Origin of the sequence: Chimaeribacter arupi, assembly GCF_002858805.1 — a bacterium.
Classification (GTDB): Bacteria; Pseudomonadota; Gammaproteobacteria; order Enterobacterales; family Enterobacteriaceae; genus Chimaeribacter; species Chimaeribacter arupi.
The window spans coordinates 1-57671 of the sequence record NZ_PJZI01000028.1; the positions used below are offsets into that span (position 1 = coordinate 1).

Here is a 57671-nt window from a genome sequence, read left to right on the forward strand (position 1 = left end):
CAGAAGTGAAACGCCGTAGCGCCGATGGTAGTGTGGGGTCTCCCCATGCGAGAGTAGGGAACTGCCAGGCATCAAATTAAAGCCCTGCTGAAAGGCAGGCAAGTGACACCGGTTAACAGAATGACCTCTCTGTTAACGTAAAAGAATCGGTGGTGCGGTAGTTCAGTCGGTTAGAATACCGGCCTGTCACGCCGGGGGTCGCGGGTTCGAGTCCCGTCCGCACCGCCACCCTATTTAGGGGCGTAGTTCAATTGGTAGAGCACCGGTCTCCAAAACCGGGTGTTGGGAGTTCGAGTCTCTCCGCCCCTGCCAGATAAAAACCCTTCGTGTATACGAAGGGTTTTTTTTCGCCTGTCGATCGGCAACCGCATATTTTCTCCTTCTCCTTCTCCTTCCTTTTCTCTCTCCTTTTGTCTTAGTCTCCTTTTCTTCTCGTTTTCCCTTTTTACTCCGTCTACCAGCTCAAGCCTTCATTATTTCCTGAGCGGAATCGTTCCCTTTTTAGCCTGTTTTCGCTGAAAACATGTACGAATTGATTGTTCTATAGGGATGTGATCAGGCTCATTATTCATTTTTTCCTATGTACTACAACTAAGCATCATCCTGAGTCAGTGTGCCAGTTGAAACGGGCAGGGCTAAGCCCACTCATATTGCCTGAAGCCAGAATGTCAGGCCCTCACTGAGCGATGAAAGTCTGCTGTACCCCCCACACATCACAATAACAGCGTAGCCAAAGACTACCCGCGAGGAGAAGAATTATGTACAGGCGATTACTGATAGCAGCTGCTGTTGCATCCACGCTCTGTGGCGCAGCGCAGGCTGCCCCATTGGTTGTAGGTTTTTCCCAGATAGGATCAGAATCAGGATGGCGCTCCGCTGAGACAAAAGTCTCGAAGCTGGAGGCAGAGAAGCGTGGCATTACCCTGAAAATTGCCGATGCGCAGCAGAAACAAGAGAACCAAATCAAAGCCATTCGTTCATTCATTGCACAGGGTGTTGATGCCATTTTCATTGCCCCTGTGGTCGCCACCGGCTGGGCGCCGGTATTAACTGAAGCCAAAGAAGCCAATATTCCGGTCTTCCTGCTCGACCGTACCATTGAGGTGAGTGACCCTTCGCTTTATACCGCGGCTATCGCCTCAGACAGCGTGCACGAAGGTGAAGTAGCGGGTCAGTGGTTGGTTAAGGAAGCCGCCGGTAAGCCGTGTAATGTTGTGGAATTACAGGGAACCGTGGGGGCCAGTGTCGCCATTAACCGTAAGAAAGGGTTTGCTGAAGGCATTGCCTCTGCGCCAGGGATCAAAATTATCCGCTCTCAGTCCGGCGACTTTACCCGCAGTAAGGGCAAAGAAGTCATGGAAAGCTTTATCAAGGCCGAGCAAAACGGCAAAAACATCTGTGCGGTCTACGCGCATAACGATGACATGGCCATTGGCGCAATACAGGCCATTAAAGAAGCCGGCCTGAAGCCGGGTTCACAAATCAAAATTGTCTCTATTGATGGCGTGCCTGACATCTACAAAGCCATGCTGAATGGCGAGGCCAATGCCTCGGTAGAGCTGACGCCAAATATGGCCGGCCCGGCATTTGATGCGCTGCTGGCAATGAAGAAAAACGGCACCCAACCGCCAAAATTTATCCAGACGGCGTCAACGCTGATGCTGCCGGATACGGCGCAAGAAGAGTATGACCAAAAGAAAAATATGGGTTACTGAGTGCTGAGCCGGTACCGCCTGCGGTACCGGCTTTTTTCACCATAGGTTGCACTGACACCAGGGCGCACAGAGGTAAGCGATGGAAAATCCGCACACTGAACCTTTGCTTGAGATTCGCGGCTTATCCGTTGAATTCCCAGGCGTGAAAGCATTGCAGCAGGTTGATTTTACGTTAGACCGCGGCGAGATTGTGGCGCTGCTGGGCGAAAACGGCGCCGGTAAATCGACGCTCATCAAAGCGTTAACCGGCGTTTATCGCCGCGCAGAAGGAACCATCCGGCTCGAGGGCCAATTCATTGATCCTGTCAGTACTGCTCAGGCGCAAGCGCTCGGTATTGGCACGGTTTATCAGGAAGTCAATTTACTGCCGAATATCTCCGTGGCAGCCAATTTGTTTATCGGCCGGGAGCCTACCCGCTTTGGCATGGTCAATCAGGCACGTATGGAACGCCAGGCAGAGACATTGTTGGAAAGCTATGGGCTGCATCTGGACGTCAGCCAGCCGTTGTCTGTCTATTCGATTGCAATACAACAGATTGTGGCCATTGCCCGCGCGGTTGATCTGTCGGCGAAAGTGCTGATTCTGGATGAGCCGACCGCCAGCCTGGATGCCAAAGAGGTCAGCATGTTACTGGAGATCCTGGCGCAACTGCGGGATCGCGGTGTCGCGATGATCTTCGTTACCCATTTCCTCGATCAGGTATACCGCATCAGCGATCGCATCACGGTATTGCGTAATGGCGCGCTGGTCGGCACCCGTGCCACGGCGGCGTTGCCCCGGCTGGAACTGGTGCAGATGATGCTGGGCCATAGCTTTGATGAGGCGTTACTGAAAAGGGCTGACCATGCGCCGGCACAGGGGGCACCGTGGGTAGAGTTTACCGGCTACGGCCGCCGGGGCGTGGTAGAGAATTTTGATCTTACGGTGCGGCCTGGCGAGATTGTCGGGCTGGCAGGGTTACTGGGTTCCGGCCGCACGGAAACGGCACAACTGATTTTTGGCATCCGGAAATATGACTCCGGCCGGGCGAAAGTGCAGGGGCGGGCGGTGAAGGTGAATACCCCACGTAAAGCGGCCAGGCTCGGCTTTGGTTATTGCCCGGAAGATCGTAAAACAGACGGCATCGTAGGGGCGGCGACGGTGCGTGAAAATATCATTCTGGCTCTACAGGCACAGCGGGGCTGGCTACGTCCGATCCCGTTTAAAGAACAACAGCAGATTGCGGCCGACTTCATCAAACTGCTCGGCATCCGCACCCCCGGGCCGGAACAGGAGATCCAATACCTTTCCGGCGGCAACCAGCAAAAAGTCCTGCTTTCCCGTTGGCTGGCGACCCGGCCCAAATTCCTGATTCTGGATGAACCCACCCGCGGGATTGACGTCGGTGCTCATGCGGAGATTATCCGGCTGATTGAAAAGCTGTGTGCTGATGGGCTGGCGCTGCTGGTGATTTCATCTGAACTTGAGGAGCTGGCTGGGTATGCGGATCGGGTGGTGGTGCTGCGCGATCGGCGACATATCACCACCATTGAGCATGATGAGATCAGTGTTCCGGCCATTATGAAAGCCATTGCCGTGCAATAGGAGCCCGCCATGAACCACAGGAGCGTACCAATGACAGGCACTCCCCGCAAAATTCGCTGGGTTATCCCTAAAGGCGCTACGCAGTTTGGCGCGCTGGCGATTATTTTGCTGATAGACAGCCTGGTCGCCCCGCATTTTTTCTCTGTTCACATTCAGGATGGCCGCCTGTTCGGCAGCCTGGTCGACATTTTTAACCGTGGTGCGCCGGTGGCCTTGCTGGCGTTGGGAATGACTCTGGTGATTGCCACCGGCGGCATCGATCTTTCAGTCGGTGCCGTGATGGCGATAGCCGGGGCCACCGCCGCAACCCTGACCAGTGCCGGGCAGCCGCTGGCTGTGGTGCTGCCGGCCGCGTTGGCGGTGGGGGCGCTGTGTGGGTTATGGAATGGTTTTCTGGTGGCGGTTTTACAGATTCAGCCCATCGTCGCCACCCTGATGCTGATGGTCGCCGGGCGCGGCATTGCCCAGCTGATCACACAAGGGCAGATCGTCACCTTTGATGGCGGCACCTTCTCCCATCTGGGCAGCGGTGCGCTTTTCTACCTGCCGATGCCGATTATCATCGCCGCCGTCATGTTATTGGCCGTATGGCTGTTGACCCGCAAAACGGCACTCGGGCTGTTTATTGAATCCGTGGGGATTAACCTGCGTTCTGCATACAACGCGGGGGTCAATACCCGGCTGGTGTTGGTTGCGGTGTATGTGATTTGTGGGATCTGTGCCGCAGTGGCGGGGGTTATCGTCACGGCGGATATCCGCGGGGCGGACGCCAATAATGCCGGGTTATGGCTGGAGCTGGATGCGATTCTGGCCGTGGTCATTGGCGGCGGCTCGCTGCTTGGCGGGCGCTTTAACCTGCTGCTCTCCGTGATTGGCGCCCTGATCATTCAGGGTATGAACACCGGCATTCTGCTTTCCGGTTTTAAACCGGAGTTTAACCTGGTGCTGAAAGCGGTAGTGGTGCTGGCCGTTCTGGTGGTGCAGTCGCCGCGCGTCTCCCTGCGTGGCCTGTTACGGAGAAAACCCTGATGCTGAAACGTAATCTTCCGCTATTAATCACCATCGTGGTGTTTATCCTGGGGTATGCCTACTGCCTGACCCAGTTCCCTGGTTTTGCCTCAACCCGCGTCATGGGGGATCTGCTGACCGACAACGCATTTCTGGGCATCGTCGCGGTCGGCATGACGTTTGTTATCCTGTCCGGCGGTATTGATCTGTCGGTCGGCTCAGTGATTGCCTTTACCGGTGTGCTGTTGGCTAAACTGATTGGCGATATGGGGATTAACCCCTTTGCCGCGTTTGGCATCGTGCTGGTGATGGGCGCGCTGTTTGGCGGGGTGATGGGATGGATTATCGACACGCTGAAACTGCCGGCCTTTATCATTACGCTGGCCGGGATGTTCTTTATCCGCGGCATGAGTTTCATCGTCTCTGAGGAATCCATTCCCATTGATCACCCGGTCTATACCACGCTTGCCAGCTATGCCTGGAAAATGCCGGGCGGCGGCCGTTTTACGTTACTGGCGCTGGTGATGTTAATCGTCGTGGGGATCGGTATCGTGCTGGCGCACCGCACCCGTTTCGGCAATAACGTGTACGCCATCGGCGGCAATGCGCATTCTGCGGGCCTGATGGGCGTGCCGGTACGCAAAACCACCATCTATATCTACATGCTCTCCAGCACACTGGCGGTATTGTCCGGCATTGTGTTTTCGCTCTATACGTCGGCAGGCTACGCGCTGGCGGCCAGCGGTGTAGAGCTGGATGCGATAGCCGCGGTAGTGATTGGCGGTACGTTACTGAGCGGGGGCGTGGGCACCGTGCTGGGCAGCCTGTTCGGCGTGATGATTCAGGGCCTGATTCAGACGTACATCACCTTTGACGGCACCCTCAGTTCCTGGTGGACCAAAATCGTGATCGGGATTCTGCTGTTTGTCTTTATCGGCATGCAAAAAGGCATGAACGTCTTCTGGATTGCCCGGCGGGCCAGGCTGCGTCATCCCCGTCCTGACGCGGCAGCGTCTTAGACTTCGGTCTGTACCGGCGTTTTCAGCAACAGCCGGATCAGCGCCTGCTGATCGCTGTTTTGCAGCCACACCGCATACAGGGGGCGGACGAGGGTAGGGATATCGTCGTTCACCTCCAGTTTCGGGTAGAGGCGTGCCCAGTGGCTGGGCAGGAAAGCACATCCCCCCGTGGTTTCAACCAGTTGGCGGGTCAGATGGGCAGAGGTGGTGGTTAACATCGGTTCCTGATCGTTTGAAATGATCCGGCTCTCATGCTGGGTAAAATCTGCGCCCCATTCCAGCCGGATGTAATTTCTGCGGGAGGGCGGGCCGTTCTGCAAGCCGGTAAAAAGACGTAACGAAAAATTACCCATCAGCTGGCTCGCCAGCTCATCCATTTTCGGCTGTTCTGTGGTGATCAGCAGATCCAATTCCCGTTCATGCAGCTGTTTAACCAGAGAATGGCGTAACGCCACCCTGGCCTCCAGCTGTAGCGCGCTGTGCGTCTGATAGAGGGTTTGCAGCCAGGGCGTGAGAAACGCTTCCCATAGTGAGGCCGTCGCACCAATGGACAGCTCCGCATGTTGCAGGGAGCGCACCACCTCTTTCTTGGCCTGCTGCCAGGTACTCATCAGGCTTTCCGCATAGGGAAGCAGCCGCTCACCGGCCGGCGTCAAACGGATGTTATTACGATGACGGGTGAACAGATTGGCACCCAGCTGGTTTTCAAGCTGACGGATACGAAAACTTACCGCAGATTGTGTCAAATACAGTGATTCCGCCGCGCGACCAAAATGGCGAGTTCTACTGACCTCCAGAAAGGTTTTCAGTAATTCCGTGTCCACACCCATCTCCAAAATTTTTTGTCGTATAGATTTAAATGTTTTGTTTTACACAATGTCAAGCCTAACTAATACTCCGCGCCATAAACAGCACGGCCATGAATGAATTAGGAGCGTGTCAGATGGCGGAAAGCTTCACCACGACAAATCGTTTTTTTGATAACAAACACTATCCGCGCGGGTTCTCCCGCCACGGCGATTTCACCATTAAAGAGGCGCAATTGCTAGAGCGCCACGGCTTCGCGTTCAACGAGCTGGATTTGGGAAAACGCGACCCGGTGACTGATGAAGAAGTGCAGTTTCTGGCGGTCTGTCGCGGCGAGCGCGAGCCGGCGACGGAGGCTGAGAAGGTCTGGACTAAATACGTAACCCGTATCCGCCGCCCGAAACGCTTCCATACTCTGTCGGGCGGCAAGCCGCAAATGGATACCGTCGAAGACTACACCGAAAGCGACGATTAATACTCAACGGGGCCTGCGCCCCGTTTTTATTTGCCCGCTATTCACTCTGCTGATGCAGTGTTAAGAGTAGTCGATCCATACAGCGATAGCTGAGCGCTTCCGCGAGATGTGAACGCTGAAGGGCAGGTGCACCTGCCAGATCGGCAATGGTTCTTGCCACTTTCAAAATACGGTGCCAGGCGCGCACTGATAACCCCAGTTTGGTTAACACGTTTTCCAGAAATTGTGCGTCCTCTGATGACAGCGCGCAAAAGCGATCAATTTCATGGCTGTTGAGCTGTGCATTGATTTTGCCCGCCCGCGTCAGTTGCACTTCGCGCGCAGCCATCACCCGCAGGCGGACGTCCCGGCTCGTCTCCCCCGGCGGACGCGTGCGGCTCAGGGTGCCCGGCGGCAGCAACGGCACTTCAATCGACAAGTCAAACCGGTCGAGAAAGGGGCCGGAAAGGCGGCCGAGGTAACGCAGCACCTGCTGGGAAGACGTGCGGTGGTGCAGGCCCTGATAGTTGCCGGTCGGGCTGGGGTTCATGGCGGCAATCAGTTGTACGCGGGCCGGGAAGCAGACCTTCGCCCGTGTCCGTGAAACGGCAATCTCGCCGGATTCCAGCGGCTCACGCAGGGCATCCAGCACCCGGCGTTCAAATTCCGGCAACTCATCCAGAAACAGCACGCCGTTATGGGCCAGCGAAATTTCGCCCGGCCGCGGCAGGGAACCACCGCCCACCAGTGCCGCCATTGACGAACTATGGTGAGGGGCGCGAAAAGGGCGCGTGCGCCACGCCCGCGCATTGCCGCCCACTTCCACCAGGCTGGCGACCGCACTGCTCTCCAGCGCCTCCTGATCGGTCAGCGGCGGCAACAGCCCATTCAGGCGACAGGCCAGCATACTTTTCCCGGTGCCGGGCGGCCCCAGCAACAGCAGGTTATGGCCACCGGCGGCGGCGATCTCCAGCGCCCGTTTCGCCTGCTCCTGACCAATAATGTCATTCAGGTCGGGGGTATCGCTCTCTGCCTCCTGGGGCGGCAACGGTGCCACAGCCGGTAACGTGGTGTCACCCGCCAGAAAGTGGCACACCTGTAACAGATCCCTGGCGATCAGCGCCTGCCCCGGTGCGATCAGTGTCATTTCAGCGGCGTTATCTGCAGGCAGAATTAATTGCCGCCCGGCTTTCACCGCTTCCAGCGCCGCCGGAATGGCCCCATTCACACCACGCAAATCCCCTGAGAGCGCCAGTTCACCCAGAAACTCATAGCGGGACAGCGTATCTGCCGCTAACTGCCCTGAAGCGACCAGAATGGCCAGCGCAATCGGCAGATCGTAACGGCCGCCCTCTTTGGGCAGATCAGCCGGGGCCAGATTCACCGTGATGCGCTTCGCCGGAAAAGCAAAACCGCTGTTGATCAGGGCACTGCGCACCCGATCACGCGCTTCTTTTACTGTGGTTTCCGGCAGGCCGACCAACGTCAGGGCAGGCAACCCGTTGCTGATATGTACTTCAACGGTGACGTCAGGTGCCTGTACGCCCAGGGTCGCGCGGGTCGCGACAACGGCCAGAGCCATAATGCCTCCTTGCAAAAAGCGCATCATCGCGCCGCCTTCGTGTCATGGATAGCAGCAACCTCGTATCCTGGAACCCGTCTGCCGGAAAAAACTCGTACATCAGCCGGTTACCCGGTTTTCCTGAGAGCCGCATTCCAATGGGCAATACTCGCTAACAGATCCTCGCGCGCTGAAACAAATTAGCCTCCTAATTATCTTGGCAGCCGGACGCCGGGCGTGTATTTAACAATTAGAAAACATATGGCGGTAAAAAATAACATCTCAGGCGCGCCCTGATCCGGGGCAGCGCTCCTCACGCGGTACGCTATAAAAGGGATATCTCATGTTTGGATGGTCACCCCAGCAACGTAATGTTGCTATCGCCAGCTTCCTGAGCTGGACGCTGGATGCGTTTGATTTTTTTGTGCTGGTGTTTCTGCTCAGCGATATCGCGCAGGCGTTCCAGGTTGATATTAAACAGGTAACGTTGGCGATCCTGCTGACACTGGCAGTCCGGCCGATAGGCGCGCTGTTGTTTGGACGGGCAGCGGAGCGTTTTGGCCGTAAGCCGGTGCTGATGGTCAATATCCTGTTCTTTTCTGCGTTTGAACTCTGCTCCGCGGCGTCCCCCTCTCTGGCCTTTTTTCTGGTACTGCGGGTACTGTATGGCGTTGCGATGGGCGGTATCTGGGGTGTGGCCTCGTCACTGGCGATGGAAACCATCCCTGATCGCTCACGCGGGCTGATGTCCGGTATTTTTCAGGCCGGTTACCCGTTCGGTTACCTGCTGGCGGCAGTGATTTACGGCCTCTGTTTTGAGGCCGTCGGCTGGCGAGGTATGTTCATTATCGGTGCCGTTCCCCTGCTTTTGCTGCCTTTTATCTACTTTTGCGTGCAGGAGTCGCCGGTCTGGCTTGCCGCCAGGGCGCGTCATGAGAGCACGGCGCTGCTGCCGGTGCTCAAAACGCACTGGCGTTTGTGCGCTTATCTGGTGCTGCTGATGGCCGCCTTCAATTTCTTCAGCCACGGCACGCAGGATCTCTACCCGGCTTTCCTGAAAGTTCAGCACGGTTTCACCCCGCAATTGGTCAGTATCATCGCCGTTGCCTACAACATCGCGTCCATTATGGGCGGGGTATTTTTTGGCGTGTTATCAGAAAAAATCGGCCGTAAAAAAGCCATTATCATCGCCGCGTTGCTGGCTTTGCCGGTCATTCCCTTGTGGGCCTTTTCCGGCGGCAGCTGGATGCTGGGGATGGGCGCGTTCCTGATGCAATTCATGGTGCAGGGCGCGTGGGGTGTGGTGCCGAGTTACCTGACGGAGCTGGTGCCGCCGAATACCAGAGCGGTGCTGCCGGGCTTCGTTTATCAGCTGGGTAACCTGATCGCCTCGGTCAATGCCACCTTGCAGGCGTACATCGCTGAAAGCCACGGCGGCAATTATGGGCTGGCGATGGCTATCGTCGCCGGGACGGTCGCCATCGTGATTGCGGTGCTGGTCGCATTGGGGCGTGATACCCGTGGGCAGGCCCTGAACCGTGATGTTGCAAAAAATTCATCTGGAAAAAGTGTGGCTACCCATTCAGGGATGAGCCATTGATTTTCAAACTAATTATTTAGACGCTTCCGGCGGGCTGGTGAATAGTCACGCAAAAAAAGTATTGTCATCGTTTAAGCGCCTGTGATAACTCTGTAGACATTAATTCGACAGATGAAGAGTGTCAGACCCGTATATGAAAGCCCTGTTCCAGGTAGTTAGCCTAGTCGTGATTAGCGTGGTGGTGATTATTATCCCACCGTGCGGGGCTGCACTTGGACGAAGAAAGGCTTAGAAAACAAGTCTGAAACTGAAGAGAACCCCCGCACCGTCAGGTCCGGGGGTTTTTTTATGGCCGGTGAAAAGTGAAGCGAGGACAGAAGATGAACAACAGCATAAAATTCTGCGCTTCCCGCAGTAAGGCGGGGGAATAACTATGAATGGTGCACAGTGGGTTGTACAAGCGTTGCGCGCACAGGAAGTGGACACGGTATTCGGCTACCCCGGCGGAGCCATCATGCCGGTGTACGATGCATTGTATGACGGCGGTGTAGAACACCTGCTGTGTCGCCATGAGCAAGGCGCTGCGATGGCAGCAATCGGCTATGCCCGCGCCACCGGCAAAGTCGGGGTGTGCATTGCCACTTCCGGCCCCGGCGCAACTAACCTGATCACCGGCCTGGCCGATGCGCTGCTCGACTCCATCCCGGTGGTCGCCATCACCGGCCAGGTTGGGTCCGCGCTGATCGGCACCGATGCCTTCCAGGAAATCGACGTGCTGGGCCTGTCGCTGGCCTGCACCAAACACAGTTTCCTGGTGGAATCACTGGACGCGCTGCCGGGCATCATCGCTGAAGCCTTCGCTATCGCCGCGGGCGGCCGCCCCGGCCCGGTACTGATTGATATCCCTAAAGATATCCAGCTGGCCGTCGGTGATCTGACGCCGCACCTGATGCCGGTCGAAGAGCAGCAGGTTCACCCGGCAGCCGAACTGGCGCAGGCACGTGAGATGCTGGCGCAGGCGCGCCAGCCGATGCTGTACGTCGGCGGCGGTGTCGGTATGGCGCAGGCGGTACCGGCCTTACGCGCCTTTATCGCGGAAACCGGCATCCCGGCGGTCGTGACCCTGAAAGGGCTGGGCGCGCCGGATGCGGACCACCCGTGCTATCTCGGGATGCTCGGGATGCACGGCACCAAAGCCGCCAACCTGGCAGTACAGGCGTGTGACCTGCTGATCGCCGTCGGCGCGCGCTTTGATGACCGCGTCACCGGCAAACTGAACTCGTTCGCCCCGCACGCCAAGGTCATCCACATGGACATCGACCCGGCGGAAATGAACAAACTGCGCCAGGCGCATGTGGCATTACAAGGCGACCTGAATACCTTGCTGCCTGCCCTGCAACAGCCGCTGGAGATTGACGGCTGGCGTCAGGAGGTCATGGCGCTGAAAGCGGCCAATGGCTGGCGTTACGATCACCCCGGCGACGCCATTTACGCGCCGCTGTTCCTGAAACAGCTTTCTGACCGCAAACCCGCAGACACCGTCGTCACCACGGACGTCGGCCAGCACCAGATGTGGGCCGCCCAGCACATGACGTTCCGGCGCCCGGAGAATTTCATCACCTCCAGCGGGCTGGGCACCATGGGCTTTGGCGTCCCGGCCGCCGTCGGCGCGCAGGTCGCCCGCCCGGACGCCACGGTCATCTGCGTGTCTGGTGACGGCTCGTTCATGATGAACGTACAGGAGCTGGGCACCATCAAGCGCAAGCAACTGCCGCTGAAAATTGTGCTGATCGACAACCAGCGGTTGGGCATGGTGCGGCAGTGGCAGGAGCTGTTCTTTGAGAGCCGCTTCAGTGAAACCAACCTGTCCGATAACCCCGACTTCCTGATGCTGGCCGCCGCCTTCGGCATCCCCGGCCAGCGTATCAGCCGTAAAGAAGAAGTGGATGCCGCCCTGGACGCCCTGTACCGCAGCGAAGGGCCGTATCTGCTCCAGGTTTCCATCGACGAAAACGAGAACGTCTGGCCGCTGGTGCCGCCGGGCGCCGGTAACGAATCTATGTTGGAGAAAATGTCATGATGCAACATCAGGTATCCATTCAGGCCCGCTTCCGCCCCGAGATGTTAGAACGTGTCCTGCGCGTGGTGCGCCACCGTGGTTTTCAGGTCTGCGCGATGAACATGGGCCAGACCGGCAACAGCGACAACATTAATATCGAATTGACCGTTGCCAGCCAGCGGCCGGTGGATCTACTGTCTAGTCAGTTACGCAAACTAATGGACGTCGCCTGCGTCGAAATCCAACAACACACATCACAACAAATACGCGCCTGAAGCGTCAGAGGGAAAAGAAGCATGACTAAGAAAGCGGATTATATTTGGTTCAATGGCGAGATGGTTCCGTGGGCAGAGGCCAAAGTACACGTGATGTCCCATGCCCTGCATTACGGTACGTCTGTCTTTGAAGGCGTGCGTTGCTACCAGACCCATAACGGCCCGGCGATTTTCCGCCACCGCGAACATATGCAGCGCCTGCGTGACTCCGCCAAAATTTACCGCCTGCCGGTTTCCCAGAGCGTGGATGAGCTGATGGAAGCCTGCCGCGCGACCCTGCGTAAAAACAACCTGACCAGCGCCTACATCCGCCCGCTGGTGTTTGTGGGCGATGTCGGCATGGGGGTTAACCCGCCGGATAATTACCAGACCGATGTGATCATCGCGGCCTTCCCGTGGGGCGCGTATCTGGGTGAAGAGGCGCTGGACCAGGGCATCGATGCCATGGTTTCTTCCTGGAACCGCGTAGCCGCCAACACCATCCCGACCGGCGCGAAAGCGGGCGGTAACTACCTCTCCTCCCTGCTGGTGGGCAGCGAAGCGCGCCGCCACGGTTACCAGGAAGGGATCGCGCTGGACGTGCACGGCTATGTTTCTGAAGGCGCAGGCGAAAACCTGTTTGAAGTCAAAGACGGCATCCTGTTCACCCCGCCGTTCACCTCGTCCGCCCTGCCGGGCATCACCCGTGACGCCATCATCAAGCTGGCGAAAGATCTGGGCATCGAAGTGCGCGAACAGGTGCTGTCGCGTGAATCCCTGTATCTGGCAGACGAAGTGTTTATGTCCGGTACCGCAGCGGAAATCACCCCGGTGCGCAGCGTGGACGGCATTCAGGTTGGCATCGGCAAATGCGGCCCGGTCACCAAGCGCATCCAGCAAGCCTTCTTTGGCCTGTTCACCGGTGAAACCGAAGATAAATATGGCTGGCTCGATCCGGTCAACCCGCAGTAACGCCGACTAAAAAAAACAGCAGGCGGCCGTTCCCCGCCTGCGTATCAGAATAACTGGAGTAATGAGCATGCCTAAGTACCGTTCCGCTACCACCACCCACGGCCGTAACATGGCCGGTGCCCGCGCGCTGTGGCGCGCAACCGGGATGACCGACGACGATTTCGGTAAGCCGATTATCGCGGTGGTCAACTCTTTCACGCAGTTTGTGCCGGGCCACGTCCACCTGCGCGATCTGGGTAAGCTGGTGGCAGAACAGATCGAAGCCTCCGGCGGTGTGGCCAAAGAGTTCAACACCATTGCCGTGGATGACGGCATCGCCATGGGCCACGGCGGTATGCTCTACTCACTGCCTTCGCGTGAACTGATCGCGGACTCCGTGGAGTACATGGTCAACGCACACTGTGCGGACGCGATGGTCTGTATCTCCAACTGCGACAAAATTACCCCAGGGATGCTGATGGCCGCCCTGCGGCTGAATATTCCGGTGATCTTTGTTTCCGGCGGCCCGATGGAAGCCGGGAAAACCAAGCTCTCCGACAAAATCATCAAGCTGGATTTGATCGACGCGATGATTCAGGGCGCCAACCCGAAAGTCTCCGACGAAGAGAGCGCGCAGATCGAGCGCTCAGCCTGCCCGACCTGCGGCTCCTGTTCCGGCATGTTCACCGCCAACTCCATGAACTGCCTGACCGAAGCGCTGGGTCTGTCACAGCCGGGCAACGGTTCGCTGCTGGCCACCCACGCTGACCGCAAAGAACTGTTTCTGAAAGCCGGTGAGCGCATCGTCGGCCTGGCGAAACGGTATTACGAGCACGATGATGAGAGCGTGTTGCCGCGCAGCATCGCCAACAAAGCCGCGTTTGAAAACGCCATGACGCTGGACATCGCGATGGGCGGCTCCACCAACACCGTGCTGCACCTGCTGGCCGCCGCGCAGGAAGGCGAAGTCGATTTCACCATGACCGACATCGATCGCCTGTCGCGCAAAGTGCCGCACCTCTGCAAAGTCGCGCCGAGTACGCCGAAATACCATATGGAAGATGTGCACCGCGCCGGCGGCGTGATCGGCATCCTCGGCGAGCTGGACCGTGCCGGGCTGCTGAACCGCGAAGTGAATAACGTCCTGATGCAGACCCTGCCGCAGACGCTGGCCGAGTATGACGTGATGGTGACCGACAACGCCGAGGTGAAAAAGATGTTCGCCGCCGGCCCGGCCGGCATCCGCACCACCCAGGCATTCTCGCAGGATTGCCGCTGGCCGACGCTGGACACCGACCGTAAAGAGGGCTGCATCCGCACCCGCGAGCACGCGTTCAGCCAGGATGGCGGGCTGGCGGTGCTGTACGGCAACATCGCGGAAGATGGCTGCATCGTGAAAACCGCCGGGGTAGAGAAAGAGAGCCTGACCTTCCGCGGCCCGGCCAAAGTCTACGAAAGCCAGGATGATGCAGTAGAAGCGATCCTCGGCGGCAAAGTGGTGGCCGGTGACGTGGTGGTGATCCGTTACGAAGGGCCGAAAGGCGGGCCGGGGATGCAGGAGATGCTCTACCCGACCACGTACCTGAAATCGATGGGCCTGGGCAAAAGCTGTGCGCTGATCACCGATGGCCGCTTCTCCGGCGGCACCTCCGGCCTCTCTATCGGCCACGTGTCGCCGGAAGCGGCGAGCGGCGGCCTGATCGCCCTGGTGCAGGACGGCGACATCATCGACATCGACATCCCTGGCCGCAGCATCGCCCTGGATGTGGCAGACAGCGAACTGGCGGCGCGGCGTGAGTCGGAAACGGCCCGCGGTGACGCCGCCTGGACGCCGAAAGCGCGTGTACGCCAGGTCTCTTATGCCTTGCGGGCCTATGCGACGCTCGCCACCAGCGCCGACAAAGGCGCAGTCCGTGATAAGAGCAAGCTGGGAGGCTGATTCATGGCGGTATCACAACCTTTGCCCGATGCCCCGTGCGGCGCGGAATACCTGAGGGCGGTGCTGCGCGCACCGGTCTATGAAGTGGCGCAGGTCACCCCTTTGCAGGTGATGGACAAAATTTCCGCCCGGCTGGGCAATACCGTGCTGGTGAAACGTGAGGATCGCCAGCCGGTACACAGCTTCAAGTTACGCGGCGCGTATTCGATGATCGCCGGGTTGACGCAGGAACAGAAAGCGCGCGGCGTGGTAACGGCCTCGGCCGGTAACCATGCGCAGGGCGTGGCACTCTCCGCCACACGTGGCGGGATTAAGTCATTGATTGTGATGCCGGTAGCGACCGCCGACATTAAAGTGGACGCGGTGCGCAGCTTCGGCGGCGAGGTACTGCTGCACGGCGCTAATTTCGACGAGGCCAAAGCGCGGGCGATTGAGCTGTCGCAACAGCAGGGCATGACCTTTGTGCCGCCGTTTGACCACCCGGCGGTGATTGCCGGGCAGGGCACGCTGGCGATGGAATTGCTGCAACAGGACGCACACCTCGACCGGGTGTTCGTGCCGGTGGGCGGCGGCGGGCTGGCGGCCGGTGTCGCGGTACTGATCAAACAACTGATGCCGCAGATCAAAGTGATTGGCGTGGAAGCGGCGGACTCCGCCTGTTTACGCGCCGCGCTGGATGCCGGGGAACCGGTGGATTTGCCGCGCGTCGGGCTGTTTGCCGAAGGGGTGGCAGTGAAGCGCATCGGCAATGAGACGTTCCGGCTCTGCCGGGAGTATCTCGACGATGTGATCACCGTTGACAGTGACGCCATCTGCGCCGCAGTCAAAGATCTGTTCGAGGATGTGCGGGCGATTGCCGAGCCGTCCGGCGCGCTGGCGCTGGCCGGGATGAAGAAATATGTGCAGCAGCACAATATTCAGGGCGAGCGGCTGGCGCATGTGCTGTCGGGGGCCAACCTCAATTTCCACGGCCTGCGTTATGTCTCTGAGCGTTGTGAACTGGGCGAGCAGCGTGAAGCGCTGCTGGCGGTGACCATCCCGGAGCAGAAGGGCAGCTTCCTGAAATTCTGCCAGTTGCTCGGCGGCCGTTCCGTCACGGAGTTCAACTACCGCTATGCCGATGCCGATAATGCCTGCATTTTTGTGGGGGTGCGGCTGACGCGCGGCTCTCTGGAGCGGCAGGAGATCCTCGACGATCTCAGCGCCGGTGGCTACAAGGTGGTGGATCTTTCAGATGATGAAATGGCCAAGCTGCATGTGCGCTACATGGTCGGCGGCCGCCCAAGCAAACCGCTGCGCGAGCGCCTTTACAGCTTTGAATTCCCGGAATCACCGGGCGCACTGCTGAAATTCCTGCATACCCTCGGCACCCACTGGAACATCTCACTGTTCCACTACCGCAGCCACGGCACAGATTACGGCCGGGTACTGGCGGCGTTTGAGCTGGGTGAGCAGGAGCCGGAATTTGACCGCCACCTGACGGCGCTCGGCTACGACTGCCACGACGAAACCAACAACCCGTCGTTCCGCTTTTTCCTGGCGGGCTAGCATGGCTTAACCGCATAAACGGGTCGCTCAGGCGGCCCGTTTTTTTTGGCTTACAGCAGCCCCCAGAACGCCTCAATCAGCGTTTCGCTCAGCCGTTTTTTCTGCACGCAAACCCCCAGTTCAAACGGTGCGACCAGCGAAATATGGTCCAGCACCGAGATGCGGCTGCGCACCGGCTCCGGGCTGTTATCCAGCACCACGTCCGGGATCAGCGCAATGCCGCACCCCAGCGCCACCATCGACACAATCGCCTCATGCCCTGACACTGTGGCGTAAATCTGTGGGTTGGTGATGTGGTGGCGGCGGAACCATAAATCGATGCGGCGGCGTGCCGGGCCATGTTCCGGCAGGATAAACGGAATCTGTGACCAGTCAGGTTGCGGCTCTGAGGCCTGGCTGCGCACTGCGCCCGGCAGCGCCGGGGCGATCAGCACCAGCGGGATCTCGCCGATTTTGGTAAAGCCGATGCTGGTGGGCAGTGCTTCCGGCCGCCCGGCAATGCCGAGGTCGGCCTCGTTGGATTGCACCTTCTGTACCGCGTCGGCGGCGTCGCCGGTGGTCAGCTTGATTTCTACCAACGGGTATTTGGCACGGAAGCGATCAAGGATCGGCGGCAGGTGGCTGTAGGCCGCCGTCACTGAGCAGAACAGCCGCAGCTCGCCGGTCAGCGTCGGCCCTTTCTGCCCCAGCGCGTGGCGCAACTGCTGGTATTGCAGCAACGTTTGCTGGGCGAACCCGCGCACCTGTTCACCGGCATCGGTAAGTTGCACGGTGCGGTTGTCGCGCAGGAACAGCGGCTGGCCGATGCTCTCCTCCAGACGTTGGATCTGGCGTGACAGCGTGGACGGGCTGACATGCATCGCTTTGGCGGTGCGGCCGAAATGGCGGCTTTCAGTCAGGTGCAGGAACAGTTTCAGGTCACGGATATCCATAGGGCAGTTGTCAGGCTCCTGGCAGGGGTGTGAAGGCGGTCACATGTTGCAGTTTATGCAATGACAGATTCGTAATATATCAATTTAAGCAATGCGCGGCATAGCCTATAGTGGATTTCAACGAATTCCCCCCCACAGAGAGGGGGAAGTGAAAAAAACAGCGAACACAACATCAAACGGAGTCTGACCATGGCTAATTACTTCAACACCCTGAACCTGCGCCAGCAGCTGGCCCAATTGGGTAAATGTCGCTTTATGTCCCGCGACGAATTTGCCGACGAAGCCGGCTACCTGAAAGGGAAAAAAGTGGTGATTGTGGGCTGTGGTGCACAGGGCCTTAACCAGGGCCTGAACATGCGCGACTCCGGCCTGGACATCGCCTATGCCCTGCGTCAGGAAGCGATTAACGAAAAACGCGCCTCCTGGCGTAAAGCGACAGAAAACGGCTTCAAGGTCGGCACCTATGAAGAGCTGATCCCACAGGCTGATCTGGTGGTTAACCTGACCCCGGACAAACAGCACAGCGCGGTCGTCAAAGCCGTACAGCCGCTGATGAAAGAGGGTGCGGCACTGGGCTACTCCCACGGCTTCAACATCGTGGAAGTGGGTGAGCAGATCCGTAAAGACATCACCGTTGTGATGGTGGCGCCGAAGTGCCCCGGTACCGAAGTGCGTGAAGAGTACAAACGCGGCTTTGGCGTACCGACGCTTATCGCCGTTCACCCGGAAAATGACCCGAAAGGTGAAGGCATGGCGATCGCCAAGGCGTGGGCTGCCGCGACCGGCGGCCACCGCGCCGGCGTGCTGGAATCCTCTTTTGTGGCCGAAGTGAAATCTGACCTGATGGGTGAGCAGACCATCCTGTGCGGCATGTTGCAGGCCGGTTCGCTGCTCTGCTTTGACAAACTGGTGGCAGACGGCACTGACCCGGCCTACGCAGAAAAACTGATTCAGTTCGGCTGGGAAACCATCACCGAAGCGCTGAAGCAGGGCGGCATCACCCTGATGATGGACCGCCTCTCCAACCCGGCGAAACTGCGTGCCAATGCGCTGTCTGAACAGCTGAAAGGCATCATGGCACCGCTGTTCCAGAAACATATGGATGACATCATCTCCGGCGAATTCTCCAGCGGCATGATGGCGGACTGGGCGGCAGACGATGTGAAACTGCTGACCTGGCGTGAAGAGACCGGCGCGACCGCGTTTGAGAATGCGCCGCAGCAAGAGGGCAAAATTGATGAGCAGGAGTACTTCGACCACGGCGTGCTGATGATCGCGATGGTGAAAGCCGGGGTTGAGCTGGCGTTTGAAACCATGGTCGATGCCGGGATCATTGAAGAATCCGCTTACTACGAATCGCTGCACGAGCTGCCGCTGATCGCCAATACCGTGGCCCGCAAGCGCCTGTATGAGATGAACGTGGTGATCTCCGACACCGCCGAGTACGGCAACTACCTGTTCGCCAACGCAGCCGTACCGCTGCTGAAAGAGAAATTCATGGCCTCGCTGCAAACCGGCGATCTGGGCACCTCGGTGGCCGGCACCGCGGTAGACAACGCGCAACTGCGTGACGTCAACGAAGCGATCCGCAACCACCCGATCGAATCGGTGGGCCGCAAACTGCGTGGTTACATGACGGACATGAAACGCATCGCCGTCGCCGGCTAACCACGGCGCAAACAGAAAAGGGCGACATCATGTCGCCCTTTTTTATGCCTGCCGCCGCCGGTCAGTTGCGGTACAGCACCTTAATGATGTGGTAACCAAACTGGGTTTTGACCGGCCCGTAAGGTTTCAGCAATTCGCAGCTGAACACCGCTTTGTCAAACGCCGGCACCATGTCGCCTTTGCGGAATTCACCCAGCGAGCCGCCGGCGCGCTTGGACGGGCAGGTAGAATGCTTGCGGGCCAGCTCCTGGAAGTCGGCACCTTGCGCCAGTTTATCCAGAATGTCGTAGGCCTGTTGTTCGGTATCGACCAGGATATGCAGTGCAGACGCAGTATTCGCCATAATAAAGCCTTTTTTACGAAATGAATGTCAGGGCCTACTTTACCACCCGCCGCGCCGGATGTGGACAACCTGCCGGTTTACTGCACGAGAATCCGAAAGTAAAGGCGGTCAATCTCCGCCCGCCTTTCTGATACAATCGCCGCCCGTCCATCTCTTGAGCAAAATAGCGCCATGCGATTAAACCCCAGCCAACAACACGCCGTCGAATTTGTCACAGGACCCTGTCTGGTTCTGGCCGGGGCCGGCTCCGGTAAAACCCGGGTGATCACCAACAAAATCGCCCACCTGATCCGTGAGTGTGGTTATCAGGCACGCCAGATTGCTGCCGTGACCTTTACCAACAAGGCCGCGCGCGAGATGAAAGAGCGTGTCGCCCAGACCATGGGCCGCAAGGAGGCGCGCGGGCTGATGATCTCTACTTTCCATACACTGGGGCTGGAGATTATTAAACGTGAATATGCCGCACTCGGCATGAAATCCAATTTCTCGCTGTTTGACGATCAGGATCAGCTGGCGCTGCTGAAAGAACTGACCGAAAAATGGCTGGAAAACGACAAGACCCTGCTCCAGCAATTGATCTCCACGATCTCAAACTGGAAAAACGATCTGGTCGATCCACAAGGCGCAGCAGGCCTGGCGCGATCCGAGCGCGAAAAGCTGTTCGCCCACTGTTACGGCCTGTACCACGATCACCTCCGGGCCTGCAACGTGCTGGACTTTGACGACCTGATCCTGCTGCCGACGCTGCTGCTGCAACGCAATGAAGAGGTGCGCGAACGCTGGCAGCACCGCATCCGCTACCTGCTGGTGGATGAATACCAGGATACCAACACCAGCCAGTATGAACTGGTGAAGCTGCTGGTGGGCAACCGCGCGCGCTTTACCGTGGTGGGCGATGACGACCAGTCGATTTACTCCTGGCGCGGCGCGCGGCCGCAGAACCTGGTGCTGCTGAAAGAGGATTTCCCGGCGTTGCAGGTGATCAAGCTGGAGCAGAATTACCGCTCCACCGGGCGCATCCTGAAAGCGGCCAATATCCTGATCGCCAACAACCCGCACGTGTTTGAGAAGCGCCTGTTCTCAGAACTGGGTTACGGCGAGGCGCTGAAAGTGGTGACCGCCAATAATGAAGATCACGAGGCGGAAAGGGTGGTCGGGGAACTGATCGCCCACCGCTTCGTGCGGAAAACCCAGTACAGCGACTATGCGATTCTCTACCGCGGTAACCACCAGTCGCGGCTGTTTGAAAAGATGCTGATGCAAAACCGCATCCCGTACCGCATTTCCGGCGGCACCTCATTCTTCTCCCGGCCGGAGATTAAAGATTTGCTCGCCTATCTGCGCATCCTGACCAATGAAGGGGATGACAGCGCCTTCCTGCGCATCGTCAATACGCCGAAACGGGAAATCGGCCCGGCGACGCTGCAAAAACTGGGCGAATGGGCCAACCAGCGCAATAAAAGCCTGTTTGCCGCCAGTTTCGATTTGGGGCTGGGCCAGTACCTGACCGGGCGCGGGCTGGAATCGTTGCAGCGCTTTACCCACTGGCTGAAAGGGATTGCCGATCTGGCCGAACGCACCCCGGTGGCCGCGGTGCGTGACCTGATCCACGGCATCGACTACGAAAGCTGGCTTTATGAGACGTCGCCCAGCGCGAAAGCTGCCGAAATGCGCATGAAGAACGTGAACCAGCTGTTCAGCTGGATGACTGAAATGCTCGAAGGCACCGACCTCGACGAGCCGATGACGCTGGCGCAGGTGGTGACGCGCTTTACCCTGCGCGACATGATGGAGCGCGGCGAAAGCGATGAGGAGACGGATCAGGTTCAGCTGATGACGCTGCACGCCTCCAAAGGGCTGGAGTTCCCTTACGTCTTTCTGGTCGGCATGGAAGAGGGCCTGCTGCCGCACCAGAGCAGTATTGATGAAGAGAATGTGGACGAAGAGCGCCGCCTGGCGTACGTCGGCATTACCCGCGCACAAAAAGAGCTGGTGTTTACCCTGTGCCGCGAACGCCGTCAGTATGGCGAGCTGGTGCGCCCGGAGCCGAGCCGTTTTCTGCTGGAGTTGCCGCAGGACGATCTGGCGTGGGAAACCGAGCGAAAAGTGGTGAGCGCGCAGGAGCGGATGCAAAAAGGGCAGTCCAGCCTGGCCAATATCCGTGAAATGCTGGCAAAAGCGCGCGGCGGCTGACGCGGCCACGCCTCACCCCCGGCGCGATCGCCCATGACAGACAGCAAAAAGCCCGGCTTGCCGGGCTTTTTGCTGAGCAGGCGTTACGCCACCTCTTCTACCGTTAACGGCCAATGGACATAACTCTGCCAGTGGCTTTCATGCTCCAGCTCCTCGGCCCGCAGCGGGTGCTGCTCCAGCCAGCCTTGCGGCACCTGTACCAACAGCGCGTCCCCGTCAGCCTGCAGGCGCACCGCCGGCAGGGTGTCATCGCGGCGGCGGCTGGCAAAGATAATCGCCAGCCGTAACAGCCGGCAGAGGCGCTGAGCCTGACGCGGCGGCAACGCGTTTTGCTGGTCAAGCAGCGTGAGGTCGAGGGTGCTGTTCTGGTTTTGCAGCAGCGTCGCCAACAACTTTTTCTGCGCCGGGGTAAAGCCGGGCAGATCAAGGTGACGGATCAGGTAAGCGGCATGCTGCGGGGCCTGGCGGAAATCCACACTGAGGCCGATTTCATGGATCAGGCAGGCGCTGTTGAGCAGTTCGCGCGCGCGCGCATCCAGTTGCCAGTCCTGTTCCAGTTGCAGGGCAAAACTTTCTGCCAGCTGGGCCACGCGTGAAGCCTGGTCGCTGTCCAGCAGGTAGCGGCGCTGCACATTGCGCAGCGTGCGGTGGCGGATGTCCTGCTCCACCGGCAGGTGCAACATGCCGTACACCAGCCCTTCACGCAGCGCGCCGCCGGCCAGCGTCATGGTATCGATGTTCAGCGCTTTAAAGATGGCGATCAGAATCGACAGGCCGCTGGGGAACACCAGCGCACGCTCAAGCGTCAGCCCCTCAATTTCCAGCTCCTCCAGCTTGCCGCACTGGATGGCGCGGTGCTTCAGCTGTTGCAGCTTGGGCAGGGTGATGTGTTCATCCATGCCCTGCGCCACCATGATCTCCTGCAACGCCTGCACCGTGCCGGACGCCCCGACGCAAATCTGCCAGCCTTTCGCCATCAGCGCCCCGGCCACCGGCGCAATCATTGCCAGCGCGGCCTCTTCAGCCCGGTCAAAATTCGCTTTGCCCAGAGTGCGGTCGCCGAAATAGCGCTCCAGCCAGGTAACGCAACCCATCGACAGGCTGAACAGGGCGGTGGCTTGCGCGCCCGTGCCGGTCACCAGCTCGGTGCTGCCGCCGCCGATGTCGACCACCAGGCGCTGATCCGGGCCGCCGGTGGTGTGTGCCACGCCGTGATAGATAAGGCGCGCCTCTTCTTCCCCCGTGATGACCTGAATCGGGCAGCCCAGGATCGCCTGCGCTTTCTCCAGGAACTCATCCGCGTTGGTCGCCAGCCGCAGCGTGGCAGTCGCCACTACCCGCACCTGATCGCGCGGGATGTCCTGCAAGCGTTCAGAGAAGAGTTTCAGGCACTGCCAGCCGCGCTGCATCGCCTCGGGTGACAGCCGGTTATCATGGCCCAGCCCGGCGGCCAGCCGGACTTTGCGTTTGATCCGTGCCAGCGTCTGGATGCTGCCCGCCACCTCCCGCACCACCAACATATGGAAACTGTTGGAGCCCAGATCGATGGCGGCATAGAGGGAGGAGCTGAGCATCGTGATTAGCCCGGACGTTTACGGTTGGTACGGGGCGCCCCGTTGTTACGGCGCGGTGCGGAACCGTTGCGGCGCGGGCCGTTGCCGGTACGGGCACGGGCCAGGCGTTTCGGTGCCGGCAGGCCGGTCAGCAGCGCATCGCTGTTGTATTTGCTCACCGGGATGCTGTGGCCGGTATAGGCCTCAATCGCCGGCAGGTTCAGCGCATACTCTTCACAGGCGAGGCTGATGGAGTGGCCGCTGGCCCCGGCGCGGCCGGTCCGGCCGATGCGGTGCACATAGTCTTCGCAGTCGTCAGGCAGGTCATAGTTAAAGACGTGCGTCACCGCCGGGATGTGCAGGCCGCGCGCCGCGACGTCTGTCGCCACCAGGATGTCGATGTTGCCTTTGGTGAAATCATCCAGAATACGCAGGCGTTTTTTCTGGGCAACGTCGCCGGTCAGCAGGCCGACGCGGTGACCGTCCGCAGCCAGGTGGCCCCAGATGTCCTCACAACGGTGTTTGGTGTTGGCGAAAATAATGCAGCGATCCGGCCACTCTTCTTCCAGCAGCGTTTGCAGCAGGCGCATCTTTTCTTCGTTCGACGGATAGAACAGCTCTTCCTGAATGCGGTGGCCGGTTTTCTGTTCCGGTTCCACTTCAATGGATTCCGCATTGTTCATATGCTCGAACGCCAGCTCTTTCACCCGGTAGGAGAGGGTGGCGGAGAACAGCATGTTCAGGCGCTGGTCAGCCGGCGGCATCCGGCGGAACAGCCAGCGGATGTCTTTAATAAAGCCGAGGTCGAACATGCGGTCAGCTTCATCCAGCACCACAACCTGAATAGCGCCCAGGTTAATGTAGTTCTGCTTGGCGTAGTCGATCAGGCGGCCGGTCGTACCGATCAGGATGTCAACGCCGCTCTCCAGCACTTTGAGCTGTTTGTCGTAGCCATCACCGCCGTAGGCCAGGCCGAGTTTCAGGCCGGTCACCTGGGCCAGCGCTTCCGCATCCGCATGGATCTGGACGGCCAGCTCACGGGTCGGTGCCATGATCAGGGCGCGCGGCTGGTTGGTCTGACGGTTGGCGTCAGCCGGGTGCGACAATAAATAGTGGAAAGTAGACGCCAGAAACGCCAGCGTCTTGCCGGTACCGGTTTGCGCCTGACCCGCGACGTCCCGTCCGGAGACGGTAATCGGCAGTGCTAACGCCTGAATAGGCGTGCAGTTGTGAAAGCCTTTCTTTTCAAGGGCTTCTACGACGAGCGGATGCAGGGCGAAGTCGGAAAACTTCTGTTCGGTTAAGTGTGTTTTGCTCATAGTGTGGTAGAATATCAGCTAACTATTGCTTTACGAAAGCGTATCCGGTGAAATAAAGTCAACCTAATGTTGGTTAATGCTACATCAACTAGGTAGACATAATCCTTTGGAGTAAAACATGAGCGATAAAATTATTCACCTGACTGACGACAGTTTCGACACCGATGTGCTGAAAGCCGAGGGGCTGGTTCTGGTCGATTTCTGGGCAGAGTGGTGTGGTCCTTGTAAGATGATTGCTCCGATTCTGGATGAAATTGCGCAAGAGTTTGACGGCAAGCTGACCATCGCCAAGCTGAACATCGATGACAACCCAGGAACCGCGCCGAAATACGGCATCCGCGGTATCCCGACCCTGCTGTTGTTCCGGAACGGTGAAGTCGCTGCCACCAAGGTGGGCGCGCTGTCTAAAGGTCAGCTGAAAGAGTTCCTGACCGCCAATATGTAATCGGCACGGACGTCCGATAAGCCAGGTGTTTAGCGGGGAATGTGAAATTCACGTTGGCCGCTAGACGCCTGCAAAGAAGCGTGTTAAGTTTACTTCTACTGCATATAGAACTTACCTGTAGTTTGAATCCTAAAGTAGTTTGAATCCTAAAACAGTGTAGATCCTGAACCTTCCGGGTTTGCTCTGTGTTGAACGCATCGCTTTCTGCGCGGCAATAACATCACGTTATTCTTCACCAGCACGAAACTTACGATGCATTTAACAGTCACACGGTTTTGCTAAAATCATTTAGGCATTTTCGTTCTCAGTCTGCCACATTTTCATGAATACCGTAATTTTGCTCACGGTCTCTCTTCAGATAAAACGCACTGAGATTGAATGCCAGTAAACAGGCACGGAATTCGCTGCCATACCATTCACGACAAAGTTCGAGACATACCCCGAGTTTAAGAACCCACCATTATGAATCTTACCGAATTAAAGAACACGCCGGTTTCTGAGCTGATTACTCTCGGCGAAAATATGGGGCTGGAAAACCTGGCCCGTATGCGCAAACAAGACATTATCTTCTCCATTCTTAAGCAACATGCGAAGAGTGGTGAGGATATCTTCGGCGACGGCGTACTGGAGATATTGCAGGATGGCTTCGGCTTCCTCCGTTCTGCAGACAGCTCCTACCTCGCCGGTCCTGATGACATCTACGTTTCTCCCAGCCAAATCCGCCGCTTTAACCTTCGTACCGGTGACACCATTTCCGGTAAGATTCGTCCCCCGAAAGAGGGTGAGCGTTATTTCGCGCTGCTGAAAGTTAACGAAGTCAACTACGACAAACCAGAAAACGCCCGCAACAAAATCCTGTTCGAAAACCTTACCCCGCTGCATGCCAATTCCCGTCTGCGTATGGAACGCGGCAACGGTTCCACCGAAGACATCACCGCACGCGTGCTGGACCTGGCCTCCCCGATTGGCCGCGGCCAGCGTGGCCTGATCGTGGCACCGCCGAAAGCCGGTAAGACCATGCTGCTGCAGAACATTGCGCAGAGCATCGCCTATAACCACCCGGACTGCGTGCTGATGGTGCTGCTGATTGACGAGCGCCCGGAAGAAGTGACCGAGATGCAGCGTCTGGTGAAAGGTGAAGTGGTTGCGTCGACCTTCGACGAACCGGCTTCCCGTCACGTACAGGTTGCGGAAATGGTGATCGAGAAGGCCAAGCGCCTGGTTGAGCACAAAAAAGACGTGATCATCCTGCTCGACTCCATCACCCGTCTGGCGCGTGCCTACAACACCGTGGTGCCGGCCTCCGGCAAGGTGCTGACCGGTGGTGTGGACGCCAACGCCCTGCACCGTCCGAAACGCTTCTTCGGTGCGGCACGTAACATGGAAGAGGGCGGCAGCCTGACCATCATCGCCACCGCGCTGGTCGATACCGGTTCGAAGATGGACGAAGTGATTTACGAAGAATTTAAAGGTACAGGTAACATGGAACTGCACCTGGCGCGTAAAATTGCTGAAAAACGTGTCTTCCCGGCGATTGATTACAACCGCTCCGGTACGCGTAAAGAAGAGTTACTGGCCACGCAGGAAGAACTGCAAAAAATGTGGATCCTCCGTAAGATTATTCACCCGATGGGTGAAATCGACGCGATGGAATTCCTCATTAATAAACTCGCGATGACCAAAACGAATGATGAATTCTTCGACATGATGAAGCGCTCATAATTCTGTAAAACTCGGGGAACGCCACGCTAAGTCGTGGCGTTTTTTGCTTTTGATAGTTACGATAAGCCATTAAAAGTTTCATGAATGTCATATTCAGATAATGACGGATGGCGTTTTAGTGACTGTTTTTCTAAGTTAATGGATTTTCCGGGTGAGCACGCAGCGCAATCCGTAAGGTTTTTGACACGCCACAACCATAACTGTCACCATAGGATAGGACTGTAAGGCCGCGAGGGTTTATGACATTGCCAGGTTGCAAACCAAAGTGCCTTATCATTTTGCAGAGAGCTGTTAACTGTGAATCTACTCACTATGAGTACTGATCTTCTCTTTATCTTCCTGTTTTCCTTCTGTTTTTTATTTGCTGCCCGTAAAGTCGCGAAGAAAATTGGTCTCGTTGATAAACCTAACTACCGTAAACGTCATCAGGGGTTGATCCCGCTGGTCGGCGGCATTTCGGTTTTCGCCGGTATCTGTTTTACCTTCCTGATTTCCGATTTCCATATCCCCCATTCCCTGCTGTACCTGAGTTGCGCCGGTGTGCTGGTTCTGGTCGGTGCGCTGGATGACCGCTATGACATCAGCGTGAAAATCCGTGCGCTGGTGCAGGCGCTGGTCGGTATCGCCATGATGGTGTTCGCCGGGCTGACGCTGAAAAGCCTGGGGCATATCCTGGGGCCGTGGGAGATGGTGCTGGGGCCGTTTGGTTATCTGGTCACGCTGTTTGCCGTGTGGGCGGCGATCAACGCCTTCAACATGGTGGACGGCATTGACGGCCTGCTGGGCGGGCTTTCCTGCGTCTCCTTCGGGGCGATGGGCATCCTGGTCTATCAGGCCGGGCATGTCGATCTGGCGCTCTGGTGCTTCGCGATGATTGCCGCCATCATCCCCTATATCCTGCTTAACCTCGGCGCATTGGGCCGTCGTTATAAGGTGTTTATGGGGGATGCCGGCAGCACGCTGATTGGCTTTACCGCTATCTGGATCCTGATGCAGAGCACCCAGGGGCCAACCCCGCCGATGAACCCGGTCACGGCGCTGTGGCTGATTGCCATCCCGCTGATGGACATGATCGCCATCATGTACCGCCGCCTGCGCAAGGGCATGAGCCCCTTCTCGCCGGACCGCCAGCACATCCACCACCTGATTATGCGCGCCGGGTTCTCTTCCCGGCAGGCGTTCGTGCTGATTACGCTGGCCGCGGCCATTCTGGCGGCGATCGGGGTGATTGGTGAACGGCTGGTGTTTGTGCCGGAATGGATGATGCTGTTGCTGTTCCTGCTGGCGTTTCTGCTGTATGGCTACTGCATCAAACGCGCCTGGCGCGTTGCCCGGTTTATCAAACGTATCAAGCGCCGTATGCGCCGCTCCACGATCAATAAGCACGTATCTTAACCCGAGGTGTTCCGGCAGTGATGAAATCTGAGACGTTAGCGACTTCCAAGACACACCCTGTAGAAAATGAACTGGATATCCGCGGGCTGTGCTGTGCGCTGTGGCGCGGCAAACGCTGGATTATCGGGCTGGCTTTGCTGTTTGCCGCGCTGGCGCTGGGCGTCTCTTATCTGATGGTACAAAAGTGGAGCACCACGGCCATCACTGACCGGCCGACGGTCAATAACCTGGGCGGTTACTATTCGCAGCAGCAGTTCCTGCGTAACCTCGATATGCGGGCCGCCGTTGCGCCGTTGGGTGAGCAGCCTTCGATCTCAGATGAAGCCTATAATGAATTCATTATGCAACTGGCGGCGTATGACACGCGCCGCGATTTCTGGTTGCAAACGGATTATTACAAACAACGTCAGGAAAATGATGTCAAAGCGGATGCGGCGTTACTGGACAGGCTGATTAGCACCATCCAGTTCACCCCGCGTGATGATAAAAAATTCCTGAATGACAATGTGAAACTCACGGCAGAAACCGCCGTGGATGCCAATACGCTGTTGCGTCAGTATGTGGCTTTTGCCAGCCAGCGGGCAGTGCAACACCTGAACGATGAATTGCAGGGGGCGTGGGCAGCGCGCACCGTCTCGATGCTGGCGCAGGTCAAACGCCAGGAAGCCGTGGCCGCGGCCGTGTATAAGCGTGCATTGAACAGCGTGGAGCAGGCGCTGAAAATTGCCCGCCAGCAAAACATCAGCCGCAGCCAGACGGATACCCCGGCTGAGCAGTTGCCGGATTCCGACATGTTTTTATTGGGCACGCCCATGTTGCAGGCCCGCCTGGAGTCTTTACAGGCGTCCGGCCCGAGTTATGACATCAGTTACGATCAGAACCGGGCCATGTTATCGACCCTCAACGTAGGGCCGACGTTAGATGCAAAATTCCAGACCTATCGCTATCTGCGTACACCGGAGGAGCCGGTGACGCGTGATAGCCCGCGCCGCGCATTCCTGATGGTAATGTGGGGCGTTGTGGGAGCGTTGATCGGCGCGGGAATTGCTCTGGTGCGCCGACGGGCTTAACTGAACGATAAACGGACGCGCCAGGCACCCGCGGGCCGCGTCCCCACGACTTAAAAGAGATTCGCTGTGAAAGTGTTGACTGTTTTCGGCACCCGCCCGGAAGCCATTAAAATGGCCCCGCTGGTACACGCTCTGGCCCAGGATGAGGCCTTTGAAGCAAAAGTATGCGTAACGGCTCAACATCGTGAGATGTTGGATCAGGTTCTGCGTCTGTTCGATATTGAACCCGATTTTGATCTCAACATTATGCGTCCCGGCCAGGGGCTGACCGAAATCACCTGCCGCATCCTTGAGGGGCTGAAGCCGGTGCTGGAGGCGTTCCGGCCGGACGTGGTGCTGGTGCACGGCGATACCACCACCACCATGGCCACCAGCCTGGCGGCGTTTTACCAGCGCATCCCGGTCGGCCATGTGGAGGCCGGGTTACGCACCGGCGATCTCTTTTCCCCCTGGCCGGAAGAGGCCAACCGCAAGCTTACCGGCACCCTCGCCACCTGGCACTTTGCGCCGACGGAGAATTCGCGCCGCAACCTGCTGAGCGAGTCCACACCGGAAGACCGCATCGTGGTCACCGGCAATACGGTGATTGACGCGCTGCTGTGGGTGCGTGACCGCATCCTCGGTAACGCGGCGCTGGTCGGGGAGCTGGCCCAGCGCTACGCCTTTTTAGACAATAACAAGAAACTGATACTGGTAACCGGCCACCGGCGCGAAAGCTTCGGCGGCGGGTTTGAGCGTATCTGTACCGCCCTGGCCGAGATTGCCCGCCAGCACCCGGATGTGCAGGTGGTCTACCCGGTGCACCTCAACCCGAATGTCAGCGAGCCGGTTAACCGCATCCTCAGCGGCATCGGCAACGTTTTCCTGATTGAACCGCAGGACTACCTGCCGTTTGTCTATCTGATGGATCGCGCCTACCTGATCCTCACCGACTCCGGCGGCATTCAGGAAGAAGCCCCGTCGCTCGGCAAACCGGTACTGGTGATGCGCGATACCACAGAGCGCCCGGAAGCCGTGGACGCCGGCACCGTGCGGCTGGTCGGCACTGACATGGCAAAAATCGTGCAGGAGGTGACCCGCCTGCTGAACGATGAAAACGAATATCACGCCATGAGCCGGGCGCATAACCCTTACGGCGACGGACACGCCTGCCAGCGTATTCTTCACGCATTAAAGACCCATCAGGTGAAGCCATGAGTTTTGAAACTATCTCTGTGATCGGCCTGGGCTACATCGGCCTGCCGACGGCGGCGGCCTTTGCCTCCCGCCAGAAAAACGTGATCGGTGTGGACATCAACCCACACGCGGTGGAAACCATCAACCGCGGCGCGATTCACATCGTCGAGCCGGATCTGGATGTGGTGGTCAAACGCGCCGTGGAGGAGAAGTACCTCCGCGCGGTGATTGCCCCGCAGCCCGCCGATGCGTTCCTGATCGCGGTGCCGACCCCGTTTAAAGGCGACCATCAGCCCGACATGGTGTATGTCGAGGCCGCGGCCCGCGCCATCGCCACCGTGCTGAAAAAGGGCGATCTGGTGATCCTCGAGTCCACCTCGCCGGTGGGTGCCACTGAGCAGATGGCCGGTTGGCTGGCGGACTCACGCCCGGATTTGACCTTCCCGCAGCAGGCAGGTGACCAGGCGGACGTCAACATCGCCTATTGCCCGGAGCGCGTGCTGCCGGGGCAGGTGATGGTGGAGCTTATCAAGAATGACCGGGTGATCGGCGGCATGACGCCCGCCTGTTCCGCCCGCGCCAGCGCGCTGTACAACATCTTCCTGGAAGGGGAGTGCGTGGAAACCAACGCGCGCACCGCAGAGATGTGCAAACTCACCGAAAACAGCTTCCGCGATGTGAACATCGCCTTCGCTAATGAGCTGTCACTGATCTGCGCTGCACAGGGCATCAACGTCTGGGAGCTGATCCGGCTGGCGAACCGCCACCCGCGCGTCAACATCCTGCAACCCGGCCCCGGTGTCGGCGGCCACTGTATCGCGGTTGACCCGTGGTTTATCGTGGCACAGAACCCGGATCTGGCGCGGCTTATCCGCACTGCGCGTGAAGTGAATGACAGCAAACCGCATTGGGTGGTGGAGCAGGTCAAAGCTGCCGTGGCGGATTGCCTGGCCGCCAATGACCAGCGCGCCTCAGAGGTGACCATCGCCTGCTTTGGCCTGGCGTTCAAACCCAACATTGATGACCTGCGCGAAAGCCCGGCGGTGGAAGTCGCGAAGATGATCGCTGAATGGCACCGCGGCGACACGCTGGTCGTCGAGCCGCATGTTGACCACCTGCCGCCCGCGTTGACCGGCCACACCACGCTGGTGGGCCTCGATGAGGCGTTGCAGCGTGCGGACGTGGTGGTGATGCTGGTAGACCATCAGGTATTTAACGCCATTCCGGCGGCGGACATCCGCCAGCCGTGGATTGTGGATACCAAAGGGGTGTGGCGCTGAGCCGCACCTCCCCGGAGCGTTTAGGGCTGAACGATTCCCCGCCGAGGCGGGACTGGAGAGCATATGAAAGGCATTATTCTGGCGGGCGGCTCCGGCACCCGGCTTCACCCCATCACCCGCGGCGTATCCAAACAGCTGCTGCCGATTTACGACAAGCCGATGATTTACTATCCGCTGTCGGTGCTGATGCTGGCGGGTATCCGCGACATCCTGATTATCTCCACGCCGGAGGATATGGCCTCTTACCAGCGTTTGCTGGGCAGCGGCGAAGAGTTCGGCATCCGCCTGCAGTATGAGGTGCAGGCCAGCCCGGACGGGCTGGCGCAGGCGTTCCTGATTGGTGAAGAATTCATCAACGGCGAGCCTACCTGCCTGGTGCTGGGCGACAACATCTATTTCGGCCAGGCGTTCAGCCCGAAACTGAAAAATGTGGCGGCGCGTGAGCGCGGTGCCACGGTGTTCGGCTATCAGGTGATGGACCCGGAGCGCTTCGGTGTGGTGGAATTTGACGAGAACTTCCGCGCCCTGTCGCTGGAGGAGAAGCCGGTCAAACCGCGTTCCAACTGGGCGGTGACCGGCCTCTATTTCTATGATGCGCAGGTGGTCGAGTTCGCCAAACAGGTAAAACCGTCGGTGCGCGGCGAACTGGAGATCACCTCGATTAACCAGATGTACCTGGACCGCGGTGAACTGACGGTGGAATTGCTGGGGCGCGGCTTCGCCTGGCTCGATACCGGCACCCATGACAGCCTGATCGAGGCGAGCAGCTTCGTGCAGACGGTGGAAAAACGCCAGGGCTTCAAAATTGCCTGTCTGGAAGAGATTGGCTGGCGCAACGGCTGGCTGGATGACGAGGCGATCCGCCGCGCTGCCCAGTCGCTGGCGAAAACCGGCTACGGCAAATACCTGCTGGATCTGTTACATGCGCGTCCACGCCAATATTGAGCCGCTGGCCTGGGAGAGTGATTTCTTCCAGCGCACCAGCGCAAAGCTTCATTTCACGGCACAAGCCGCGCCGCTGACCGGCGAGCGGCTGGATGCTTACCAGATTGTGCAGGCCAAAATTGCGGCCGCCGATCTGCCGCTGGCCGATGGGCTGGCCGGGCTGGGGTTCCGCCTGGCGGAAGGGGAAGTCGATTTTACCCTGGCCGTCGCGCCGGATGATGCCGCGCCCTCCCATTCACTGACCCTCCGGCCTGCCAATGAGGCGGATATTCCCGCCCTGCAACAGGCCGCGGCCACCGCTTTTGCCCTCAGCCGGTTCCGTGCGCCCTGGTACCTGCCGCAGGACAGCGGCCGCTTCTATGCCCAGTGGGTCACCAACGCGGTGCGCGGCAGCTTTGACCACCTTTGCCTGCTGGCGGAGGATGAGCAGCAACGGCCACAGGGGTTTGTCACCCTGCGGCGGACGGGCGAACATGACGCGCGCATCGGTTTGCTGGCCGCCTGGCCGGGTGCCGCCGGGCGCGGCGTGGGCAAGTGCCTGATGCAGGCAGCAAAACAGTGGTGCCGGGCAGAACAGCGTTCACACCTGCACGTGGCGACCCAGAGCGGAAACGTCGCGGCAATGCGTCTCTATATTGGCAGTGGTGCGTCAGTGGCGGCCACTTCATTTTGGTTGTACAGGTGATCCTATGATTCCATTTAATGCGCCACCGGTAGTGGGCACTGAAATTGATTACATGCAGTCTGCCATGAGCAGCGGCAAACTGTGCGGCGACGGCGGCTACACCCGCCGCTGCCAGCAGTGGATTGAACAGAATTTTGGCTGCCCGAAAGTGTTGCTCACCCCGTCCTGCACCGCGTCGCTGGAGATGGCCGCGCTGCTGCTCGACATCAAAGCGGGTGATGAAGTGATCATGCCGAGCTACACCTTTGTCTCGACTGCCAACGCCTTTGTGCTGCGCGGCGCGAAAATCGTGTTTGTGGATATCCGCCCGGATACCATGAACATTGATGAAACCAAAATCGAGGCGGCAATCACTGAGAACACCCGCGCCATCGTGCCGGTGCACTACGCGGGCGTGGCCTGTGAAATGGACACCATCATGGCGCTGGCAGAAAAGTACCACCTGTACGTGGTGGAAGATGCCGCCCAGGGCGTGATGTCGAAATACAAAGGCAAAGCGCTCGGCACCATCGGCCACATCGGCTGCTTCAGCTTCCATGAAACCAAAAACTACACCGCAGGCGGTGAGGGCGGCGCGACGCTTATCAATGATCGCGCGCTGATTGAGCGGGCCGAGATCATCCGTGAAAAAGGCACCAACCGCAGCCAGTTCTTCCGCGGCCAGGTCGACAAATACACCTGGCGGGACATCGGCTCCAGTTACCTGATGTCTGACCTGCAGGCCGGGTATCTCTGGGCGCAACTGGAAGCGGCTGACCGCATCAACCAGCGCCGCCTGCTGCTCTGGACGAACTATTACGAGGCGCTGTCACGGCTGGCAAAACAGGGCCGCATTTCGCTGCCTGCCATTCCGGCCAGTTGCGTGCACAACGCCCACATGTTCTACATCAAGCTGCGGGACATCGCGGAGCGTGACGCCTTGATCGCCTACATGAAAGAGGCGGAGATCATGACGGTGTTCCACTATATCCCGCTGCACAGCAGCCCGGCCGGGCAACAGTTTGGCCGTTTCGCCGGGGAAGACCGCTTCACCACCGCAGAAAGCGAGCGGCTGGTGCGCTTGCCGCTGTTCTACAACCTGCCTGATGTTAACCAACGCACGGTCATTAATACGCTTCTGAGCTTCTTTGCCTGATATGTCACTGGCCAAAGCATCTGTCTGGACCGCAGGCTCGACGTTAGTCAAAATTGGCGTCGGGCTGATTGTGGTCAAACTTCTTGCCGTCAGCTTCGGCCCCAGCGGGGTCGGGCAGGCGGGTAACTTTCGTCAACTGATCACCGTGCTGGGCGTGCTCTCCGGCGCGGGTATTTTCAACGGCGTCACCAAATATGTGGCGGAGCACCAGCAGGACGAAGCACGGCTGCGGGCGGTGCTCGGCACCGCGTCAACGCTGATCCTCGGCTTCTCCACGCTGCTGGCGCTGGTGTTCCTGCTGGCGGCGGCCCCGGTCAGCGTCGGGCTGTTCGGCCACGACCGCTACCAGAATGTGGTGCGCAGTGTGGCGCTGGTGCAGATGGGGATCGCCTACGCCAACTTTTTCCTGGCGATCCTGAAAGGTTACCGCGACGCGCTGGGCAACGCGCTGGCGATTGTCGGCGGCAGCCTGATCGGGCTGGTGGCGTATATCCTCTGTGTCCGGCTGGGGGGGTATGAGGGCGCGCTGGCCGGGCTGGCGCTGGTGCCGGCGCTGGCGGTGATCCCGGCCGGGCTGTTGCTGGCAAAACGCCGCCGCTTCCCGTTGCGTGACCTGAAGCCAGGCTGGGACCGGCTGCTGGCCGGGCAGTACGCCAAGTTCACGCTGATGGCGCTGATGACCGCCGTGACCCTGCCGGTCGCCTATATCATGATGCGTAACCTGCTGGCCGCGCACGACGGCTGGGACGCCGTCGGCATCTGGCAGGGCGTGAGCAGCATTTCTGATGCCTACCTGCAATTTATCACCGCGTCGTTCAGCGTTTACCTGCTGCCGACGCTGTCACGCCTGACGGAGAAAACCGCCGTCACCCGTGAGATCGGCCGCTCGCTGGCGTTCGTGTTGCCGGCAGTGGCGGTGGTGAGCTTCGGCGTCTGGCTGCTGCGTGATGTGGCGATCTGGCTGCTGTTCTCTGAAAAATTTACCGCAATGCGTGACTTGTTCGCCTGGCAACTGGTGGGTGACGTGTTCAAGGTCGGCGCTTATGTCTATGGCTACCTGGTGATTGCCCGTGCCTCGCTGCGTTTTTACCTGCTCACCGAGCTGAGCCAGTTCCTGCTGCTCACCGGTTTTGCCCACTGGCTGATTCCGGCACACGGCGCGCTGGGGGCGGCACAGGCGTATATGGCCACCTATTGCCTCTATTTCTTGCTCTGTAGCACTGTTTTCCTGATTTATCGTAGGCGGGCATGACAACACTTATTCACGTTCTGGGATCTGACATCCCACACCATAACCTCACGGTGCTGCGCTTCTTTAACGATGTGCTGTCGAAGCGCGTCCCGGCCGGGCAGGCGCAGGCCTTTATGGTCGCCGCCGCTGACGCCGCCGCGTTCGCCGATTTCCGTCACCTTGAGATTGAGGTTTTCCCGGATAAACCGGCGCTGGCGCAGGCCGTGGTTCGCCGCGCGCAGCAGGATCGGCAGACACGCTTTTTCCTGCACGGGCAATTTAACCCGGCGCTGTGGCTGGCGCTGTTGCAGCGCAAGATCCGGCCGCAACAGGTTTACTGGCATGTCTGGGGGGCGGATCTGTATGAAGAGGCGAAAGGCTGGAAATTCCGCGCCTTCTACCTGCTGCGCCGTTTGGCGCAAGGGCGGGTTGGGCATGTGTTCGCCACGCGCGGAGACATCCAGTATTACCGGCAGCGCCACCCGCGCGTGCCGGCCTCGTTGCTCTATTTCCCGACGCGCATGGACCCGGCGCTGACCGCGCCCGTGCGTACCCAGGTGGAAGGCCAACCGCTGACGATTCTGGTCGGGAACTCCGGCGACCCAACCAACCGCCACATTGAGGCGTTGCAGGCGATCCACCGTGAGTTCGGCAGCCAGGTCAACGTGGTGGTGCCGCTGGGCTACCCGGCCAATAACGAGGCGTATATTGCGCAGATCCGGCAGGCGGGCGCGGCACTGTTCCCGGCGGAAAACCTGCAACTGCTGACGGAGCAGATGGCGTTTCCGGACTACCTGACGCTGCTGCAACGCTGCGACCTCGGCTACTTTATCTTTAACCGCCAGCAGGGCATCGGTACGCTCTGTTTGCTGATTCAGTTCGGCATTCCGTTTGTGCTGAGCCGCAAAAACCCGTTCTGGCAGGATCTGGCGGAGCAGCACCTGCCGGTGCTGTTTTATGGCGATGCGCTGGATGAGGCCACGGTGCGCGAAGCGCAACGGCAGATGGCGCTGGTGGATAAGCAGGCGATCGCCTTCTTCAACCCAAACTATATTGAGGGCTGGGTAAGCGCCCTGGCGCAGGCAGCGGGGGAGATACAATGACGCTGGGCGAATTTGGCGGGCTGAGTGTGGTTTATCTCGCATCGCTGCTGTTTATCCTGACGCTGAGCTACCGGGAATTTCGCCGGGTGCGGTTTAACTTCAACGTCTTTTTCTCGCTGCTCTATCTGCTGACCTTCTATTTCGGCTTCCCGCTCACCTGCGTGCTGGTGTTTGAATTTGATGTCGCGGTGGTACCGCCGGAATTCCTGTTGCAGGCGCTGCTGGCGGCCACCTGTTTCTACGCCATTTACTACGTGGCCTATAAAACGCGGATACGCACCACCACGGCGGCGGTGCGGCCACCGGTGTTCACCCTGAACCGGATAGAGGCGCACCTCACCTGGGGGCTGCTGGCGCTGATTGCGATAGGCACCGTCACCGTGTTCTTTATGCACAACGGCTTCCTGCTGTTTAAGCTCAACGCCTACAGCGAGATCTTCTCCAGTGAGGTGTCCGGTGTGGCGCTGAAGCGCTTCTTCTACTTCTTCATCCCGGCGATGCTGGTGGTCTACTTCCTGCGGCAGGACCTGCGCAGCTGGCTGTTCTTCCTGGTCAGCACCGTGGCCTTCGGCATCCTGACCTATATGATCGTCGGCGGCACGCGCGCCAACATCATCATCGCGTTTGCGCTGTTTTTGTTCATCGGCATTGTGCGCGGCTGGATTACCTTGTGGATGCTGGCGGCCGCCGGGGTGTTCGGCATCGTCGGCATGTTCTGGCTGGCGCTGAAGCGCTATAGCCTGGACGTGAGCGGTGCGGAGGCGTTCTACACCTTCCTGTACCTGACGCGCGACACCTTCTCGCCGTGGGAAAACCTGGCGCTGCTGCTGCAAAACTATGACAAGATCGACTTCCAGGGGCTGGCGCCGATGGCGCGCGACTTCTATGTGTTCATTCCCAGCTGGCTCTGGCCGGGGCGGCCGTCGGAAGTGCTCAACAGCGCCAACTACTTTACCTGGGAAGTGCTGGACAACCACTCCGGCCTCGCCATCTCGCCCACGCTTATCGGGTCGCTGGTGGTGATGGGCGGCGTCTGGTTTATCCCGCTTGGTGCCGTGGCGGTCGGTTGGGTGATCAAATGGTTTGACTGGCTGTATGAGCAGGGCAAAGCGGAGAACAACCGCTATAAATCGGCGGTGTTGCAGGCGTTCTGTTTTGGGGCAGTGTTTAATATGATCGTGCTGGCACGCGAGGGCGTTGACGCCTTTGGCTCCCGCGTGGTCTTCTTCTGCCTGATTTTTGGTGCCTGTCTGGTAGCGGCGAAACTGTTGTACTGGATGCTTGATGCAGGCGGCCTGGTAAGGCCGCGCGGCGGTCGCGGGGAAAGGGTTTCCCAGGCGTCGCCCCCGGCGGACGGCATCCTGTAAGGAAATTCATGGACTCATTACGTTCTGTCCCCAAATACACCATCCGTGGCCTGGAGATTTGGGGTTTTAAAAATATGGCGCAGTTTCTCGACCACCTGTTTGCCGGCCGCCAGGTGCGCACCGGCACACTGGTGGCGATTAACGCTGAAAAGGTGCTGGCGACAGAACGCGACGCTGCCCTGCACGCGCTGATCAACGGTGTGGAGTATAAGTACGCCGACGGCATCAGCATTGTGCGCTCTATCCGGCGCAAATACCCTGGGGCGGAGGTGTCGCGCATCGCCGGGGCGGATCTCTGGGAAGCCTTGATGGCGCGCGCCGGGCAGGAGGGCACGCCGGTGTTCCTGATTGGCGGCAAACCGGAGATTCTGGCCCAGACGGAAGAAAAGCTGCGCGCGCAGTGGAACGTCAACATTGTCGGCAGCCAGAACGGCTACTTCACGCCGGAGCAGCGCCAGCCACTGTTCGAGCGGGTAAAAGCCAGCGGCGCGGCCATTGTCACCGTGGCGATGGGCTCACCGCGGCAGGAAGTGCTGATGCGCGACTGCCGGGCGCTCTACCCGCACGCGCTCTATATGGGCGTTGGCGGTACCTACGATGTGTTTACCGGCCATGTAAAGCGTGCGCCGAAATTCTGGCAGAACACCGGGCTGGAGTGGCTCTACCGGCTTCTCCTGCAACCAAGCCGCCTCGGCCGCCAGTTAAAACTGCTGAAATACCTGCGTTACCACTTCACCAACCAACTCTGATTCTGCGTACGCCCTGCACAACAGGGCGTAATTTGCACACTTTTTGCAAAAAAAGCGGTGAGCTTGCTTCAAGGCTTGCACATTCTGGTTTGCTTCTGTTGAGAAAATACGGAACCATAGCGCCCGGTAAAACCCGGCAGGCACCTGCCGGACGGCGGTTGGGCCATTTCTTCCCTATCCTCTTTCTATAGGGAATCCCCGGCACAGTCCGCTTGCCCAGGCAGCGTTCCGCTGCTTTTTTCGGTCTACCACCAAAAAAATAACATTCCGGCCTGTCCGGAAGGCATACACAACACGCGAAAACAGAGGATCTATGGCGAGTCACGAAGAGAAAAAAGGGTTGCACCGGGGGTTGGAGGCGCGGCATATCGAGCTGATTGCCCTCGGCGGCACCATTGGTGTCGGGCTGTTTATGGGGGCGGGCAGTACGCTGAAATGGGCGGGGCCGTCGGTTCTGCTGGCGTACATCGTCGCCGGGCTGTTTGTGTTCTTCATCATGCGCGCGATGGGCGAGATGCTGCACCTGGAGCCGGTCGCCGGTTCGTTTGCCGTCTACGCCCATAAATACCTCAGCCCTTACTTCGGTTACCTGACCGCCTGGAGCTACTGGTTTATGTGGATAGCGGTGGGGATCTCAGAGATAACGGCCGTAGGCGTCTACGTGCAGTACTGGTTCCCTGATTTGCCGCAATGGATACCGGCCCTGGCGGCAATTGCGCTGGTGGCGCTCGCTAACCTGGCTGCGGTGAAGCTCTATGGCGAATTTGAGTTCTGGTTTGCACTGATTAAAGTCACCACCATCATTGTGATGATCGTGGTGGGGCTGGGCGTGATCTTCTTCGGCTTCGGCAACCACGGCCAGGCGCTGGGCTTTGAGAACCTCACCACCCACGGCGGTTTCTTTGCCGGCGGCTGGAAAGGCTTCCTGTTTGCGCTCTGTATTGTTGTGGCGTCCTATCAGGGCGTGGAGCTGGTCGGCATCACTGCCGGCGAAGCCAAAAACCCGCAGGTGACGTTGAAGCGCGCCATTAACAACATCCTGTGGCGCATCCTGATTTTCTACGTCGGCGCGATCTTCGTCATTATCACCATTTTCCCGTGGAATGAGATCGGCACCCACGGCAGCCCGTTTGTACTGACCTTCTCGAAGATTGGGATCACCGCTGCGGCCGGCATCATTAACTTTGTGGTGCTGACGGCGGCGCTCTCCGGCTGCAACAGCGGCATGTACAGCTGTGGGCGTATGCTCTATGCGCTGTCGAAAAACCGCCAGTTGCCGGCGTTCCTGGGCCGCGTCTCGAAAGGCGGCGTGCCGGTGTATGGCATTGCCATCACCATTCTTTGCCTGCTGATTGGCTCCTGCCTGAACTACCTCATCCCGAACCCGGAGAAGGTGTTTGTGTACGTCTACAGCGCCAGTGTGCTGCCGGGCATGGTGCCGTGGTTCGTGGTGCTGATAAGCCAGTTGAAATTCCGTGCGGTGCACCAGCAGGCGCTGAAAACCCATCCGTTTAAGTCGCTGCTGTTCCCTTACGCCAACTACCTGACCATCGCCTTCCTGCTTTGTGTGCTGGTCGGGATGGGAATTAACCCGGATACGCGAATTTCTCTGCTGGTAGGGGGAATTTTTATTGCGGGCGTCTCATTAATTTACTTCAGCACAGGCATGCATAAACGTCAGGATGTGTTGAAAAACAGCGCAGAATAGCAGGGCAGGGGCGGGATTAAAGGCTTTAGCGCTCACTTTTAGGACGAAACGCACAAACTCTAAGCAGACGCGATATTTCTTCTAAAAAAGCACTAGACAGCCCAGCACTAAAGCCGTAATATCCCGCCCCGCAACGGCGCTAAGCGCCCGTAGCTCAGCTGGATAGAGCGCTGCCCTCCGGAGGCAGAGGTCTCAGGTTCGAATCCTGTCGGGCGCACCATTAAGTTTGTGTGCAAGAGCTGCGGTGGACACTTTCTTCGGAAAGAACGTACCGCGTGAAGTGGCAGTAAAGCAGTAAGTGATGGTGGCTATAGCTCAGTTGGTAGAGCCCTGGATTGTGATTCCAGTTGTCGTGGGTTCGAGTCCCATTAGCCACCCCAGATTTGTGGCGATGCGAAGGTGGCGGAATTGGTAGACGCGCTAGCTTCAGGTGTTAGTGTCCTTACGGACGTGAGGGTTCAAGTCCCTCTCTTCGCACCACACAAACAACATCTCAGGATGTTGTTGCAATAAAGAAGACAGTAGAAGTAAAAATCGGCGAGTAGCGCAGCTTGGTAGCGCAACTGGTTTGGGACCAGTGGGTCGGAGGTTCGAATCCTCTCTCGCCGACCACATTCTTATTCGGTTAGTACCTGTTACTAGCGGAATGCATACAGAAACCCGCATGCTCTCTGAGTTTGCGGGTTTTTTGTTGCCCGGTATTTACCGGTTAGCCTGATGGTTTGGGACTACATTTGGGACTATGCGCGCGTAGTCCCATTGTGGCGTAGTCCCATCCTGCGACAACAGGCGGATGATACGGCGACCAAAGCAAAACCCTTCTCTTACATTTACCTAATCTGATAATTAATATGTGCAGTCATGGTCTGATCGGCGTTCTGATAATAAACCTTGCGGCTTAGCGAGAAAACCTCGCCACTGTAGGTGACCTCAACCCGATTTTCATTATCCGCATGTATAGCCGAAATGGTGCCGGTTCCCGACAGAAAAAGCATATCCGCATTGAGATGTTTTACTATCTCGCGCTCGCTGCCTTTAATTTCTTTTCCCAGATAATAGCGGTAGATAATGGGAACCGTTGCCCCGCCATGACGGTTTTCAGTCATATAAAGCCACAATTGATTATTCAGCTTGTAAGTATGCTGTAATTCCTCTTCCGCATCAGAAGCATTGTCTGAATGCATAAACCAACACCCCACGACCAGAATCAACAGCGCCAGAGTGATAAAACCATGTACCCATCTAATAGCCGTGTTGAATGGCATAGGCTATTCCTTCCCGGATGTTTCGCTGATCGGTAGGATCGTCACCGTATGGGGGCTTCCGATACCATTTCCCCCATTCTGGTTTTGATGTTCCCGCACGTATTTGTGCATAACCTGCGCCCATAAGTAACGTTTCTGCGGGTATGCCTGCTGCCGTCCCTGCAGCTCCAAAATTGAAATTTCCAAAAGCCGCCCAGTAAGGGTTGAACTGTTTATAGTCCCAAGGCCCTTTGTTCCTGACTTTTTGATAAAACCAATAATAGGTGCCGGCGGTGGCCATGTTGCGGGACATTCCATGCTGACGAGCTTCCCGCATATTATTATGAATAATTTTTGAGCCCGAAACTGGACCAGATAAGGGGATAGATGCCATAGGCGATAACCTTTTTCTTGGTATGGGTAAAAGCCAACGGTATCAATAACGCCCTGACGGAGGTAGTGTGAATTTAAAGAAATTTGATTTAAATCAATTGGTTATTCTTTATTTCAGATAACCCGATGTTGTTGGAATGTGCAAGTATCCTGCTCTTTTTATCTTTTCCCTGTCATCGCTAGCCATAGAGCAGATAAGCGCTGTCGTTAATCAGTGACATACAGGCCATTGAGTTTAAAGGTAAAATAGAGAAGCCTTTATGAGTGTCGTTACCAGACGACATAACCGGCTGAAAAGAAAAAGCGCCATAATGAATTGTGCCATTCCCTCTTTCCGTTTCATTTTTTAATTTTATTTATAATCAATAGGTTAATATTTTAATTTTGATGAAGATGAAAATTGGCACGCCTTGTGCAATACTCTATACGTAGATGCTCATTCACCCTGTTATGACTGCTTCGGCTTCATAAAACCTGGAATGATGCAGAGCCAATTTCGGTACCTAGTGTCCACCTTATCGATAACGCCTGTTATCACAAAGCGGACATAACGTTGAGTGAGGTACCACCCCCGGTTGTCCTAGACCTGAATTTGCTTGTTTCAACACTTGTCCCGGCGGGCAAGTGTTTTTTTTTGCCTGTACGCCGGCGACAGACGTAAAAAAGGCTCCCGTGGGAGCCTTTTGGTTAATATACAGGGCGATTACTCTTCCGGGCGTTGCAGCGTCAGGTGCAGGCCCTCACGGCGCAGCTGGGCGGCCTCTTCAGGCTTATGCAGCTTGTCCAGCGTGTCTGCCAGCCAGGCATAATCATAGCCGTCCGGGCGCTCTGCCAGCGCAGCACGGAAGCACTCACTCGCCGCCTGCCATTCGCCATGTTTCATCAGCATCTGGCCCAGTGTGCTGTTGAGCAACGGGGTCGCGCCATGCTGTTTGATCTGCTGGCGCAAGACTTTCTGCAGTTGCTCAGGGTTGCCGGATTTCAGGCGCGGCATCAGCAATACCAGGCGCTCATCGTAGTGGCGCTTTAGCCCATCCAGCAGCACTTCCTGCGCCATATCATGATCGTTACAGGCAATCAGGTTTTCCGTCATCGCAATCTGCAAGGCGGTGTCGTGGCGGGTTTTGCGGTTCTGCGCTTTCCACCAGCGTTTCAGGCCGTCGCTGCCCTCTTTTGCCATCGCCTCATTCATCAGGCCAATATAGGCCTGCTCGCGCAGGGTCTGGAGATGAGCATCGTCATAGAGGTGGATTTTCGCCATCGACGGGATAATCTCCAGCAGGGCGTCATAAGCCCCGCTGCGCAGATAAGCCTGTTCCGCCAGCCGCAAGACTTCCGGGTGGCGCGGTGCCTGGCCCACCAGGTTATCCACCCCGTGGCGGGCAGCATGGATTTCACCCTGTGCCAGCTGGATGCGCACGCGGGTGATGTCCACCGGCAGCTGATCGTTATCGGCAATCTCCGCCGCACGTTCTAAATACTGGTTGGTGCGGAAATCATCCCCACGCTGTTGCGCTGCTTCCGCTGCCAGCAGGTAGTTCACCACCGGTTGCTCGGCATGGTCAGCGTGGCGGGTAAGCAGTTTTTCTGCCTGGCGGTGATCGCCTTCCGCCAGTTTCACCAGCGCGGCCTGCGTCTGTTTATGCGCCTTGGAGCGTTTACGCCCGCTGAACCAGCGACGGGTGCGCACACCCGTCCGGAAGATGCGGCGCAGAATCCACTCAATGATAAACAGCGCCACAAACAGCAGCACGGCCATAATCACCAGGCCGGTGACGCTGGTTTCAACGTTATAGTTGTCCGTCTGGATCAGGACGTAGCCCTGGTGCCCGGCCAGCAGCGGCCCGATAATCACGCCGGCAATCAGGATGAGGAACAGCACTAAAACACGAATCATGTTTTAGCCCTCCTGGCTGGCGGCGGCCGGCGCTTGCGCCAGCAGGTTACGGACGCGGGTCTGCATCAGTTTTTCCAGCATCGGCTGGCTTTTCAGTTCCGCAGGCACATCCATCGAAATAGATTGCTGGCTCAGTTCATCCAGGTCATCCAGGAAAGCTTTGGTGGCCGGGTCATTGGCATCAAAGTAAGAGCGCACCCAGCCGGACACCGTCTCCAGTGACTGTTTGTACACCTCGTTCTGGTGGCGCGGCACCGCCTGGGCGGCGACTAACAGACGCGAGCGGATGTTTTCACGCAGGTAAACATCCTGGTTCGGGGCCAGCAGCGGCTCGGCGCTGGTATCACGGCGGCGGATGGTGATGAAATCATCCATAAAATTGTGCCAGCTTTTGGTCAGGTTCTGGCGCCACTCCGACAGCGAGGCCGACAGCGTGCCGCTGTCTTCGTCCATCGGTGAACCGTCAGTGTTGTCGTCTGCCAGCCGCAGGTTATCCACCTGATTCGAGAGCTGGTTTACTTTCAGAATAATGCCGTCGAAATCGACCTGCGATACCACGGACAGGGTGCTGACATCCTCGGTGATGGCACGGCGCACCTCCAGCAGGCTGGGGTCGTTCATGTCTGCCAGGCTGGCGTCGGCGCTTTTCAGCAGGGCAGCAGCGGTGGTGACGTCCTGATCGCTCCAGAGCTTACGCCCGGCCAGCTTGACCAGAAAATCCGCCTGCGCCAGCAGCCAGGTTTTGGCATCACTGCCGGAGATGGTCGCGACTTTCTCCTGCAACTCATTCAACTGACGGCCCAACGCCGCCTGTTGCTGATCGGCGTTTTGCAGCGCGCTGGCCTGCTGTTGCAACAGCGTCCCTTGCTGCTGCTTGTCCTGCTGCTGGCTCTGTTGCAACGCGGTTATCTGCGTACGCAGGGCTTCGTTTTCTGCCAACTGCGCTTTGGTCTGCTGTTGCCCGTGGTAGTAAAGACCGGCGCCCAGCGCGAGCGCCAGCGCAATGGCCACGGCGCCCAGCACCACACCGGTACGGTGCGCGTTGCGGGGTTCAGCATCTGGCTGGAGGGGTGTCTCCACCGCTGGCGTGATGTCATCTTCCGGCGCGGATGGGGTTTTTTGTTCCGTCATGTTGGCACATCCCATAGTCAGGTTATTGTAGCGCGCGGATCAGCGCGTCATTATCGGCATTGTCAGCAACACGGACATCCTGCCAGCCAAGCCGGCGCGCCAGTGTTGCCAGGCGTTCGCTGACCACGACCAGGTTGCAGCGCAGCAACCATGAAGTCCGATAGTAATCAGGAACTAAAGTATAGAGCTGTTGTAACATTTCACCGCTGGTGACGACCAGCCTGCTGACGCCCATGCGTTGCCAGTGGGCGCTCTGTTCACTGCCGTCATAGTGGATTGGGCTGCGCTGATAGCATTCACAGTAACTGACCTCAGCCCCGCGTTCCGCCAGCGTCTGTGCCAGCAGCTCCCGCCCGCCGTTGCCGCGCAGAATCAGCGCTTTCTTACCCGTGACCTGTTGCAGATCGGGCAGGCAGAGCAGGGTTTCACTGGTTTCGCTGCCCGGCGGGTAAGTCACCGGCAGGCTGCTGAGGGTATGCAGTTTCAGGCCGGTGGTACGGCCGATGGCATAATAATGAAGGGCCGGCGGCCAGACGGCACCGCGGAGGGTCAGGGCGTGGTGGGCATAATCCACCACATGCTGCGACAGGACAAATACCAGATCGCCCGGCGAGCACGCCGCCAGCCGATCCGGCAGGGTGGCCACGTCCCGCCCCGGGGTGAACGCAATCAGCGGCGCGTGATACGCGGCCAGGCCACGCTGGCGTAACCGGCTGACCAACTGTTCGCCTGACGGGGAAGGGCGGGTCACCAGGATGGTCATGCAGGCGGGTTCCCCTGATAGACCTCGGCGAGGATCTCACGCGCACCGCGTGAAAGCAGCTCCTCGGCCAGTTCAATGCCCATCTGCTCGGCATCTTCCGCGCTGCCGTGGCGCTCACCGCGCACAATCTGGCTGCCGTCCGGCGCACCGACCAGCGCACGCAGCCAGAGGCGATCGCCTTCCAGCACCGCGTAACTGCCGATCGGTACCTGGCAGCCGCCCTCAAGGCGGGTATTCATCGCCCGTTCCGCGCGGACGCGGATGTCGGTTTCGGTGTGGTTCAGCGGGGCCAGCAGGGCGCGGGTGACGTCGTCGTCCAGCCGGCATTCAATGCCGACTGCACCCTGGCCGACGGCCGGCAGGCACTCTTCCGGCGAGATGGCGTTGCGGATGCGCGACTCCAGCCCCAAACGTTTCAGCCCGGCCACCGCCAGGATGATGGCGTCATACTGGCCGCTGTCGAGTTTTGCAAGGCGGGTGCCGACGTTACCACGCAGATCGCGGACCACCAGATCCGGGCGCATTTCACGCAACTGGCATTGGCGGCGCAGGCTGGACGTGCCGACCACGCTGCCCGGCGGCAGGTGCGCCAGGCTCTCAAAATGCGGGGAGACGAAGGCATCACGCGGGTCATCGCGCTCACAGATCGTCACCAGCCCCAGCCCTTGCGGGAAATCAACCGGCACATCTTTCATCGAATGCACGGCGATGTCCGCGCGGTTTTCCAGCAGGGCCAGCTCCAGCTCTTTGACGAACAGCCCTTTGCCGCCCACTTTCGCCAGCGGCGTATCAAGAATAATGTCGCCGCGTGTCACCATCGGCACCAGCTCGACGCGCAGGCCGGGATGGGCTGCCTCCAGGCAGTGTTGAACGTAGTGAGCCTGCCACAGGGCCAGCGGACTTTGACGGGTGGCAATCCGGATAATTTTGTCTAACATGCTTGTTACCGTTTTACGATTTCGCCCACATCCTACCATCTACCGGGGAAAGCTGTCAGCGGAAGAAGCCCGGTATGCCGGGCAGCGATCGGTCAGAACGGCACGCTCAACAGGTTTTACATGACATGGCGGGTAGAGAGGAGTATACAAAGGGACCAGAATAAGTCTGGTGCTATACTTTCTTTACGGTCAATCAGCAAGGTGTTAAATTGATCACGTTTCCAGCAATTACCTGTCAATTATTCGTCTAAAACAGAGACAGGGTGGAAATCGGGGATTTTCAAAGACACTGGGATAAATCAGGCGAAACGTCTTGTACCTCTACATTGAGACACTCAAGCAGAGACTGGATGCGATCAACCAACTGCGTGTCGATCGCGCCCTGGCGGCCACCGGGCCGGTTTTCCAACAGGTCTACAGTCTGCTGCCGATCTTATTGCATTATCACCACCCTCTGATGCCCGGCTACCTTGAAGGCAGCGTTCCATGCGGCATTTGCCTGTTCACGCCTGATGAAAAGCAATCGCGTTATCTTGCTGATTTAGAAGAAAAAATCGGCAAACCGCTGGACAAGACCCCCCACGGCGAGTTGCCGGTCACCGCGCTGTACTCCATGGGCAGCACCTCCTCGATCGGCCAGAGCGACAGTTCAGACCTCGACATCTGGGTGTGCCACCAATCCTGGCTCGACCCGGAAGAGCGCCAGCGCCTGCAACAAAAATGCAGCCTGCTGGAGTCCTGGGCCGCCGATCTGGGCGTTGAAGTCAGCTTCTTCCTGATTGATGAGAACCGCTTCCGCCATAATGAGAGCGGCAGCCTGGGCGGCGAGGATTGTGGTTCTACCCAACATATTCTGTTGCTGGATGAGTTCTACCGCAGTGCGGTACGGCTGGCCGGCAAACGTATTCTGTGGAACATGGTGCCGTGCGAGGAAGAGGGCAATTATGACGACTACGTCATGTCGCTCTATGCGCAGGGCGCGCTGACGCCAAATGAGTGGCTGGATCTCGGCGGCCTGAGCACGCTGTCAGCGGAGGAGTATTTCGGTGCCAGCTTGTGGCAGCTCTATAAAAGCATCGACTCGCCCTACAAGGCGGTGCTGAAAACCCTGCTGCTGGAAGCCTACTCCTGGGAATACCCGGACACCCAACTGCTGGCGATGGACATCAAACGTCGCCTGCACGGCGGGGAGATTGTCTCCTTCGGGCTGGACGCCTACTGCATGATGCTGGACCGCGTGACCCGCTACCTGACGGCGATTGAGGATGAAACCCGCCTCGATCTGGTGCGCCGCTGCTTCTACCTGAAAGTGTGCGAAAAGCTGTCACAGGGGCGCGAGTGTGTGGGCTGGCGGCGTGAAATCCTGGTACAGCTGGTGCAGGAGTGGGGCTGGAGCAGCGAGAAGCTGGCGATCCTGGACAACCGCAACAACTGGAAAATCGGCCGGGTACGTGAGGCACACAACGAGTTGCTGGACGCGATGATGCAGAGCTACCGCAACCTGATCCGTTTCGCCCGCCGCAATAATTTAAGCGTCAGCGCCAGCCCGCAGGACATCGGCGTGCTGACCCGTAAACTCTACGCCGCCTTTGAGGCGCTGCCGGGCAAAGTGACGCTGGTGAACCCGCAGATTTCGCCGGACCTGTCAGAAAACGATCTGACCTTTATCCATGTCCCGGTGGGCCGGGCCAACCGCACTGGCTGGTATCTCTATAACCAGGCCCCGTCAATGGACGCCATCATCAGCCATCAGCCGCTGGAATATAACCGCTACCTGAACAAGCTGGTGGCCTGGGCCTATTTCAACGGGTTGCTGACGCCGCGCACCCGCCTGCATATTAAAGGCGGCAGCCTGTGTGACATCGCCAAATTGCAGGAACTGGTAGCGGATGTGTCGCACCATTTCCCGCTGCGCCTGCCGGCCCCGACGCCGAAAGCGCTCTACAGCCCGTGTGAGATCCGCCATCTGGCGATTATCGTGAACCTTGAGCACGACCCGACCGCGGCGTTCCGCAACCAGGTGGTGCATTTTGATTTCCGCAAACTCGACGTGTTCAGCTTTGGCCAGCAGCAGCAGTGCCTGGTGGGCAGCATTGACCTGCTCTACCGCAACTCCTGGAATGAGGTGCGGACGCTGCATTTCAGCGGTGAACAGGCGGTGCTGGAAGCGCTGAAAACCATCCTCGGCAAAATGCATCAGGACGCCGCCCCGCCGGAATCGGTGGAGGTCTTCTGCTACAGCCAGCACCTGCGCGGGCTTATCCGCACGCGCCTGCAACAACTGGTGTCCGAGTGCATTGAGCTGCGTCTCTCCAGTACCCGGCAGGAGCCGGGGCGCTTCAAGGCGGTGCGGGTGTCCGGCCAGACCTGGGGGCTGTTCTTTGAGCGTTTAAGCGTGTCGGTGCAGAAGCTGGAGAACGCGGTGGAGTTTTACGGCGCCATCTCCAACAACAAACTGCACGGCCTGTCGGTGAAGATGGAATCCGATCAGGTGCACCTGCCGGCGGTGGTGGATGGCTACGCCAGCGAAGGCATTATCCAGTTCTTCTTTGAAGACTCGCCGGACGACCGCGGCTTTAATATCTATATTCTGGATGAGTCGAACCGGATAGAGGTGTTCCACCATTGTGAAGGCAGCAAAGAGGAGCTGGTGAAAGATGTCAGCCGCTTCTACTCCTCCTCCCATGACCGCTTCACCTATGGCTCCAGCTTCATTAACTTCAATCTGCCGCAGTTTTACCAGATCGTGGTGCTTGAGGGGCGCAAGCAGGTGATCCCGTTCCGCAGCAAGGCGCTTACGGCGCTGAACCTGGCCGTCAACAACGACGCCTTGCCGCAATCACTGAAGCAGTTTTACCAGCTGCATTAATGCCTGACACCGCTCTGGAAAAGGGTCCGGCTTGCCGGGCCCTTTTTTATGGTGCGCCCGCCATCGCATTGCCGCGGCTCCGATGCAATTCCTATTGCTTTTCATGATCCACCTGCGATTATAGAGAGCTTGGACGCACGAAACACAGGCATCAATCGCATGAAAAAACAATTACGCTGGGCGCTGGCTGCGGTCGCGTTGCTGGGGCTTTCCGGCTGTGGTCTGAAAGGCCCGCTCTATTTCCCCCCGGCGGAAAAACCAAAGGTCTCTACCGCACCGTCCGACTCCGGTGACGTGCAGAAAAACCAACAATCAACGTCCGGTACGCAGAGCACCTCATCGTCTGCCGGTATGTAACAGGGTAGCCCAGGCAGGCGCGGCCTGTCAGGCACACCCGGCGTCCGGAATTCGCCGGCAGTAAGCGGAGTATGATATGCAGTTCTCCAAAATGCATGGGCTGGGCAACGACTTCATGGTTGTCGATGCCGTCACACAGAACGTCTATTTCTCGCCCGACCTGATCCGGCGGCTGGCCGATCGCCACACCGGTGTCGGCTTTGACCAGCTGTTAATCGTCGAACCGCCCTACGACCCGGAACTGGATTTTCATTACCGCATCTTTAATGCGGACGGCAGTGAAGTGGCCCAGTGCGGCAACGGCGCCCGCTGTTTTGCCCGCTTTGTGCGCCTGAAAGGGCTGACCAACAAACGCGACATCCGCGTCAGTACCCAGACCGGCCGCATGGTGCTGAGCGTCACGGAAAATGACGACGTCTGCGTCAACATGGGCGAGCCGAATTTCGAGCCGCAAGGCGTGCCGTTCCGCGCCGCCAAAGCAGAAAAAACCTATATCCTGCGCGCTGCGGAGAAAACTATCCTGTGCGGCGTGGTGTCGATGGGTAACCCGCACTGCGTGCTTCAGGTGGACGATGTGCTGACCGCTGACGTGGAAACCCTGGGGCCGGTGCTGGAAAGCCATGACCGCTTCCCGGAGCGGGTGAACGTCGGCTTTATGCAGGTGGTCAGCCGCGATCACATCAAACTGCGTGTGTTTGAGCGCGGCGCGGGGGAAACCCAGGCCTGCGGCAGCGGTGCCTGTGCGGCAGCGGCCGTCGGCATTTTGCAGGAGCTGCTCACCGAGAGCGTGCTGGTGGAGTTGCCGGGCGGCAACCTGAACATCCGCTGGAAAGGGCCGGGCCATCCGCTGTTTATGACCGGGCCGGCCACCCATGTTTATGACGGATTCATTCATTTATGAGCAATGCAGACGATCAGGCGACCGCCGTCGCTGACCTTAACGATGAGCGGGTGATGCACTATCTGCTGCAACATCCTGATTTCTTTATCCGCAATGCGCGCCGTGTGGAACAGATGCGCGTGCCGCACCCGGTGCGCGGGTCGGTGTCACTGGTGGAGTGGCAGCTTGGCCGCCAGCGCAACCAGATCCGCCATCTGGAAGAGGAGATCACCCTGCTGATGGAACAGGCCACGGTGAATGAGTCACTGTTTGGCCGCCTGATCCAGCTCCAGGCCGATCTGGCCGGGGCGGAAAGTTTGCAGGACATGCTCGACAGGTTGCACCGCTGGGCGCGCAGCCTCGGGCTGGCGGGCGCGCATGTGCGCCTCTTCTCTGACAGCTGGAAGCTCGGCGCACCGTCGCACTTTACCCACCTCGGGCTGACACGCATGGCGTTCGATGCGTTCCGCATTCCGCGGATGGGCGAGGATAACCACTTCCTCGGCAGCCTGACCGGCCCGGAATTGTTACTGCTGTTGCCGCAGGCGAAGCAGGTCGGTTCGGTTGCGCTGTCGCTGATGGGGGAGCAGGGCGAACTGGGGATGCTGATTTTCAGCAGCCGCGACCCGCACCACTATCACACCGGCATGGGCACCGTGATGCTTGACCAGCTGGCGCGTATGTTGCCCGGCCTGCTGGCGCGCTGGGTGGAACGCGCATGACCGTAAACGCGGGCGGCACCCGGTTTCCGGCACTCAGCGAACCGGTGGCGCACTTTCTGCGGTTCCTGAAAAACGAACGGCAGCTCAGCCCGCTGACCATTAAAAGCTACGGCCATGAACTTGAGGTGCTGGTGGAGATGGCCGCCAAAGCCGGGGTGCAGGCGTGGCCGCAGCTTGACCCGGCGCGCGTGCGGTCACTGGCCGCCAACAGCAAACGCAGCGGCCTGAAAGCCGCCAGCCTGGCGTTGCGGATGTCCGCGTTGCGCAGTTTCCTGGACTGGATGGTGAGCCAGGGCGCGTTACCGGCCAACCCCGCCAAAGGCATTTCCACACCGCGTGCGGCGCGCCATCTGCCGAAAAACATGGACGTGGACGAAGTCGATAAACTGCTCTCCATCGACATCAATGACCCGCTGGCGATCCGCGATCGGGCGATGCTGGAGATCATGTACGGTGCCGGGCTGCGTCTGGCAGAGACGGTAGGCATCGACTGCCGCCACGTTGACCGCGCCGGCGGGGAAGTGTGGGTGCTCGGCAAAGGCAGCAAAGAGCGCAAAGTGCCGATTGGCAGCACCGCGTTGCTGTGGCTGGAGAAGTGGCTGGCGCTGCGTGACCAGTTCGGCCCCTCGGATGACGCGCTGTTCCTGTCAAAACAGGGGAAACGCATCTCGGCGCGCAATGTGCAGAAACGCTTTGCCGAGTGGGGCATCAAACAGGGGGTGAACAGCCATATCCACCCGCATAAATTGCGCCACTCGTTTGCCACGCATATGCTGGAGTCGAGCGGCGATCTGCGTGCGGTGCAGGAATTGCTCGGCCACGCCAACCTCTCCACCACCCAGATCTATACGCACCTCGACTTCCAGCATCTGGCATCGGTGTATGATGCCGCGCACCCGCGAGCCAAACGAGGAAAATCCTGATGATCGTCTACCGTCCGTTACAGACCCTTTCGGCCCTCACGTTCGATCTGGATGACACGTTGTATGACAACGCGCCGGTGATCCGCCGTACCGAGCTGGAGTCGATGAACTTCCTGCGCGGTTACCATCCGCTGCTGGCGGAAGTGGAATCCGGCCACTTCCAGCAGTTGCGCGCCGAATTGCGGCAACAGGACCCGGAAATCTACCATGACGTCACCCAATGGCGCTGGCGGGCGGTGCACCTGGGGCTGACCCGGCTGGGGCTGAGCGACGCAGAAGCCTCACAGGGCGCAGACGAGGCGATGGCGCACTTCGCCCAATGGCGCAGCCGCATTGAGGTGCCGCAGGAGACGCACGATACCCTGAAGGCGCTGGCGGCGCGCTGGCCGCTGGTGGCGGTCACCAACGGCAACGCCGACCCGGCAGCGTTCGGGCTGAGTGACTATTTTGAGTGTGTATTGCGATCCGGCCCGCACGGCCGCGCCAAACCCTATGAAGACATGTACCACCTGGCGGCGCGCCAGCTCAATCTGCCGCTGCATGAAATCCTGCATGTCGGCGATGACCTCACCACCGACGTGGCCGGATCGGTACGCTGCGGGATGCAATCCTGCTGGATTAACCTGCGCGAAGGCAATCTGATGAAAATCCGTGACGCGCGCTTATTGCCCCATATCGAGATTTCGCGGTTGGCTTCGCTGACAGCATTGTTATAATCCTCTGCGATTCTGTATATATCCCCAGTGAAATGCCCGGCATCCGGTTGCCCGGCGTTTTCTCCTTACCCAGACAGACGGTGCCTATGGACGTTTCTGACCTGCTCGACAGCCTGAATGATAAACAACGTGAAGCCGTGGCGGCGCCACGCAGCAACCTGTTGGTGTTGGCCGGCGCGGGCAGCGGCAAAACGCGGGTGCTGGTGCACCGCATCGCCTGGCTGCTCTCGGTGGAGAATTGCTCGCCCTATTCGATTATGGCGGTGACGTTCACCAACAAAGCAGCGGCTGAGATGCGCCACCGCATCGAGCACCTGATTGGCACCAGCCAGGGCGGGATGTGGATCGGCACCTTCCACGGGCTGGCGCACCGCCTGCTGCGTGCGCACCACCTGGATGCCCGGCTGCCGCAGGATTTCCAGATCCTCGACAGCGAAGACCAGCTGCGCCTGCTCAAGCGCCTGATCAAGGCGATGAACCTGGATGAGAAGCAGTGGCCGGCGCGCCAGGCGATGTGGTACATCAACGGCAAAAAAGATGACGGCCTGCGCCCGCAGCATATCGAGAGCTACGGCAACCCAGTGGAGCAGACCTGGCTGCGCGTCTATCAGGCGTATCAGGAAGCGTGTGACCGCGCCGGGCTGGTGGATTTCGCCGAGCTGCTGCTGCGCGCCCACGAGCTGTGGCTCAACAAACCGCACATCCTTAACCATTACCGCGAGCGTTTCACCAATATTCTGGTAGATGAGTTCCAGGACACCAACAGCATCCAGTACGCCTGGATCCGCCTGCTGGCCGGGGATCAGGCCAATGTGATGATCGTCGGCGATGATGACCAGTCGATTTACGGCTGGCGCGGCGCGCAGGTGGAGAACATCCAGCGCTTCCTGAAAGATTTCCCGAAGGCGGAAACTATCCGCCTGGAGCAGAATTACCGCTCCACCAGCAATATCCTGACCGCGGCCAACACCCTGATCGCCAATAACAACGGGCGGATGGGCAAAAACCTCTGGACGGAGGACGCCGAGGGCGAGCGCATCTCGATCTACTGCGCGTTCAACGAACTGGACGAAGCGCGCTTCGTGGTGAACCGCATCAAAACCTGGCAGGAAACCGGTAACGCCCTGAATGATTGCGCGATCCTCTACCGCAGCAACGCCCAGTCACGCGTGCTGGAAGAGGCGCTGTTACAGGTGTCGATGCCGTACCGCATCTATGGCGGGATGCGCTTCTTCGAACGGCAGGAGATCAAGGATTCGCTGGCTTACCTGCGCCTTATCGCCAACCGCAATGACGACGCTGCTTTTGAGCGCGTGGTCAATACACCGACCCGCGGCATCGGTGACCGCACCATTGACGTGGTGCGCCAGACGGCGCGTGAGCGCCAGCTGACACTGTGGCAATCGACCCGCGCCCTGTTGCAGGAGAAGGCGCTGGCGGGCCGGGCGGCCTCGGCGCTGCAACGCTTTACCGAACTGGTGGACGCGCTGGCGCATGACACCAGCGAGATGCCGTTGCATGTGCAGACTGACCGGGTAATCAAGGATTCCGGCCTGTGGATGATGTACGAGCAGGAGAAGGGCGAAAAAGGCCAGGCGCGTATCGAGAACCTTGAGGAGCTGGTGAACGCCACACGCCAGTACAGCTATCAGGATGAAGATGAAGACCTGATGCCGTTGCAGGCGTTCCTCTCCCATGCCGCGCTGGAAGCGGGCGAAGGGCAGGCGGACGCCTACCAGGATGCCGTGCAGCTGATGACGCTGCACTCGGCGAAAGGGCTGGAGTTTAAACAAGTGTTTATCGTCGGGATGGAAGAGGGCATGTTCCCGAGCCAGATGGCGCTGGACGAAGGCGGCCGTCTCGAAGAGGAGCGGCGGCTGGCCTACGTCGGCGTGACGCGTGCGATGCAGAAACTCACGCTGACCTACGCCGAAACCCGCCGCCTGTACGGCAAAGAGGTATTCCACCGGCCCTCACGGTTCATCGCGGAACTGCCGGAAACCTGCATCGAAGAGGTACGGCTGCGCGCCAGCGTCTCACGCCCGGTCAACACCCGCCGCATGGGCGCGCCGGTGGTGGAAAATGACAGCGGCTACAGCCTCGGCCAGCGTGTGCGCCACCCGAAATTTGGTGAAGGCACCATTATCAATCTGGAAGGCAGCGGCGACCACAGCCGCTTGCAGATTGCCTTCAACGGCGAGGGCATCAAGTGGCTGGTGGCCGCTTATGCCCGGCTCGAAACGGTGTAATCCCTGCCCGGCCGGACGCCCGCAGTGAGGCGGCGCCCGGCCTCTCCCTGACGCCCGGCGGGCGGTGATTGTTTGTTGCACATTAACTGTCGGGCGGCGGTTGACAGTCTTTTTCGTCTCAGCGTAACATGCGCGCACTATTCTTAATGAGGATCTTCGCCTTGGACACACCCAGTAGATACTGGCTCAATAACCTGTTCATAAGGTGCAACTTCTAAGGCTATCCTCCTTGCTGATAGCCTTCGTGGTTGTCAGCGACCCTCCTATTGTGTCGCCCTGAGTCAGAGCCTATCGCGGTCTGAAACACGCCGGTGTTACACACCCTTTTGGTTTCTGTGATCCATTGCGTTGCCTCTTTTTGTCGTCACAAGGGAGCAATCGCCTATGCTGAGCGCATTCAAATTAGATAACAGCCGCTTATCCCGTTTAGAGTTGGATGACGCAGACGATCTCACCACCTCGCTGTGGGTAGATCTGATCGAACCCGACGTGGATGAACGCGAAAAAGTACAGACGGAGCTGGGCCAGAGCCTCGCCACCCGCCCGGAACTGGATGACATCGAAGCCTCTGCGCGCTTCTTTGAAGACGAAGACGGCCTGCATATCCACTCCTTCTTCTATTTCGAAGATGCGGAAGATCACGGCGGTAACTCCACCGTGGCCTTTACCATCCGGGACGGCCGCCTCTATACCCTGCGCGAACGCGAACTGCCGGCTTTCCGCCTCTACCGGATGCGCGCCCGCAACCAGATGCTGATTGACGGCAATGCCTACGAGCTGCTGCTGGATCTGTTTGAAACCAAAATCGAACAGCTGGCCGATGAGATCGAAAACATTTACAGCGATCTGGAAAAACTGAGCCGGGTGATCATGGAAGGCCAGCAGGGCGACGAATATGACGCGGCGCTCTCAACGCTGGCGGAGCTGGAGGACGTTGGCTGGAAAGTGCGCCTCTGCCTGATGGATACCCAACGGGCGCTCAACTTCCTGGTGCGCAAGGCGCGGCTGCCGAACGGCCAGCTGGAGCAGGCGCGTGAAGTGCTGCGTGACATCGAATCCCTGTTGCCGCACAACGAATCCCTGTTCCAGAAGGTGAACTTCCTGATGCAGGCGGCGATGGGCTTTATCAACATTGAGCAGAACCGCATCATCAAAATCTTCTCGGTGGTCTCCGTGGTATTCCTGCCGCCGACGCTGGTGGCGTCCAGTTACGGCATGAACTTCGAATTTATGCCGGAGTTGCAGTGGTCATTCGGTTACCCTGCCGCGATCGGCCTGATGATCCTGGCCGGTCTGGCCCCTTACCTCTATTTCAAGCGCAAAAACTGGCTGTAATCGCCGGGTCGCTCCCCGCCCCGCGGGGAGCCGTTTGCCCCCCTTCTGTGATTTCCCGCACACATCGTCCCCTTTTCTGCCTGATCCGGCGTACACTACTGTTTTGATTGTTAATGAAATGTAGAAATACACATGCAGATAAAAAGGATGTCGCCCATCAGCCAATGGGCACTGCTGTTGGTGTTGTCTGGGATCGTCGGCTTTGGTTTGCAGGCCTGTCATCTGCCGGCGGCGCTGTTGCTCGGGCCGATGATCGTCGGGGTAATGATGGGATTAATGGGCGCGTCGATCCGTGTGCCGCCGCGCTGTTTCACCCTTTCACAAGGCATCCTGGGCTGTATGATTGCCCAGAGCCTGTCACCCGGTATTCTTACGCCGCTGCTGGAGGACTGGCCGATGGTGGTGGCGGTGCTGCTCGGTACTTTGCTGGCGAGCGGCCTCTCCGGCTGGTTGCTGGTGCGCTTCAGCGCGCTGCCGGGGCCGACCGGGGCCTGGGGATCGTCACCCGGCGGGGCGTCGGCAATGGTGGCGATGGCCGGGGATTTCGGCGCGGATGTGCGGCTGGTGGCCTTTATGCAATACCTGCGGGTGCTGTTTGTCGCTACGGCGGCGGCGCTGGTGGCGCGCATCGGGCTGGGGGACGACGCAGGCAGCCAGGCCGTGGCGCAGGTGTGGTTTCCGGCGCTGGACGGGCGTTTCATCGGCACCCTGGCGATCGCGCTGGTGGGTATTCTGCTCGCGCCACGGCTGCGGATCCCCTCCGGCGCGCTGCTGGTACCGGCCATCCTCGGCGCG

The 57671-nt window shown here is 58.8% G+C and carries 49 protein-coding genes and 6 tRNA genes (1 of these 55 running past the window's edge); 43 read left to right on the forward strand and 12 right to left on the reverse strand.

The window, feature by feature from the left end; all coding sequences use genetic code 11:
* The first annotated feature begins 151 nt into the window (after positions 1-151).
* From CYR52_RS15725 to yjfF, 6 genes are all read left to right on the forward strand, one after another.
* Positions 152-228: transfer RNA gene (locus CYR52_RS15725), tRNA-Asp, on the forward strand.
* Positions 229-236: 8 nt separating this feature from the next.
* A tRNA-Trp gene (locus CYR52_RS15730) sits at positions 237-312 on the forward strand.
* 446 nt (positions 313-758) lie between these two features.
* Complete coding sequence (gene ytfQ / locus CYR52_RS15735) at positions 759-1715, forward strand: galactofuranose ABC transporter, galactofuranose-binding protein YtfQ (protein ID WP_072931218.1); 957 nt, start codon at positions 759-761, stop codon at positions 1713-1715.
* Between the two features lie 79 nt (positions 1716-1794).
* A complete protein-coding gene (ytfR, locus tag CYR52_RS15740) occupies positions 1795-3300 on the forward strand; it encodes a galactofuranose ABC transporter, ATP-binding protein YtfR (RefSeq protein ID WP_072931230.1) in 1506 nt (501 codons plus the stop codon).
* Between the two features lie 9 nt (positions 3301-3309).
* Positions 3310-4329 carry a galactofuranose ABC transporter, ATP-binding protein YtfT gene (gene ytfT / locus CYR52_RS15745; protein WP_101828915.1) on the forward strand — a complete coding sequence of 340 codons (1020 nt, stop codon included), beginning with the start codon at positions 3310-3312 and terminating at the stop codon, positions 4327-4329.
* Complete coding sequence (gene yjfF, locus CYR52_RS15750; protein ID WP_072931234.1) at positions 4329-5327, forward strand: galactofuranose ABC transporter, permease protein YjfF; 999 nt, start codon at positions 4329-4331, stop codon at positions 5325-5327. Before ytfT ends, yjfF begins: the two co-directional genes overlap by 1 nt.
* Here the strand turns inward: yjfF and hdfR are convergent.
* On the reverse strand, positions 5324-6151 hold the full coding sequence (gene hdfR, locus CYR52_RS15755) for an HTH-type transcriptional regulator HdfR (RefSeq protein ID WP_072931444.1): 828 nt from the start codon (positions 6149-6151) through the stop codon (positions 5324-5326). The genes yjfF and hdfR overlap by 4 nt on opposite strands.
* A 119-nt stretch (positions 6152-6270) precedes the next feature.
* On the opposite strand from hdfR, the gene CYR52_RS15760 reads away from it, so the two are divergent.
* Positions 6271-6609, forward strand: coding sequence for a MaoP family protein (locus CYR52_RS15760; RefSeq protein WP_072931236.1), 339 nt, complete (start codon positions 6271-6273; stop codon positions 6607-6609).
* A gap of 37 nt (positions 6610-6646) precedes the next feature.
* Here CYR52_RS15760 and CYR52_RS15765 read toward each other — a convergent pair whose 3' ends face one another.
* Entirely contained in the window at positions 6647-8170 is a 1524-nt protein-coding gene (locus CYR52_RS15765) for a YifB family Mg chelatase-like AAA ATPase (protein WP_101828916.1), read from the reverse strand.
* Between the two features lie 322 nt (positions 8171-8492).
* Between CYR52_RS15765 and CYR52_RS15770 the strand changes: the two genes are divergently transcribed.
* From CYR52_RS15770 to ilvA, 7 genes are all read left to right on the forward strand, one after another.
* Positions 8493-9749 (forward strand): MFS transporter, encoded by a 1257-nt coding sequence (locus CYR52_RS15770; protein ID WP_072931240.1) that lies wholly within the window; start codon positions 8493-8495, stop codon positions 9747-9749.
* Between the two features lie 133 nt (positions 9750-9882).
* On the forward strand, positions 9883-9981 hold the full coding sequence (gene ilvL, locus CYR52_RS15775) for an ilv operon leader peptide (protein ID WP_072931242.1): 99 nt from the start codon (positions 9883-9885) through the stop codon (positions 9979-9981).
* Between the two features lie 141 nt (positions 9982-10122).
* The gene (gene ilvG / locus CYR52_RS15780) at positions 10123-11769 is read left to right on the forward strand and encodes an acetolactate synthase 2 catalytic subunit (protein WP_101828917.1); all 1647 of its coding nucleotides are present in this window, start codon (positions 10123-10125) and stop codon (positions 11767-11769) included.
* Entirely contained in the window at positions 11766-12023 is a 258-nt protein-coding gene (gene ilvM / locus CYR52_RS15785; protein WP_072931246.1) for an acetolactate synthase 2 small subunit, read from the forward strand. Before ilvG ends, ilvM begins: the two co-directional genes overlap by 4 nt.
* Before the next feature lie 21 nt (positions 12024-12044).
* Entirely contained in the window at positions 12045-12974 is a 930-nt protein-coding gene (locus tag CYR52_RS15790; protein WP_072931248.1) for a branched-chain amino acid transaminase, read from the forward strand.
* 67 nt (positions 12975-13041) lie between these two features.
* A complete protein-coding gene (gene ilvD, locus CYR52_RS15795; RefSeq protein ID WP_101828918.1) occupies positions 13042-14892 on the forward strand; it encodes a dihydroxy-acid dehydratase in 1851 nt (616 codons plus the stop codon).
* 3 nt (positions 14893-14895) lie between these two features.
* The gene (gene ilvA / locus CYR52_RS15800) at positions 14896-16440 is read left to right on the forward strand and encodes a threonine ammonia-lyase, biosynthetic (RefSeq protein ID WP_072931252.1); all 1545 of its coding nucleotides are present in this window, start codon (positions 14896-14898) and stop codon (positions 16438-16440) included.
* Positions 16441-16490: 50 nt separating this feature from the next.
* On the opposite strand, the gene ilvY is transcribed toward ilvA, so the two are convergent.
* Entirely contained in the window at positions 16491-17372 is an 882-nt protein-coding gene (gene ilvY / locus CYR52_RS15805) for an HTH-type transcriptional activator IlvY (protein ID WP_072931253.1), read from the reverse strand.
* A 189-nt stretch (positions 17373-17561) separates the two neighbouring features.
* Here ilvY and ilvC point away from each other — a divergent pair, with 189 nt between their 5' ends.
* The gene (gene ilvC / locus CYR52_RS15810) at positions 17562-19040 is read left to right on the forward strand and encodes a ketol-acid reductoisomerase (protein WP_072931255.1); all 1479 of its coding nucleotides are present in this window, start codon (positions 17562-17564) and stop codon (positions 19038-19040) included.
* A 61-nt stretch (positions 19041-19101) separates the two neighbouring features.
* On the opposite strand, the gene ppiC is transcribed toward ilvC, so the two are convergent.
* Positions 19102-19383, reverse strand: coding sequence for a peptidylprolyl isomerase PpiC (gene ppiC / locus CYR52_RS15815; protein WP_072931258.1), 282 nt, complete (start codon positions 19381-19383; stop codon positions 19102-19104).
* A 171-nt stretch (positions 19384-19554) separates the two neighbouring features.
* On the opposite strand from ppiC, the gene rep reads away from it, so the two are divergent.
* Complete coding sequence (rep, locus tag CYR52_RS15820) at positions 19555-21576, forward strand: DNA helicase Rep (protein WP_072931260.1); 2022 nt, start codon at positions 19555-19557, stop codon at positions 21574-21576.
* 83 nt (positions 21577-21659) lie between these two features.
* On the opposite strand, the gene gppA is transcribed toward rep, so the two are convergent.
* The gene (gppA, locus tag CYR52_RS15825; protein ID WP_072931262.1) at positions 21660-23150 is read right to left on the reverse strand and encodes a guanosine-5'-triphosphate,3'-diphosphate diphosphatase; all 1491 of its coding nucleotides are present in this window, start codon (positions 23148-23150) and stop codon (positions 21660-21662) included.
* A 5-nt stretch (positions 23151-23155) separates the two neighbouring features.
* On the reverse strand, positions 23156-24448 hold the full coding sequence (gene rhlB, locus CYR52_RS15830) for an ATP-dependent RNA helicase RhlB (RefSeq protein ID WP_072931264.1): 1293 nt from the start codon (positions 24446-24448) through the stop codon (positions 23156-23158).
* Between the two features lie 118 nt (positions 24449-24566).
* Between rhlB and trxA the strand changes: the two genes are divergently transcribed.
* The 18 genes from trxA to CYR52_RS15920 all read left to right on the forward strand — a co-directional run bounded on the left by trxA (position 24567) and on the right by CYR52_RS15920 (position 41071).
* Positions 24567-24893, forward strand: coding sequence for a thioredoxin TrxA (gene trxA / locus CYR52_RS15835; RefSeq protein WP_072931266.1), 327 nt, complete (start codon positions 24567-24569; stop codon positions 24891-24893).
* Positions 24894-25355: 462 nt separating this feature from the next.
* Positions 25356-26615: a transcription termination factor Rho gene (rho, locus tag CYR52_RS15840; protein WP_072931267.1), complete on the forward strand. Its 1260-nt coding sequence runs from the start codon at positions 25356-25358 to the stop codon at positions 26613-26615.
* A gap of 297 nt (positions 26616-26912) precedes the next feature.
* Positions 26913-28010, forward strand: a complete 1098-nt coding sequence (gene wecA / locus CYR52_RS15845) for a UDP-N-acetylglucosamine--undecaprenyl-phosphate N-acetylglucosaminephosphotransferase (RefSeq protein ID WP_101828919.1) — start codon at positions 26913-26915, stop codon at positions 28008-28010.
* Positions 28011-28030: 20 nt separating this feature from the next.
* Positions 28031-29080 carry an ECA polysaccharide chain length modulation protein gene (gene wzzE / locus CYR52_RS15850; protein WP_072931271.1) on the forward strand — a complete coding sequence of 350 codons (1050 nt, stop codon included), beginning with the start codon at positions 28031-28033 and terminating at the stop codon, positions 29078-29080.
* A 66-nt stretch (positions 29081-29146) separates the two neighbouring features.
* The gene (gene wecB / locus CYR52_RS15855; protein WP_072931272.1) at positions 29147-30277 is read left to right on the forward strand and encodes a non-hydrolyzing UDP-N-acetylglucosamine 2-epimerase; all 1131 of its coding nucleotides are present in this window, start codon (positions 29147-29149) and stop codon (positions 30275-30277) included.
* Positions 30274-31536 carry a UDP-N-acetyl-D-mannosamine dehydrogenase gene (gene wecC, locus CYR52_RS15860; RefSeq protein ID WP_072931274.1) on the forward strand — a complete coding sequence of 421 codons (1263 nt, stop codon included), beginning with the start codon at positions 30274-30276 and terminating at the stop codon, positions 31534-31536. The genes wecB and wecC overlap by 4 nt, the downstream gene beginning before the upstream one ends.
* Before the next feature lie 63 nt (positions 31537-31599).
* Entirely contained in the window at positions 31600-32481 is an 882-nt protein-coding gene (rfbA, locus tag CYR52_RS15865) for a glucose-1-phosphate thymidylyltransferase RfbA (RefSeq protein ID WP_101828920.1), read from the forward strand.
* Positions 32459-33166, forward strand: a complete 708-nt coding sequence (rffC, locus tag CYR52_RS15870; RefSeq protein ID WP_101828921.1) for a dTDP-4-amino-4,6-dideoxy-D-galactose acyltransferase — start codon at positions 32459-32461, stop codon at positions 33164-33166. The genes rfbA and rffC overlap by 23 nt, the downstream gene beginning before the upstream one ends.
* 4 nt (positions 33167-33170) lie before the next feature.
* Complete coding sequence (gene rffA, locus CYR52_RS15875) at positions 33171-34301, forward strand: dTDP-4-amino-4,6-dideoxygalactose transaminase (protein WP_072931279.1); 1131 nt, start codon at positions 33171-33173, stop codon at positions 34299-34301.
* A gap of 1 nt (position 34302) precedes the next feature.
* Positions 34303-35553, forward strand: coding sequence for a lipid III flippase WzxE (gene wzxE / locus CYR52_RS15880; protein ID WP_072931281.1), 1251 nt, complete (start codon positions 34303-34305; stop codon positions 35551-35553).
* Positions 35550-36635, forward strand: a complete 1086-nt coding sequence (locus CYR52_RS15885; protein WP_072931283.1) for a TDP-N-acetylfucosamine:lipid II N-acetylfucosaminyltransferase — start codon at positions 35550-35552, stop codon at positions 36633-36635. Before wzxE ends, CYR52_RS15885 begins: the two co-directional genes overlap by 4 nt.
* Positions 36632-38002, forward strand: a complete 1371-nt coding sequence (gene wzyE / locus CYR52_RS15890; RefSeq protein WP_072931285.1) for an ECA oligosaccharide polymerase — start codon at positions 36632-36634, stop codon at positions 38000-38002. Before CYR52_RS15885 ends, wzyE begins: the two co-directional genes overlap by 4 nt.
* An 8-nt stretch (positions 38003-38010) precedes the next feature.
* Complete coding sequence (gene wecG, locus CYR52_RS15895; RefSeq protein WP_072931287.1) at positions 38011-38751, forward strand: lipopolysaccharide N-acetylmannosaminouronosyltransferase; 741 nt, start codon at positions 38011-38013, stop codon at positions 38749-38751.
* Positions 38752-39064: 313 nt separating this feature from the next.
* Positions 39065-40459 carry a bifunctional threonine/serine APC transporter ThrP gene (gene thrP, locus CYR52_RS15900; protein WP_072931288.1) on the forward strand — a complete coding sequence of 465 codons (1395 nt, stop codon included), beginning with the start codon at positions 39065-39067 and terminating at the stop codon, positions 40457-40459.
* Positions 40460-40602: 143 nt separating this feature from the next.
* Positions 40603-40679, forward strand: a tRNA-Arg gene (locus tag CYR52_RS15905).
* A gap of 84 nt (positions 40680-40763) precedes the next feature.
* Positions 40764-40839: transfer RNA gene (locus CYR52_RS15910), tRNA-His, on the forward strand.
* A 13-nt stretch (positions 40840-40852) separates the two neighbouring features.
* Positions 40853-40939 (forward strand) — tRNA-Leu (locus CYR52_RS15915).
* Between the two features lie 55 nt (positions 40940-40994).
* Positions 40995-41071: transfer RNA gene (locus CYR52_RS15920), tRNA-Pro, on the forward strand.
* Positions 41072-41289: 218 nt separating this feature from the next.
* Here CYR52_RS15920 and CYR52_RS15925 read toward each other — a convergent pair.
* The 6 genes from CYR52_RS15925 to hemC all read right to left on the reverse strand — a co-directional run bounded on the left by CYR52_RS15925 (position 41290) and on the right by hemC (position 46825).
* Positions 41290-41724, reverse strand: coding sequence for a hypothetical protein (locus CYR52_RS15925; protein ID WP_101828922.1), 435 nt, complete (start codon positions 41722-41724; stop codon positions 41290-41292).
* On the reverse strand, positions 41702-42097 hold the full coding sequence (locus tag CYR52_RS15930) for a polymorphic toxin type 44 domain-containing protein (RefSeq protein WP_165699095.1): 396 nt from the start codon (positions 42095-42097) through the stop codon (positions 41702-41704). The genes CYR52_RS15925 and CYR52_RS15930 overlap by 23 nt, the downstream gene beginning before the upstream one ends.
* Before the next feature lie 702 nt (positions 42098-42799).
* Positions 42800-43993, reverse strand: coding sequence for a protoheme IX biogenesis protein HemY (gene hemY, locus CYR52_RS15935; protein ID WP_101828924.1), 1194 nt, complete (start codon positions 43991-43993; stop codon positions 42800-42802).
* Between the two features lie 3 nt (positions 43994-43996).
* The gene (gene hemX / locus CYR52_RS15940) at positions 43997-45124 is read right to left on the reverse strand and encodes a uroporphyrinogen-III C-methyltransferase (protein WP_072931292.1); all 1128 of its coding nucleotides are present in this window, start codon (positions 45122-45124) and stop codon (positions 43997-43999) included.
* Positions 45125-45146: 22 nt separating this feature from the next.
* Positions 45147-45887 (reverse strand): uroporphyrinogen-III synthase, encoded by a 741-nt coding sequence (gene hemD / locus CYR52_RS15945; RefSeq protein WP_072931294.1) that lies wholly within the window; start codon positions 45885-45887, stop codon positions 45147-45149.
* Entirely contained in the window at positions 45884-46825 is a 942-nt protein-coding gene (gene hemC / locus CYR52_RS15950) for a hydroxymethylbilane synthase (protein ID WP_072931298.1), read from the reverse strand. The genes hemD and hemC overlap by 4 nt, the downstream gene beginning before the upstream one ends.
* Positions 46826-47138: 313 nt before the next feature.
* On the opposite strand from hemC, the gene CYR52_RS15955 reads away from it, so the two are divergent.
* From CYR52_RS15955 to CYR52_RS15995, 9 genes are all read left to right on the forward strand, one after another.
* Positions 47139-49694 carry a class I adenylate cyclase gene (locus CYR52_RS15955; RefSeq protein WP_101828925.1) on the forward strand — a complete coding sequence of 852 codons (2556 nt, stop codon included), beginning with the start codon at positions 47139-47141 and terminating at the stop codon, positions 49692-49694.
* A 159-nt stretch (positions 49695-49853) separates the two neighbouring features.
* Positions 49854-50051, forward strand: coding sequence for an LPS translocon maturation chaperone LptM (gene lptM, locus CYR52_RS22795; protein ID WP_072931302.1), 198 nt, complete (start codon positions 49854-49856; stop codon positions 50049-50051).
* 76 nt (positions 50052-50127) lie between these two features.
* Complete coding sequence (gene dapF / locus CYR52_RS15965) at positions 50128-50952, forward strand: diaminopimelate epimerase (RefSeq protein WP_072931305.1); 825 nt, start codon at positions 50128-50130, stop codon at positions 50950-50952.
* Positions 50949-51653: a DUF484 domain-containing protein gene (locus CYR52_RS15970; RefSeq protein WP_072931307.1), complete on the forward strand. Its 705-nt coding sequence runs from the start codon at positions 50949-50951 to the stop codon at positions 51651-51653. The genes dapF and CYR52_RS15970 overlap by 4 nt, the downstream gene beginning before the upstream one ends.
* Complete coding sequence (xerC, locus tag CYR52_RS15975; protein WP_101828926.1) at positions 51650-52576, forward strand: tyrosine recombinase XerC; 927 nt, start codon at positions 51650-51652, stop codon at positions 52574-52576. The genes CYR52_RS15970 and xerC overlap by 4 nt, the downstream gene beginning before the upstream one ends.
* Positions 52576-53292, forward strand: coding sequence for a 5-amino-6-(5-phospho-D-ribitylamino)uracil phosphatase YigB (gene yigB, locus CYR52_RS15980; protein WP_072931311.1), 717 nt, complete (start codon positions 52576-52578; stop codon positions 53290-53292). Before xerC ends, yigB begins: the two co-directional genes overlap by 1 nt.
* Before the next feature lie 86 nt (positions 53293-53378).
* The gene (uvrD, locus tag CYR52_RS15985) at positions 53379-55541 is read left to right on the forward strand and encodes a DNA helicase II (RefSeq protein WP_072931313.1); all 2163 of its coding nucleotides are present in this window, start codon (positions 53379-53381) and stop codon (positions 55539-55541) included.
* 384 nt (positions 55542-55925) lie between these two features.
* On the forward strand, positions 55926-56876 hold the full coding sequence (gene corA / locus CYR52_RS15990; RefSeq protein WP_072931315.1) for a magnesium/cobalt transporter CorA: 951 nt from the start codon (positions 55926-55928) through the stop codon (positions 56874-56876).
* Positions 56877-57008: 132 nt separating this feature from the next.
* A protein-coding gene (locus tag CYR52_RS15995; RefSeq protein WP_246538727.1) for an AbrB family transcriptional regulator crosses the window boundary here: on the forward strand, positions 57009-57671 show its 5' portion. Its footprint extends 411 nt past the window's final position; only the first 663 of its 1074 coding nucleotides appear in the window; its start codon is at positions 57009-57011; the stop codon falls past the right edge of the window.

Bases quoted from the DNA above. Each gene is read 5' to 3' on its own strand.
- rhlB (WP_072931264.1), bottom strand. From the start codon at position 24,448: ATGAGCAAAACACACTTAACCGAACAGAAGTTTTCCGACTTCGCCCTG.
- rfbA (WP_101828920.1), top strand. From the start codon at position 31,600: ATGAAAGGCATTATTCTGGCGGGCGGCTCCGGCACCCGGCTTCACCCC.
- lptM (WP_072931302.1), top strand. From the start codon at position 49,854: ATGAAAAAACAATTACGCTGGGCGCTGGCTGCGGTCGCGTTGCTGGGG.
- hemC (WP_072931298.1), bottom strand. From the start codon at position 46,825: ATGTTAGACAAAATTATCCGGATTGCCACCCGTCAAAGTCCGCTGGCC.
- ytfT (WP_101828915.1), top strand. From the start codon at position 3,310: ATGAACCACAGGAGCGTACCAATGACAGGCACTCCCCGCAAAATTCGC.
- ilvM (WP_072931246.1), top strand. From the start codon at position 11,766: ATGATGCAACATCAGGTATCCATTCAGGCCCGCTTCCGCCCCGAGATG.
- CYR52_RS15790 (WP_072931248.1), top strand. From the start codon at position 12,045: ATGACTAAGAAAGCGGATTATATTTGGTTCAATGGCGAGATGGTTCCG.
- wzxE (WP_072931281.1), top strand. From the start codon at position 34,303: ATGTCACTGGCCAAAGCATCTGTCTGGACCGCAGGCTCGACGTTAGTC.
- ilvA (WP_072931252.1), top strand. From the start codon at position 14,896: ATGGCGGTATCACAACCTTTGCCCGATGCCCCGTGCGGCGCGGAATAC.
- ilvL (WP_072931242.1), top strand. From the start codon at position 9,883: ATGAAAGCCCTGTTCCAGGTAGTTAGCCTAGTCGTGATTAGCGTGGTG.
- dapF (WP_072931305.1), top strand. From the start codon at position 50,128: ATGCAGTTCTCCAAAATGCATGGGCTGGGCAACGACTTCATGGTTGTC.
- CYR52_RS15970 (WP_072931307.1), top strand. From the start codon at position 50,949: ATGAGCAATGCAGACGATCAGGCGACCGCCGTCGCTGACCTTAACGAT.
- CYR52_RS15770 (WP_072931240.1), top strand. From the start codon at position 8,493: ATGTTTGGATGGTCACCCCAGCAACGTAATGTTGCTATCGCCAGCTTC.
- CYR52_RS15930 (WP_165699095.1), bottom strand. From the start codon at position 42,097: ATGGCATCTATCCCCTTATCTGGTCCAGTTTCGGGCTCAAAAATTATT.
- ytfR (WP_072931230.1), top strand. From the start codon at position 1,795: ATGGAAAATCCGCACACTGAACCTTTGCTTGAGATTCGCGGCTTATCC.
- thrP (WP_072931288.1), top strand. From the start codon at position 39,065: ATGGCGAGTCACGAAGAGAAAAAAGGGTTGCACCGGGGGTTGGAGGCG.
- wzzE (WP_072931271.1), top strand. From the start codon at position 28,031: ATGAAATCTGAGACGTTAGCGACTTCCAAGACACACCCTGTAGAAAAT.
- ytfQ (WP_072931218.1), top strand. From the start codon at position 759: ATGTACAGGCGATTACTGATAGCAGCTGCTGTTGCATCCACGCTCTGT.
- CYR52_RS15885 (WP_072931283.1), top strand. From the start codon at position 35,550: ATGACAACACTTATTCACGTTCTGGGATCTGACATCCCACACCATAAC.
- wecC (WP_072931274.1), top strand. From the start codon at position 30,274: ATGAGTTTTGAAACTATCTCTGTGATCGGCCTGGGCTACATCGGCCTG.
- wecG (WP_072931287.1), top strand. From the start codon at position 38,011: ATGGACTCATTACGTTCTGTCCCCAAATACACCATCCGTGGCCTGGAG.
- uvrD (WP_072931313.1), top strand. From the start codon at position 53,379: ATGGACGTTTCTGACCTGCTCGACAGCCTGAATGATAAACAACGTGAA.
- hemX (WP_072931292.1), bottom strand. From the start codon at position 45,124: ATGACGGAACAAAAAACCCCATCCGCGCCGGAAGATGACATCACGCCA.
- ilvG (WP_101828917.1), top strand. From the start codon at position 10,123: ATGAATGGTGCACAGTGGGTTGTACAAGCGTTGCGCGCACAGGAAGTG.
- ilvY (WP_072931253.1), bottom strand. From the start codon at position 17,372: ATGGATATCCGTGACCTGAAACTGTTCCTGCACCTGACTGAAAGCCGC.
- ppiC (WP_072931258.1), bottom strand. From the start codon at position 19,383: ATGGCGAATACTGCGTCTGCACTGCATATCCTGGTCGATACCGAACAA.
- CYR52_RS15760 (WP_072931236.1), top strand. From the start codon at position 6,271: ATGGCGGAAAGCTTCACCACGACAAATCGTTTTTTTGATAACAAACAC.
- xerC (WP_101828926.1), top strand. From the start codon at position 51,650: ATGACCGTAAACGCGGGCGGCACCCGGTTTCCGGCACTCAGCGAACCG.
- yigB (WP_072931311.1), top strand. From the start codon at position 52,576: ATGATCGTCTACCGTCCGTTACAGACCCTTTCGGCCCTCACGTTCGAT.
- ilvC (WP_072931255.1), top strand. From the start codon at position 17,562: ATGGCTAATTACTTCAACACCCTGAACCTGCGCCAGCAGCTGGCCCAA.
- CYR52_RS15925 (WP_101828922.1), bottom strand. From the start codon at position 41,724: ATGCCATTCAACACGGCTATTAGATGGGTACATGGTTTTATCACTCTG.
- rho (WP_072931267.1), top strand. From the start codon at position 25,356: ATGAATCTTACCGAATTAAAGAACACGCCGGTTTCTGAGCTGATTACT.
- corA (WP_072931315.1), top strand. From the start codon at position 55,926: ATGCTGAGCGCATTCAAATTAGATAACAGCCGCTTATCCCGTTTAGAG.
- gppA (WP_072931262.1), bottom strand. From the start codon at position 23,150: ATGCTCAGCTCCTCCCTCTATGCCGCCATCGATCTGGGCTCCAACAGT.
- ilvD (WP_101828918.1), top strand. From the start codon at position 13,042: ATGCCTAAGTACCGTTCCGCTACCACCACCCACGGCCGTAACATGGCC.
- wzyE (WP_072931285.1), top strand. From the start codon at position 36,632: ATGACGCTGGGCGAATTTGGCGGGCTGAGTGTGGTTTATCTCGCATCG.
- CYR52_RS15765 (WP_101828916.1), bottom strand. From the start codon at position 8,170: ATGGCTCTGGCCGTTGTCGCGACCCGCGCGACCCTGGGCGTACAGGCA.
- hemY (WP_101828924.1), bottom strand. From the start codon at position 43,993: ATGATTCGTGTTTTAGTGCTGTTCCTCATCCTGATTGCCGGCGTGATT.
- hemD (WP_072931294.1), bottom strand. From the start codon at position 45,887: ATGACCATCCTGGTGACCCGCCCTTCCCCGTCAGGCGAACAGTTGGTC.
- trxA (WP_072931266.1), top strand. From the start codon at position 24,567: ATGAGCGATAAAATTATTCACCTGACTGACGACAGTTTCGACACCGAT.
- rffA (WP_072931279.1), top strand. From the start codon at position 33,171: ATGATTCCATTTAATGCGCCACCGGTAGTGGGCACTGAAATTGATTAC.
- rep (WP_072931260.1), top strand. From the start codon at position 19,555: ATGCGATTAAACCCCAGCCAACAACACGCCGTCGAATTTGTCACAGGA.
- rffC (WP_101828921.1), top strand. From the start codon at position 32,459: ATGCGCGTCCACGCCAATATTGAGCCGCTGGCCTGGGAGAGTGATTTC.
- yjfF (WP_072931234.1), top strand. From the start codon at position 4,329: ATGCTGAAACGTAATCTTCCGCTATTAATCACCATCGTGGTGTTTATC.